Source organism: Kitasatospora sp. NPDC088351 (genome assembly GCF_040685575.1).
Classification (GTDB): domain Bacteria; phylum Actinomycetota; class Actinomycetes; order Streptomycetales; family Streptomycetaceae; genus Kitasatospora.
This window is the reverse complement of sequence record NZ_JBFBIL010000028.1, coordinates 1-55932: the sequence shown is the minus strand read 5'-3', so window position 1 is coordinate 55932 and position 55932 is coordinate 1. Positions and strand designations below refer to the sequence as shown.

Here is a 55932-nt window from a genome sequence, read left to right as displayed (position 1 = left end):
GGACTCCCGCAGGGTGGCCTTGGTGCTCCGGCGGGTCTGCCGCAGGTCCTCGTGCTGGGGTGCGCCCGCCGGGACCTCCAGCGGGACGACGACGAGGGCGTTGGCGCGGGCGTCGCCGTCCGGCCGACGCAGGTTCATCGGGATGCCGACCCTGACCGACGCGCGGTCGGCCAGCGGCACCCTGGCGCGGACCAGGTTGGCGGCGATCTCCACGAACAGGCTGTTCGCGGTGCCGCCGTACGCCGTCGCCCGTTCCTCCCACGACGCGGCGTCGAGGGTGAAGAGCGCGGTGGTGAAGAACCTGGGCTCCGAAGTCGCCTCGCTCCGGGGGGACTTCGCCGGGCCGGCCAGTGCCGACCTGATCCGGTCGAACTCCTGACGATTCGTCAGGACGCGTTCCGCCAGGGCGACCGAACCGGCGACGGCGAGTGCGCCCTGCTCCAGCAGCTCGCCGAGGTCCTCGCCGATCGGGCCGCCCGCCGGGGTGCCCCGGCGGGCGGCCGGGGAATCCCGCCGGTCGAGCGCGGTGAACACCCCGAGCCCGTCGGAGCGGAAGTGCGGCACGGTCAGTGACAGCAGCGTGCCGTTCCCGTACCGGGCGGCCGCGAGGCGCCACAGCGCGGTCGAGTCGGCCGGGAGCGGGGCGCGGACCTGCTCGTCGAGCCAGTCCGTCACCGTGTCGTCGGTCAGCCGCCCCGGGTACTCCCGCAGGGGTTCCCCGTTGTGCGCGCCGACCCACTTCCGCCGGGCCCCGGGCACCAGGGCCGGTACCGGCCGGCGGCTGAGCCTGCCGCGGTCCAGCCGCTCCCACTCCTCGCGCAGCGCGGCCGGGGACAGCTCGACCGGGAACCGCCAGAGGACCTGGACGATCCGGGAGGACCCGAGCTCCCGTTCGGCGCTGTAGAGCATCTCGTCGGTGGAGTTGAGGCGTGCGGTGGCCTCCCGGTGCGTCATGCGATCACCTCGCGGATCCGGGCCGCCGTGTGCCGTCCGACGGCCGGGGCCAGTTTGAAGCCGCCGCCGTTCCACCCGGTGGCGGTGACCAGCCCGTACGGCTCCGGCCAGACGGTCACGGCGCCCTTCCCGCCGGGCCCGAGGACGTCGTAGGCGGTGACCCCGCCGGTGGCGTCCGCGTCGGCCAGCGGCGGCCGGCGGTGCCGGACGACCTCGCGGATGCGCCGCTGTTCGGCGATCGGCACCCCCGCGGTCACGGTCGGCGGGACGTCGCACGCCGACGACGACACACCGGCCAGCACGCCGGTGCCGGAGTTCCAGCGGCGCAGCCAGGCACCCGTCGTCGAGTCGACGACGGTCGGCAGCCCGTACGGCCCGCCGGGGCCTGCGCCGTGGACTGCGCTGTGGCCTGTGCCCGGACCCGCGCCGGGGCGGCCGCGCGGGGTGAAGACGCAGTAGCTCACCGCCCGTGTGCGCAAAGGCAGTTCCACGCCCGCCGTCCGTGCGAGCCCGGTGCTGTGGACCCCGGCGGCGAGCAGGACCGCGCGCGCCCGCACGAGCCCGGCCGTGGTGCGGACGCCGGTCACCCGCCCGCGCGAGGTCACCACCTCGGTGGCCCGTGCCGAGCCGAGGAAGGTGACGCCGTCGGCGTCCCCGAGCATCGCCTCGGCGACCTCCCGCGCCGGCAGCCAGCCGGCGCGCGGCTCGTACACCCCGACGAAGTCCTCGGGCACGGTCAGACCGGGGAACGCGGCGGTGATCTCCGGTGCGGAGAGGACCAGCGCGGTGTGCCCGGCGGCCAGGACCTGGTCCGCGCCCGCCAGCGCGCGTTCGGTGCCGTCGGCGTCGAACAGCACCAGGCTGCCGTCCTCGCGCACCGCGGGCCAGCGGCCGCTCGGGCCCCGCCGCAGGTAGCAGGAGAGTCCCTCGGCGGCCCAGGGGTGGCCGTCGGTGCCGGCGGCGGGGTCGAACGCGCGGATCAGCCCGCCGGAGGCGCCGGTCGCCCCGCCCGCGACCCCGTGTTCGTCGATCACGACCACGGACAGCCGGTGCGCGGCGAGGCGTTCGGCGGTTGCCAGGCCGATGATGCCGCCGCCGACGATGACGACGTCGGCGGCGGCATCAACGGTGGTACGGGTGCCCGTGGTCACCGAACGGCCTCGACGGGGAGGCGTTCCGGGCCGGTGGGCTCACCCGGCTTGCCCAGGATGGACTCGGCGATGTCGGTCGACCGGGCGGACAGCACCGCCAGGGCTCCCGCGTCGCCCATGCCGTGGCTCGCCTCGCACAGGCCGTTGAGGTACAGCCGGAGCGGACGCGGCTGGTACGTCTGCCCGGTGACGGGCACCGAGTAGTCGCGTGCCACGTCCAGCAGCCCGTGCTCGTTGACGGCGAGCCGGTCGGCCACCTCTTCCAGCAGGGGGTGGCGCCGTTCGTCGTCCGGGCCCTCGCCGAAGTCGCGGAAGCCCGTCGCCAGGACGACGAGGTCGGCGTCGTAGGCGCTCTCCGTCCCGTAGTTGACGTCCCGCACCGTGAGCCGGTTCGCCGTGCCCTGGGCGTGCGGGGTGACCTGGACCACCTCGGAGTACGGCATGAGCCGGAACCGGTCCGAGCCGGTGATCTCGTACTCGTGCTGCACGCCCGCGAGCCGGTCGATCACGTCCTGGTCGCAGGCCGCGTAGTTGATCGACCTGAGCTCCCGCCGGATGCGGTTCTTGGCCTCGTTCGGAAGCGGGTAGAAGTAGTCGATGAAGTCGGGCAGGAAGACCCGCCGGCTGTACGGGCTGGTGTCCTTCAGCCGGAACCCGATGCCCCGCTGGAGCGACACCACCTGGTGGACCTCGGGCCGGTCGAGGAGGTCGAGCACGATCTCGATCGCGCTCTGGCTCGCACCGACCACCACCACCCGCAGCCCCTTGCCGGTCTGGCGCCGCAGGGAGCTGAGGTACCTGGTGGAGTGGAACACGGTGGGCCCCAGGCTCCGTTGGAACGGGGCCGGGATCCGGGGCGAGCGGCCCGTACCCACGGCGACGGTCTCGCCGAAGTACTGCCGTCCGCCGGCCGTCTCCACCCGGAACACCTCCCGGCCGCCGAGGTCCACCAGGGAGAGCCGGGTCGCCGACTGCCCGTAGTCGACCGACCCGCGGAACGAGTCGGCGACCCACCGGAGGTAGCCGGCGTACTCCCGCCGCAGCGGGAACTTGCTGTTGAGATGCAGGTAGTCGGTCAGCCGGCCCTGGCCGGCGAGGTAGTTGACGAAGGTGTACGGACTGCCCGTGTTGCGCGGCATCACCAGGTCACGGAAGGGGTTGTTCTGGATGTCGGCCCCGGGCAGCAGTTGCTCGCTCTGCCACTGGAAGCCGTCGGCCCGCTCGATGAACCGGGTCGTGCCGCTGTAACCGAACTCCTCCAGGGTCACCGCCAGCGCGAGGTTGGCGGGCCCGAAGCCGATCCCGAGGACTGAGTGGATCTGCTGGTCTGCCATGGGTCACGCGCCGGCCGGGGCCGTTTCGAGCACCCGGTTCTGGTCGTCCACGTGGACGACGCGGGGCTCGTGCTTCTCCACCTCGTCATCGCTGAGCTGCCCGTACGCGATGATGATGACCTTGTCGCCGGTCGCCACGAGCCGCGCGGCGGCGCCGTTCACGATCACCTCGTTGGCGCCGGGGGCGCCGAGGATGGTGTAGGTCTCGAACCGCGCGCCGTTGTTGATGTTGACGACGTGCACCAGCTCGTGGATGCCGATGTCGGCGGTGTCCAGCAGCTCCGGCGAGATCGTGATCGACCCGATGTAGTTCAGGTTGCTGTCGGTGACGGTGGCACGGTGGATCTTCGAACGCATGAAGGTACGCAGCATGTCGGTATCCCTGTCTGGATTCATTCGGTGGACGGTTCTCACCGGCTCCGGCGGGTGGCTCTCACCGGGCCGGGTGGATCAGCCCGAGAGGCCCCGGAAGTGCCCGGCGGGCGGGGTGCGGACGTCCCGCAGCAGCGGGACGTCGCCGGGGGCGGCCTCGGCGCCGAACGCCAGGGCCACCTGCCGTGCGAGGTCCGGGGTGACGGGCCACGCGAGCGTGCGCAGGGTCCACAGGAAGAGCAGCGCGCCGGACACGTCGCCCGCGTCGTCGGTCCGGAGGTGCCCGCCGCGCAGGGCCAGCACCTCCAGGTGCAGCGCGAGCGCCTCGGCCGCCTTGCGGATGGAGAACGTCTCCAGGGCGTAGGCGGCCTCGAAGCGCCGCACGGACGCCTCGATGGCGGTCGTCCACCACAGGGAGGGCGGGGCGTCGACGGACCGGCCGGCCAGCTGCTCGCCGAACCTCGCCGTGATCGTGGCGAGCGGTGCGTCGAAGCGGGACTCCAGGGTGGCGGCGGCCACCTGCTCGGTGAACTCGGACTGCTGGAGCTCCGGGCTGGTGAGCGCGAGGACGAACCGCGCCCGGTCCCGGCCGGCCTTCTCCAGGAAGTCCCGCGCCCAGACCACGTCCCCCTTGCTGGTGGAGAACTTCCGGCCCTCCAGGAGGAAGTACTGGTTGGTGAGCGTGCGGGTCACCGGCAGTTCGACCGGCAGCCCGTGCCTGACCGCGAGGAGCTTGAGGGCCGGATAGACGAACGCGTTGTAGAACCCGTTGTCGATCCCGATGAACTGCACGAACTCGTCGCAGCCGGCCTGCCGTCCGGCCCGGACCCGCTGCGGCCAGTACAGGTGGCCGACGTAGATCTCCGGCCAGGCGTTGATGGCCTGCGGCTGCGCGCCGGGGCCGTCCCAGTCCACCGGGATGCCCCAGGTGCTCGGGTAGGTGACCGGGATGTAGGGCAGCCGGCCGGCGAGCGTCCGGGTGACGACGTTCTGCAGATCGGGCCTCAGCGGCACGTCGGAGGTCCGGTACCAGTTGCTGATCAGCGACCGGTAGCGCTCCAGGTCGAGGACCCAGATGGAGACCGGCTTCCTCGGCAGCGCCGTGGCCGTGTCGCCCGGCAGCAGCGAGCCGGGCAGGTTGTACAGGCCGCACGCCTCGCAGACGCCCGCCCTGGCGTGCGCCAGGCAGACCGGGCAGCGGCCCGTCACGAACGCCTCGGCCAGGTACTGCCCGGTTTCGGCGTCGTACGGCAGCTCGACCTCGCGCCGGTCGAACGCGCCGTGCCGCCACAGGTGGGTGAAGAAGTCCCGGACGAAGCGGTTGTAGTCCTCGTCGGGCCGTTCGAAGAGGTCGACGTCGACCCCGGCGAGGTCCAGCGACACCCGGACGCTGTCGAGCGCCTCCTGGATCAGCGCCTCGGGGGTCACTCCGAGCCGCTGCGCGGTCGTGACCACGTAGGTCTGGTTGTCGTCGGTGCTGCACGCGTACACCACGTCGTTGCCCAGGATCTTCTGCGACCGCGCGCACACGTCGCTGCCCAGCACGGGGCCCGCCAGGTGGCCCAGGTGCAGGTCGCCGTTGGGGGTCGGCGGCGAGAACGAGACGTTGACCTGGCGCGGGGCGCGTACGGCCGCGCTGTCCGGCTCAGGCATGCGCCGACTCCTCGGCCGGGGCCGGCTGGAGCCAGTAGATGCTGACGAAGGTCAGCGGGTCGCGGTCGCTGGTGTTGGTGACGATGTGCTGGTTGTCGTGCGGGATGTAGATGACATCGCCCTCGGCGACCACCCGCTCCTCGTCACCGACCCGCACGACACCCTCGCCGCCGGTGAAGATGAACGTCTCGTCGGTGGCGTGGGCGTGCTGCTGGCTCGATTCCTGCGGCCGGATGGACACCAGGGAGCTGTTCCACGGCGGAACGACGACACCCTGCCAGGGGTAGATGCGCCGCAGGTCGCAGTTGTTCTCCCGGGTCTGGCCGTCCTTGACCGCACTGCGTACGTACATTCTGATTCCTTTCATGGTGGGACCGGCGGGGCGGGCTCCGCCGACGACAGGCCTCTGCTGCGTCGGCGGGCAGGCCGCAGGAAATCGCCGCAGGGTGCCAGGAATGGCGCCCGGGTGAATGCCGCCAAAATTCCAGGGAATTGCCTGGGTGGTGGCTGGATCGACCGCGCCGGATTGTTCGGCGGGATCGAGGAGAAGCTGGACATGGCTGTCACCCGTGTCCGGAGTATGGTCCTCCGGCCCGGGTGGGCTGCCGATCGGTGCGCTTGGCGGCTGGTCAGCCAGCGTCAACGGGCCTGACAGTTGGCCAATTTATATACCCCCTGGTGTCACAGCTCGGGAGCTGGTAAATGACATCTGGTGGCGCCGGATCGCTGTTGCCGTACCGGATGCACCGGTCCGCCGATGTTCTGCCCCGGGAGTGCCCGGGGACATAGACGATCCTCCATGAAAGATTGGTATGGGTCAACCCTGGATTTGCGCGGGCGGGCATTACGGGGTCTACCAGCGAAGATATCGGTGATCTTCCAAAATGTGTTTCGGAGGGGGGCATTCCGAATTCTGTGTACGCTCGAAAAGCGGCGACCGCGCCGGCTCCGGCCCTTGGCGGGCCGGAGCCGGCGCGGTCGGTCCGCGCGCGGCGGGGCGTGCCGCTACGCCTGGCCGACCGGCGGCATGTCGTACGTCACCCACATGGTGCGCTTCGCCACCCGGTCGTACTTGGAGCGCGCCCGGTGGTTGTCGTCGGCCGTGATCCAGCGGACCACGCTCCAGCCGCGCTCGGCCGCGATCCGGCCCAGCCGGTCGAACAGCGCGTCCGCGGCGCCGCCGCCCCGGGCCGCGGGCGCGACGAACAGGTCGTCCAGGTAGCCGCCCACCGTCCCGGAGAGCGGCCGGGCGAAGGGCCGGTAGTGGGCCAGGCCGACCGGCGTGCCGTCCGCGTCGCGGGCCAGCAGGCCGTTCAGCTCGTGCGCCGGGTCGTGGAGCCACGACCAGACCGTCTTGAGCCGCTCCTCGGGCATGTCGACCCGGTAGAACTCGGCGTAGCCCAGGTAGAGCTCGCGCCAGGAGGCGAAGTCGGCCTCGGCGGGCGGGGTGACGGTCCAGGAGGCGGGGGTGGTCATCGGGTGGCTCCTTCGGTGGTCGGTGCGCGTCGGGGCGTGCTCTCGGACGCTACGGGGCGTCAGGCCGGGCGCGCGCTCACCGTCCCGTAGCCCGAGGCGAATTGACTGCTCCACCGTGTCCGGTTGACAGCGCTGACGGGTCATCAGGAGGGAGTCGTGCGGTCGACGCGCGGTCGCGGGCCGGCCATCGTGCGGTCACGGGGCGGTCGGGGCGCCGGAGTCGGCCCGGCGGCCGCGCGTGGCCCCGGCCGCCGTCCACGCCAGCGTCAGGACGGCGAGCGCGGCCACGGCGAGCAGCAGCACGCTCGGCGACACCGAGTGCTGGAGCGCGGACAGCACGAACGGGACGGCGAAGCCCAGGTAGGAGAGCGCCTGGTAGACGGCGGTGAGCCGGGCCAGGTCCTCGGTACGGGCCAGGCGCTGCACCTCCAGCAGCCCGCACACCTGGCAGCAGCCGTAGCCCGCGCCGAGCACCAGGGTCGCCACGACGACGAGCGCCGGCTGCGTCGTCTGCGCGGCCGCCGAGGAGATCAGCAGACCGGCCACGACGATCGCCATCGCCATGACGAGCAGGCGGGGCCTGCGGGCGTCGTCCATCCTGCGGGCCAGCGGCTGGACCAGGATACCGGCCAGCCCGGTCAGCATGGTGACCACGGCGCCGAACACCAGCGCGTTGCCGCCCATGCGCTCCCTGACCAGCGCGGGCAGATAGGCCAGCGCGATCGAGGCGGAGCCGAACACCCAGGGCGCCAGGGGCGCCACCACGGTACGGAACCGGCGTTCGCGCACCGCCGGCACCCGCAGCCGGCGCAACAGGCTGCCCCCCTGCTGCCCGGTCACCGTCTCCGGGGCGCCCAGGACCAGCGGGACGGCGACGGCCGTCAGGACGAGGTGCGGCAGATACGCCACCACGGTGGGGGACGGCGCCCACTGGGCCAGCAGCCCGGCGACCAGGGGGCCCGCGGCGAAGCCCGTGGTCATCGCCACGGTCGCCCGCCGGGGGCCGGGGTTGGCCTCGCGGGGGGAGCCGCCCAGCGAGAGTTCCTTGATCCAGGCGGTACCGGAACTGAAGGCCGCGCCGCTGGCGATGCCGGAGATCACCCGCCCGGCGAACAGCCAGCCGAGCCCCGTTCCGCCGGCGATCAGTGCCACGGTGGCGAGCAGGGAGGTGATCAGCGCCGGAAGCATCAGCCTGCGGCGGCCGTACCGGTCCGAGACCGGGCCGCCGAGCAGCAGGCCGGGGATCAGCCCGATGGCGTACATGCCGAAGGTGGCCTGGACCGTGGCGGCCGAGAGGCCCAGTTTGGCCTGATAGAGCAGGAGTAACGGCGCGAACTGATTGGCCCCCCAGCCCACCGCCGCCACGGCCACCCCGGCCCGCAGCCACGCCCGGTCGTCGCCGACGGCCGGGCGGTCGAGCGGACGCGCCGAGGTGTCGGCGGACGTCATCACGTGCTTGGTCATGTCCTCCATGCTGGCGACCGGTTCCGCCGAGCACGAGCGTCCGGAACGCCATCATGCGTACAGTTAAGGACATGGCTTCTGTTGCGCTGGCCGTCATCGACGGAATGCCGCTGTTCGAGCTCGCGGCTCCCTGCACGATCTTCGGCATCGACCGCCCCGACCTCGTCGACCCCTGGTACGAGTTCACCGTCTGTGCCCCGCCCGGCGTGCGGGTCGGGGGCTGGCTCCAGGCCGTCACGCCGCACGGGCTCGACGAGCTCGTCGCGGCGGACACGGTCATCGTCCCGGCCTGCTCCGACGTCACCGAGCCGCCGCCCGCCGACCTGGTCGAGGCCGTGCGCGCCGCGCACGAGGCCGGGGCCAGGGTCGCCTCCATCTGCACCGGGGCGTTCGTCCTGGCCGCCGCCGGCCTGCTCGACGGCCGCCGGGCCACCACCCACTGGATGCACACCGGGCTGCTGGCCGAGCGCTACCCCCGCGTCCAGGTCGACCCCGGGGTCCTCTACGTCGACGAGGGGAGCGTCCTGACCTCGGCCGGGAAGGCCGCCGGGATAGACCTGTGCCTGCACCTGGTCCGCACCGACCACGGCAGCGCCGTCGCCAACGCGCTGGCCCGCCGGCTCGTCGTGCCGCCGCACCGGTCGGGCGGCCAGGCCCAGTTCATCGCCGCGCCGGTGCCGGCCGACGACGGCCCCGCCCTCGCGGACCTGCTGGCCTGGGCGCTGGAGCATCTGGACCAGCCGCTGACCGTCACCGACCTCGCCCGCCGCGTCCACATGAGCACGCGCAACCTCGGCCGGCACTTCACCGCCGCCACCGGGACGACGCCGCTGCAGTGGCTGCTGACCCAGCGGATGCACCGCGCCCAGGAGCTGCTGGAGAGCACCGACGAGAGCGTCGACCAGGTGGCCGCCCGGGTCGGGATGGGCAGCGCGGCCACCCTGCGCCGCCACTTCAACCGCGTGGTCGGTGTCCCGCCGGACACCTACCGCCGCACCTTCCGCCCGGCCTCGGCTCCGGCTCCGGTCAGGCCGGCCGGACGGCGGTGATCGGGGGGCGGTGATCGCACGGCGGTGATCGCACGGCGGTGATCGGGGGGCGGTGATCGGGGGGCGTTTCGCCCGATTCCGCCCGGTTCCGGACGTGGCGGCCGCTGACGGGGTCGCAGGACGAGTGCCGGTGCGGAGCCGGTACGGCCGCCGTTTTTGCGGCGGTGTGCCGGGCGGACGGGAACAAATCGTTCCGTTTGGGTACGAAGTGCCGCCTGGGCGACCATGGCACCTGCTCCACAGAGCGCGAGCAGGACCACGAAAGGCGCACCACCCTGATGCAAGCCAGCCCGGCCGCCCTCCGGCGGACACCCGATTCGAGTGCGCCGGTCACGACCGGGGCGGGCGGGGGCGCGGTGCCCACCCCGTCCCCGCGCCGGGGCGGGCGCTTCGGCCTGGTGGCCGCCACCGCGCTGGTCATGGGGAACATCATCGGGGGCGGCATCTTCATGCTCCCCGCCGCCGTCGCGCCCTACGGGACGGTCAGCCTGGTCGCCCTGGGGGTGGTGACGGCGGGGGCCGTCGCGCTGGCGCTGGTCTTCGGGCGGCTCGCCCGGCGCGATCCGCGGACCGGTGGCCCGTACGTCTACGCCCGCGCCGCCTTCGGGGACTTCGCCGGGTTCCTCGCGGCGTGGTCGTACTGGATCACCACCGTGGTCAGCAACGCGGCGCTCGCCGTGGCCGCCGTCGGCTACCTCGACGTGCTGCTGCCCATCCAGCACTCCACCGGGCTGACGCTCGCCGCCGCGCTGGCCGTCCAGTGGCTGCCCGCGCTCGCCAACCTGGCGGGCACCCGCTACGTGGGTGTCGTCCAGGTGGTCTCCACCGTGCTGAAGCTCGTCCCGCTGGCGCTGGTCGCGATCGGTGGACTGGGCTTCTTCGAGCCGGCCAACCTCGGCCCCTTCGACGCCTCCGGCAAGGGCGTGGTCGGCGGGGTGACGGCCGCTGCGGCGATCCTGCTCTTCAGCTACCTGGGCGTGGAGTCCGCCGCGATGAGCGCCGGCGAGGTCCGCGACCCGGAGCGCAACGTCGGCCGGGCCAGCGTGCTCGGGACACTGGGCGCGGCGGTGGTCTACCTGCTCGGGACGCTCGCGGTCTTCGGCACGGTCGCGCACGACCGGCTCGTCCACTCCACCGCGCCCTTCTCCGACGCCGTCGACGTCATGTTCGGCGGCTCGTGGGGCGGCACGGTCATCGCGGTCGCCGCGCTGGTGTCGATGGTCGGCGCGCTCAACGGCTGGACCCTGCTGTCGGCCCAGGCACCGTACGCGGCCGCGCGGGACGGGCTCTTCCCGGCCGCCTTCGCCACGAAGCGCCGCGGCGTCCCGGTCTTCGGCGTCCTGATCAGCGTCACCCTGGCCTCGCTGCTGACCGTCCTCAACTTCACCGCCGGATCCCGGGGTGCGTTCAACACCCTGGTGCTGATCACCACCTTCACCGCCGCCGTGCCGTACCTGCTGTCCGCCGCCGCGCAGTTGTACTGGCTGGTGGCCGGCGAGCGGGACCGGGTGGCCCCCGGCCGGCTGGCCAGGGACGCGGCCCTCGGTCTCGGCGCCTTCGCCTTCTCCCTGTGGCTGGTCGCCGGCGCCGGCTACACGGCGGTCTACCAGGGCGTGCTCTTCCTCTTCGCCGGGATCCTGGTCTACGCCTGGATGGCGGCCCGCAAGGCCTGACGACGGCGCGGCCCGTGGGGGCCTCCGCGGGGGTGGGGGCTCAGGGCGCGTCCGGGGCGCCGCAGGAGTGGGCCTCGGCGGGGGCGGGTTCGGGGCCGGTGTCCGGGTCGCGGGTGAGGAGGTAGCGGGCGCCGGGGCCGGTGGCGGCGGCGCGGTCGGCGGCGTTGTAGAGGGTGCAGCGGGAGAGCGAGAGGCAGCCGCAGCCGATGCAGCCGGTGAGCTTGGCCTTGAGGCGCTGGAGTTCGGCGATCTGGTCGTCGATGCGGCTCTGCCAGGACCGGGCGACGCCGTCCCACTCGGCGGGGGTGGGCGCGCGGAGTTCGGGGAGCCGGTCGAGGGCGACCTTGGCCTCGTCGAGGGAGAGGCCGACGCGCTGGGCGGCCCGGACGAAGGCGACCCGGCGCAGCGTGGCGCGGGTGTAGCGGCGCTGGCCGCCGGTGGTGCGGGTGGCGTGGATCAGGCCGAGCTTCTCGTAGTAGCGCAGGGCGGAGGCGGCGAGGCCGCTGCGCTCGGCGAGCCGGCCGATGGTGAGCAGGTCGTGCCGGCTCGGTCCGGTGGCGGTCATGGCGCCCACTGTAACCGCTTGACTTCAAGCTGGCTTTAAGTTGCAGCATCGTGCGCATGAGCGCTGAAACGGCTGAAGCCGCCTTCGAAGACCTCCCGGGCCTGATGGCCCTGATGACCGGCGACGAGAAGCACGGCCCCGCCGCCACCTCCACCCTGGACGCCCTCTGGGTGCTCTACGACCGCGTGCTGCGGGTCACCCCCGCCACCGCCGAGGTGCAGGACCGTGACCGCTTCCTGCTCTCCAAGGGTCATGGCCCGATGGCCTACTACGCCGTGCTGGCCGCCAAGGGCTTCATCGAGCCGCGTCTGCTGTCCGGCTTCGGCGCCTACGACTCGCCGCTCGGCCACCACCCGGACCGCACGCTGATCCCGGGCGTCGAGATCGGCTCCGGCTCGCTCGGGCACGGGCTGCCGCTGGCCGTCGGCACCGCCCTCGGTCTGCGTGCCCAGGGGCTCACCGACCCGGCCGTCTGGGTGCTGGTCGGGGACGCCGAGTTCGACGAGGGCTCCAACCACGAGGCGGTGGCCTTCGCCGGCGCGTACGGGCTGGACCGGCTGCACACCGTGGTGATCGACAACTCCTCGGCCACGCACGGCTGGCAGGGCGGCATCGCGGCCCGGTTCGCCGCCGAGGGCTGGTCGGCCGAGACCGTGAACGGCCGCGACCACGAGGCGCTGTACGCGGCGTTCACCGCCGGGCACCCGGGACGGCCGCGGGTCGTGGTGGCCCGCGTCGAGCCCAAGGAGGACGGCTCCACGCGGGGGTAGCGGCCCCGCCCACCCCTGAACGCCCAGCCCGGCCCGACCCGCCCAGTGAGAGGGAACCTCCCGTGGACACCATGCGCGAACGCTTCTTCGACGTCACCACCCGCCTGCTCGACGACGACCCCCGGCTGGCCGTCGTGCTCGCCGACATCAGCGCCGCCGGCTTCGCCACGGCCGCCGGGCGCCACCCCGACCGGGTGATCAACGTGGGCATCCGCGAGCAGCTGCTGATCGGCGCCGCCGGCGGCCTGGCGCTCGCCGGGATGCGGCCGATCGCCCACACCTTCGCCGGCTTCCTGGTCGAACGCCCCTTTGAGCAGGTCAAGTTGGACCTCGTGCACCAGGGCGTCGGCGCGGTGCTGGTGAGCGCCGCCGGCTCGTACGACTGGCCGGCCGGTGGCCGCACCCACATGTCGCCCGGCGACGTCGCCCTGCTGGACACCCTGCCGGACTGGACCGTCCATGTGCCCGGACACCCCGACGAGGCCGAGCGGTTGCTGCGCCACGCCGTCGCCGACGGCGACCGCAATGTGTACGTCCGGCTCTCCGCGCACCAGAACGCGGCGGCGGTCCCGGTCGAGGCGGGCCGCTTCAGCACCGTCCGCCGGGGCTCGGCGGGCGTGGTGGTCGCGGTCGGGCCGATGCTGGACGCCGCGCTGGCGGCCACCGAGGGCCTGGACGTCACGGTGCTGTACGCGGCGACGGTGCGGCCGTTCGACGCGGCCGGGCTGCGCGCGGCCGCCGCCGGGCGGGCGGACGTGGTGCTGGTCGAGCCCTACCTGGCCGGGACCTCCGCCAACGAGGCGCACGCCGCGCTGAACGACCGGCCGCACCGGGTGCTGGGCCTCGGGGTGCCGCGCGAGGAGCACCGGCACTACGGCTCGATCCCCGAGCACCTGGCCGCCTACGGCCTGGACGCCGCCTCCCTGCGGGAGCGGATCGGCACCTTCCTCTGGTGAGCCGGTTTCCCCGGTGAGCCGGTTCCTTCGGTCGGCCGGACGGCTCAGGTCCGGACGACCGCGACCGACCCGGCGGCCAGCCGTGCCACCGTGCCGTCGAGCCCGCACCCGCCGAACGACGCCACCGTCTCCCGCCCGGCGGCGCCCAGCGGCACCTCGGCGGCCCCGGGGCCCAGGTTGACCGCCACCCGGTACGGCCCCCGGTGCACCACCAGCCAGCGGGCGGCCTCGTCGTACTCCACCCGGACGGCGGCGAGGTCCGGGTCGGACAGCTCCGGCCGGGCGCGCCGCAGCCGGATCAGCGTGCGGTACCAGGCGAGCAGCCCGGCGTGCGGGGCGCGCCGGGGTTCGGTCCAGTCGAGGACGGAGCGCAGTACGGTGGCCGGCTCCTGCGGGTCCGGCACCTCCCCGGCCTGCCAGCCGTGCTCGGTGAACTCCCGCCGCCGGCCCTGCCGGACGGCCTCCGCGAGGTCCGGGTCGGTGTGGTCGGTGAAGTACTGCCAGGGGGTGGTCGCGCCCCACTCCTCGCCCATGAACAGCATCGGGGTGAACGGCGAGGTGAGCACCAGCGCGGCCCCGGCGGCGAGCGGTCCGGGGCCGAGGCCGGCCGAGATCCGGTCGCCGAGCGCCCGGTTGCCGACCTGGTCGTGGGTCTGCAGGTAGCCGAGCAGCCGGTGTCCGCCGGCCGGCGGGAACGGGCGGCCGTGGCCGCGGCCGCGGAACGAGGACCGGCCGCCGTCGTGGAAGAAGCCGCGGCTGAGCGTTTTGGCGACGGCGGCCAGCGGCGCGCGCGCGAAGTCGCCGTAGTAGCCCTGGGATTCACCGGTGAGCGCGGTGTGCAGGGCGTGGTGGAAGTCGTCGCTCCACTGGGCGGTGAGGCCCTGGCCGCCGGCCTCGCGCGGGGCCGTGGTGCGGGGGGAGTTGAGGTCGGACTCGGCGACGAGGAACAGCGGGCGGTTGGTGGCGACGGCCAACCGGTCGACCGCGCCGGAGAGTTGTTCCAGGAAGTGGACGGCGCGGTCGTCGGCGAGGGCGTGCACCGCGTCCAGCCGCAGGCCGTCGATCCGGTAGTCGCGCAGCCAGGCCAGCGCGCTGCCGATCAGATAGTCGCGCACCTCGTCCGAGCCGGGGGCGTCCAGGTTGACCGCCGAGCCCCACGGGGTGTGGTGCCGGTCGGTGAAGTACGGGCCGAAGCGGGGAAGGTGGTTGCCGGACGGGCCGAGGTGGTTGTGCACCACGTCCAGGACGACGCCGAGGCCCTTGCGGTGGGCGGCGTCCACGAAGCGCTTCAGCCCCTCCGGGCCGCCGTAGGGCTCGTGCACGGCCCAGAGCGAGACCCCGTCGTAGCCCCAGCCGTGCCGGCCGGGGAACGGGCAGACCGGCATCAGTTCGACGAAGTCGACGCCCAACTCGACCAGGTGGTCCAGGCGTTCGGTGGCGGCCTGGAAGGTGCCGGCGGCGGTGAAGGTACCGATGTGCAGCTCGTACAGGACGGCGCCGGGCAGCGGACGGCCGCGCCAGCCGGTCCGCGACCAGCTGAACGCGGCGTGGTCCACCGGGCGGCTGGGCCCGTCCGGCCCGTACGGCTGCCGGGGCGAGCGCGGGTCGGGCAGCGGCGGGCCGCCGTCCAGGCGGAACGCGTAGTCCCCGGTGGGTGCCCCGCCGTGCCACCAGCCGGGCCGGGCGCCGTCCCGGGCCAGCGCGTGCCGCTCGCCGCCGACCTCCACCTCGACCCGTTCGGCGGCCGCCGGGGCCCACACCTCGTACGTCCTCACCCGCGGCCCCTCCGGGTCAGCAGCGACACCGGGCAGGCGGCCAGCAGCTCGGCCACCGGCACCGCGCCCCCTGGGTAAGCCCGCCCGGTCAGCTCGTCCGTCCACACCGCGTCCGCCCCCGGTCCGCCGCTCCCGGTCCGGCCCGGCGGCAGCTCCAGCACCGTGTCCCGCCAGCCGCCCGCCCGTTCGAGGCCGTACGGCAGCCGGGTGGCCGCCGTGACCACGTCGTCCCCGCGCGCGAAGGCGAGCAGATGGCCGGCGGCGCGGCCGGTGGCGGTCAGCGGCCGGTAGGCGCCGAGCGGCCGCTCGCGCCGCAGGTGGAGCGCGGCCGCGGTGAGGTGCAGTTTCTCCCGCGCGAGGTCCCCGGTCCTGGCCGTGGCGGAGTCGGTGAGCCGGACGGCGAGCGCGCCGAGGTCCACCACGCCCCGGTTGTCCGGGTCCACCAGCGTGTACAGCGGCTCCTCGCCGCCCTGGTAGAGGTCCGGCACCCCGGGCACGGTCAGGTGCAGCAGCGCGGCGGAGAGGGTGTTGGCCCGGGCGTACGGCGCGAGCGTGTGCCCGTACCCCTCGATCCGGGGGAGCAGCCCGGGGTTGCCGTAGACGGCGCGGGCGCGGTCGGCGAGGGCCCGCTCGAAGCGGGCGTCGGGGGCCGTCCAGGAGGTGCGCAGCTTGGCCTCGCGGGCGGCCTTGAGCAGGGCGGTGACCAGCCGGTCCGGGTCGATCGGCCAGGCGGCGACCAGGGTCTGCCAGAGCGTCCAGTCGCTGTCCGGGTCACCGCCGGGGCCCGCGGCCGCGGACCAGGCGGCGGCCTCGGCGGCCCAGCGGTCCGGCTGCTCGGCGAGGACGGCGAGCCGGGCCCGGGCGTCGGCGCTGCGTTTGGTGTCGTGGGTGGAGAGCGCCGTCATGGTGTGCGGCCAGTGCGCCTCGATGTACCGGCACCAGTCGTGGAAGGCGCCGGGCGGGAGCCCGGGCCTGGCCGGTTCGCCGCCGACCTCGTTGAGGCTCAGCAGGGCGTTCCACCGGTAGAAGGCGGTGTCCTCGACGCCCTTGGCGGCGACGGCGGCGGCGGTCTGCCCGAAGCGGGCGCAGAACTCCTCCTTGGCCGGCCCGCCGCCGAGCCGCCCCAGCGCCAGGTCCGCGACCAGGGCGTCCGTGGCGTCCCCGTCCGCCGCCCCGGCCCCGTCCAGCGCGGCCCGCAGCTGCCTGGCGGAGGCCTCCGGCACCGGCTCGCCGGGCCGCGCGTACGGGCGGTACGCGGGGTAGCCGGTGAGCACCCGCCGGAGCGCGGCCCGCAGCCGCCAGGGCGCGTGGTCGGCGTACGCGGGCTCGTCGGCGCCGATCCGGAGGGCGATCCGGACCAGCCGCTCGACCTCGGCCGCCAGCTCGCCGTTCGGGCCGGTCATGTCGGACCGGCCGCGCCGGGCGGCGGCGACGGCCGGGTGCGGGTCGGCGCACGGCTCGCCGCCGCCGGGCACACCGCTGACGAAGGCCTCGTACGCCCCCGCCAGCCGGCAGGCGCCCGCGTGGTCGGTGAGCACGCCGTCGATCCGGCGCAGCGCGTCGTACCCGGTGGTGCCGGCGCACGACCAGTCCGCGGGGAGCCGTTCGTCGCCGGTGAGGATCTTCTCGACCACGGTGTACGCCCCGCCGGTGGCCTCGGCGAAGCGGTTCAGATAGCCGCGCGGGTCGGCGAGGCCGTCCGGGTGGTCGATCCGGAAGCCGTCCAGGACGCCGTCGGCGTGCAGCCGCAGCAGCAGGCCGTGCGTCGCCTCGAACACCTCGGGCACCTCGACCCGGACGGCGATCAGCTCGTTGACGGTGAAGAACCGCCGGTAGTTCAGCTCGGTGCGGGCGAGGCGCCACCAGGCGAGCCGGTACCACTGCCGGGCGAGCAGCTGGTCGAGCGGGAGGCCGGCGGTGCCGGGCCGGAGCGGGAAGGCGTGGTCGTGGTAGCGCAGCACCTCGCCGTCGACGGTGAACTCGTCGAGGACGGTGCCGAGCCGGCCGCCGAGCAGCGGCAGCAGGACCCGGCCGCGGCCGGGGTCGTCGGCCGGCCCCGGCTGGGCCGCCCAGTCGATGTCGAACCAGCGGGCGTACGGCGAGTCGGGGCCGTCCCGCAGGACGTGCCAGAGCGGCTGGTTGAGCCGTTCGGGGACGGGGACGGCCATGTGGTTGGGCACCACGTCGGCGATCAGCCGCAGGCCGTGCCGGTGGGCCTCGGCGGCCAGCGCGCGCAGGGCGGCCTCGCCGCCGAGCTGCTCGCTGATCCGGCCGTGGTCGACGGTGTCGTAGCCGTGGGTGGAGCCGGGGGCGGCCGTCAGCAGGGGGGAGAGGTGCAGGTGCGAGACGCCGAGGGCGGCGAGGTAGGGGACGGCGGCGGTGGCGTCCCGGAGGGTGAAGCCGGGCTGGAGCTGGAGCCGGTAGCTGGCGGTGGGGGCGGCGGGCCCCGGGGCGGCCGCGGTGGACGGTACGGCGGCCGGGCGTGGCTGCGCGGGCTCGGCGGCGTAGGTCATGTGTCCATGACTACCCGGGCGAGCCCGCCGTCAAGACCCGTTGCTGATCCGAACAGGTGAACCACCTGCTCAGGCGGGCCGTTGCAGCACCATCAGCGAGCGGTCGGTGAGCCAGAGCACGTCCCCGGCCTTGACCCGGGCACCGGCGCCGGGGGCGGGCAGCCGGGGCTGGGCGGTGTCGACCACGACCTGCCACTCCTGCCCGTGGTCGGCCGGGACGGTGAACTCCAGCGGCTCGAAATGGGCGTTGAACATCAGCAGGAAGGAGTCGTCCACGATCCGCCCGCCGCGCCGGTCCGGCTCGGAGATGGCGTAGCCGTTGAGGAAGACGGTGAGCGACTTGGCGTAGTTGGCGCCCCAGTTGCGCTTGGTCATCTCCTCCCCGCTGGGGGTGAACCAGGCGATGTCGGTGAGGTCGTCGTGCGTTCCGGAGACCGGGCGGCCGTGGAAGAAACGGCGGCGGCGGAAGACGGGGTGGTCGCGGCGGAGCCAGATCATGCCCTGGGTGAACTCCAGCAGCCGGGCCTCCGGGCCGTCGCCCTGCGGCCAGTGCATCCAGGACAGCTCGTTGTCCTGGCAGTAGGCGTTGTTGTTGCCCTGCTGGGTGCGGCCGAGTTCGTCGCCGTGCGAGAGCATCGGCACGCCCTGGGAGAGCATCAGGGTGGCGATCAGGTTCCGCTGCTGGCGGGCGCGCAGCTCCTCGACGGCGGGGTCGGTGCAGGGGCCCTCGGCGCCGCAGTTCCAGGAGCGGTTGAAGGATTCGCCGTCCCGGTTGTCCTCGCCGTTGGCCTCGTTGTGCTTCTCGTTGTAGGAGACCAGGTCGCGCAGGGTGAAGCCGTCGTGGCAGGTGACGAAGTTGATGGAGGCGATCGGGCGGCGGCCGTCGTCCTGGTAGAGGTCGGAGGAGCCGGTGAGCCGGGAGCCGAACTCGGCGAGCGTGGCGTTCTCGCCGCGCCACAGGTCGCGGACGGTGTCCCGGTACATGCCGTTCCACTCCGTCCACAGCGGGGGGAAGTTGCCGACCTGGTAGCCGCCCTCGCCGAGGTCCCAGGGCTCGGCGATCAGCTTGGCCTGGGAGACCACCGGGTCCTGCTGGACCAGGTCGAAGAAGGAGGAGAGCCGGTCCACCTCGTGGAACTGCCGGGCCAGGGTGGCGGCGAGGTCGAAGCGGAAGCCGTCCACGTGCATCTCGGTGACCCAGTAGCGCAGCGAGTCCATGATCAGCTGGAGCACGTGCGGGCTGCGCATCAGCAGGCTGTTGCCGGTGCCGGTGGTGTCCTCGTAGAACCGCTGGTCCCGGGCGAGCCGGTAGTAGGAGACGTTGTCCAGGCCGCGCAGCGAGAGGGTGGGGCCGAGGTGGTTGCCCTCGGCGGTGTGGTTGTAGACGACGTCCAGGATCACCTCGATGCCGGCCGCGTGCAGGGCCTTCACCATCGACTTGAACTCCTGCACCTGCTGGCCGCGGTCCCCGGTGGAGGAGTAGGAGGAGTGCGGGGCGAAGAAGCCGATGGTGTTGTACCCCCAGTAGTTGGCCAGGCCCAGGTCGCGCAGCCGGTGGTCGCGGACGAACTGGTGCACCGGCATCAGCTCGATCGCGGTGACGCCGAGCTTGGCCAGGTGCTCGATCACGGCCGGGTGGGCCAGGCCCGCGTACGTCCCCCGGATCTCCTCGGGGATGCCCGGGTGGAGCTTGGTCAGCCCCTTCACATGGGCCTCGTAGACCACCGTGCGGTGGTAGTCGGTGCGCGGCGGGCGGTCGGTGCCCCAGTCGAAGTACGGGTTGATCACCACGGAGTGCATGGTGTGCGGGGCGGAGTCCAGGTCGTTGCGGCGCTCCGGCGCGCCGAAGTGGTAGCCGTAGACGGCCTCGTCCCAGCCGATGTGCCCGCTCATGGCCTTGGCGTACGGGTCCAGCAGTAGCTTGGCGCTGTTGTGCCGCTGGCCGAGGCCCGGGTTGTGCGGGCCGTGGACGCGGAATCCGTAGCGCTGGCCGGGCTGGACGCCCGGGAGGTAGGCGTGCCGGACGAAGGCGTCGGTCTCCCGCAGCTCCACGGCCGTCTCCGAGCCGTTCGCGTCGAGCAGGCAGAGCTCGATCCGGTCGGCGCTCTCCGAGAACACCGCGAAGTTGGTGCCGGCCCCGTCGAAGGTGGCACCGAGGGGGTAGGGCGCCCCTGGCCAGACCTGCATGAGTCCTCAACTCCCCTGTAGTCAACGGAAACTGACGTGCAGTCCGATTGTGCTCCGGGCTCGGTTGCTCTCTTCCCGGCCGGGCGGCCGGGCATGTGCGGCGGTCGCGTGCCGCGCTGGACGGCACAGTCCGCATACTCCCCGACGCTTCGCCCGGCGGCGGGACCATTTGCCCTGTGTTCGCCCGAACGGGTGTCCGGCGGGTGATCGGCGGGTGCCCCCGGGGCCGCCGGGGCGCGGCCGGGCGCGGCTGGGCGTGGCGGGGCGGGCCCGTCGGTCAACCGGCTGCGGGCCGCTCGCGGCGGGCAGTACTCTTGATCGTCCGGCCGCTTCGTGTCCGTGGCGATCCATCAGAAGAAACGATCAGCAGAGCCTTCCGGCAGAACCGGCGGAAGCGGGGCTCCAGCAGGAACCAGGTGAGGTGGCGCATGGTGTTCCCCGCCGGCGGCCGTGGCGGTGGGCCCGGTGGCCCCGACCGCGGCAGCACCCGCAGCGAGGCGCCGACCGTCGTCATGCGCCCCACCCTGACCGGCCGCGCCGTCGTCCCGGCCCAGGGCGGCCCGGTCGAGATCCCCGCCCTGGCCTGGTCCGGCGCCGAGTGGGAGGACGCCTACCAGCGGGTCCGGCTCGCCGGGCGCGCGTACGTCTGGCTCAACCTGGTCGAACAGCGGCTGCGCTCGCTCGTCGACGAGGTGCTCCACCCCATCTACGCCCCCGCCCACGGCGAGGACTGGGTGACGGCCGCGGCCGGACCGGCCGGCGAGGAGTGGGCCCACCGGGCCGGCGCGGTCCGCGAGGTCAGCCGCCGCAAGGGCTATCTGCTCGACCCGGCCGACGACGACCCGCTGGTCTTCCTCACCCTGCCCCAGCTGCGCGAACTGATGGTCCAGCACTGGCCCTGCTTCGAGCCGTACCTCGCCGACCGGCGGGAGATCGAGCTGGCCCTGGACGAACTGGAGGTCGCCCGGCACGTGGTCTCGCGCAACCGCGTCCTCACCCAGACCGTCCTCGCCCAGACCGAACGCGCCGCCGCCCGGCTGCTCGCGGTGCTCGACGGCGGCGCCGGCGGCGTCCCGGCCGACGTGGTCGAGTCCCTGGTGGCCGGCCGCTACGCGGACGTGGTCGCGGTGCACGCCGACCGGGTCCGGCTCCAGCGCGACCTGCCGGTGGAGGACCTGCTGGACGGCGCCCGGCGGCTGGACGCGCTCGGCATCGGCCTCGGCATGCTCTGCCAGAACTACACCGGCAAGCGGCTGGTGCGCCTGGCCACCGACGGCTGCCGGGTCCGGCTGCTCTTCCTCAACCCGGCCAGCAGCGCGGTCCGCCGCCGCGAGCGCGAGCTGGGCCTCGGCCGCGGCGAGCTGGCCCGCTCGATCGAGATGAACATCATGCACGTCCGCCGGGTCCGGGCCCGGCTGCGCGACCAGGGCGGCTTCGAGATCCGGGTCTTCGACGAGACCCCGCGGTTCACCGCCTACCTGGTCGAGGGTCCGCGCCCGGCCGGCCAGAGCGGCGGCGGCCGCCGCCAGACCCGCGACCTCGGCGTCGTCCAGCCCTACCTGCGGCGGGCCCGGGGCATGGAGTCGCCCGCCCTGGTGCTGCGCGGCGGCGCCGGCCAGCAGCCGGGCGGCACCGAGGCCGGGCTGCTGGAGGTCTACCGCGAGGAGTTCGAGGGCGTCTGGGCGGACTCCAGGCCGGTGTCCTGACAGCCGTTCGCCGGGGTGGCCGGACGGCTGGGGTGCTACGGCCATGAGGCGGCTGGGAGACTACGGCCATGAACAGCCCCGCCGACGCCCCCGCCTGGACCCTGCGCACCGCCGAGGCCGCCGACGTCGAACCCGTCGCCGAACTCCGCGCCGTGGTGATGCGCCCCGACCTCGAACGGCTCGGCCGCTACGACGAGGACCGGGTCCGCCGGCGCCTGCGGGACTCCTTCTCCACCCGCTACACCTCGATCGTCCTGGTGGACGGCGAGTTCGCGGGCTGCGTCACCGTCCGCCCCGCCGAGCAGGGCGGCCGGCTGCTGGAGCACTTCTACCTCGCCCCGCACCACCAGGGCCGCGGCCTCGGCTCCGCCGTCCTGCGCACCGTCCTGGCCGCCGCCGACGCCGCGGGCGAGCCCGTCCGGCTCGACGTGCTCCGGGGCAGCGCCGCCCGCCGCCTCTACGAACGCCACGGCTTCGCCCTGGAGTCCGAGGACCCGGTCGACGTCCGCCTGGTCCGCCCGGCCGGGTCGCGCGAGGCGACCGCCGCGTAGCAGGGGGCCGCTGGGCCGGGCCCGCCCGCCCCAGCGGCGGCATTGTCGGTGGGGCGGGCGATGATAGGGGCTGCTTCGACCAACCGGACGGAAGGACACACCCCTATGAGCTGGTGGCAGCAGCCACTGGTCGGCTTCGACCTGGAGACCACGGGTACGGACCCGGCCGCGTCCCGCATCGTCACGGCCGCCCTCGTGGACACCGTCGGAGCCCGCCGGCTGAGCGCCACCGGCTGGCTGCTCGACCCCGGTGTCCCGATCCCCGCCGAGGCCGAGGCGATCCACGGCATCGGCGACGACCTGGCCCGGAGCAAGGGCCGCCCGGCCAAGGAGGCGGTGGACGAGATAGCCGCGGCGCTGTGCGAACGGCTCGCCGCCGGCCGCCCGGTGGTCGCCTTCAACGCGCCCTTCGACCTCTCGCTGCTCGACGCCGAACTGCGCCGCCACGGCCTGGCGCCGCTCGCCGAGCGGCTCGGCGGCCCGGTCGCGCCGGTGCTGGACGCGCTGGTCATCGACCGGGCCGTGGACAAGTACCGCAAGGGCTCCCGCACCCTCCAGCGGGTCTGCGAGGTGTACGGCGTGGAGCTGACCGACGCGCACGAGGCCGGCAGCGACGCGCTGGCCGCCGTCCGGGTCGCCGTCGCCCTCGCCGAGCGCTACCCCGGCCAGGTCGGCGACGTCCCGCTGGCCGAGCTGCACGACCTCCAGATCGGCTGGCACCACGACTGGGCGGAGGGCCTCCAGGCCTGGCTGCGCCGCGCCAAGGACCCGCAGGCCGTCATCGACCCCCGCTGGCCGCTGCGCTGAGCCCATCGGCTCAGCTGTACGCGATCTTCTCCACCTCGTACAGCTGGGCGGCGCCGATCCGGTCCTCGCCCAGGGAGAGCAGCCAGGGCAGCAACTCGGCCGTGGCGTCCAGCTCGTCGTAGAAGCCGAGCCGGAGCCCGGAGAGCTGCCCGTAGGACAGCCAGCCGGCCATGGCGTCGGAGAGGTGGCGCTCCGCCGCCTCGGTGCGGGTCGCGGCCCAGATGCCGAGCCACGGTGCCAGGGAGCCGGTACTGACGGCGATCGTCTCCAGCACGCCGGTGACGGGGGCGACGCCGGGGTGCCGGTGCAGGGTCGCCCGCCACCAGGCCGACCAGACCGCGTCCAGCGCCTCCCGCTCGGGGCCCGGCCAGTCGCGCCAGCCGGCTTCGAGCAGCCGGGAGGCGATCAGGCCGTGGTCGACGTGCAGCCGGCCGGTGGCCAGCGCCCGGACGATTCGGGGCGTCATTTTTCGGTACAGGCCCGGACCGTCGTCCCAGTGGCCGATCGATTTGGCGGAGACGGACGGGATCAGCTCCTCGGGCACCAGCCGGGCGGGCCCGGCGAGCGCCGCGAGCCCGGCGTCGGGGTAGCAGTAGGCGCAGCCGCCCACGTCGAACGGCTGGTCGGAGAACGGTGCGAAGGCGGCGTCCAGCGCGTCGAGCGCGGTGCGGAGCCGCTGGTCGGGGTCGGTCACGATCACCTGCGGGGGGACCTCGTCCGGCGTGCCGGAGAAGAGATCGACGCTATCACGCACGCTCAGCCGGGTCGCGCCCGAGGGCCCGGGTCTTGGCGAGGGCGAACTCGGCGGCGTCCAGGGCGCCTTCGCGGTGCAGGGCGGACAGCCGCTCCAGCTCGTCGACCAGCCGCGGGTCGCCATCGCGGTCGGGGGCGGCGTCGGCGGGGCCGGGCGTGGGGAAGGTGACCCGGGCGGTGCCCGGGTGCAGCGGGTCCAGGTGTCGGAGATAGGGGAGTTCAGCTCGCCGGGAAGTCGAAGCGGTAGCCCTGGGCGATCAGCCAGGGGATCAACTGCCGCAGCGCGGCCACGGTTTGGCTGCGGTCGCCGCCGCCGTCGTGCAGCAGGATCACGCCGCCGGGCTTCAGCTGGCTCCGCACGGTGGAGACGATCGAGGCGACGCCAGGGCGGGACCAGTCGCGCGGGTCCACGGACCAGCCGAGCGGCCGCATGCCCAGGTCGGCGGAGATGCGCTCGTTGTCGGCGTTGAACCCGCCGCCGGGGGCGCGGAACCAGCCGACCCCGGTGCCCGGCCCGCCGGCCCGGACGATCATGTCCTTGGCGGCGGAGATCTCGTACACGGCCTTGTCGTGCGGGAGCGCGGCGAACGGCTGCGGGTGGTGCACGGTGTGGTCGCAGAGCCGGTGGCCGGCCGCCAGGACACGCCTGACCATCGCGGGGTCGGCCGCGGCCTGCCGGCCGATCTGGCAGAACGTCGCCTTGACGCCGTACTGCGCGAGCAGGTCCAGGATCTGGCCGGTGGCGGGGCCCGGGCCGTCGTCGAAGGTGAGCGCCACGGTCCGTCCGCCGGAGGCGGTGGAGCGGACGACCGCGGCGGATCCACCGCTCGCGGGCGGAGCGGGCTGCGCGGGCGGGGTCTGGGCCCCGGTGGCCGGCGGGGCGGCCGGCGTCGTCGGGGGCTGCGGGGGCTGCGAGGGCGTCCGGACCGGCGGCTTCGACGCGGTCGGCGGTGTGGCGGCGCCCGTCGCGGGCCTGGGCGCGGACGGCTTCGGGGTGCCGGTCGGCCGGCCGGGCGGGGTGGGGGCGGAGACCGGCACGCCGTCCGAGCCCGGCGCCGGGACGACGGACGGACCGCCGGGCGGCCCACCGGACGGTGCGCCGGGCACCGACGGCGCGCCGGTGCCCGGCTGCGGCTGGAGCGCCCCGTTGGCCGTGCCGCAGGCCGCCAGGGCCAGCGAGGCGGCCACCGCGAGGCAGCCCGTGATCAGCGGGCGAAGGCGCCGGACCGACGGACACGACGGACGCGGCGGCCTCGGCGGGACGGAGGGGCTCGACGACGGTCGTGGCGGGGTGGCGTGCTCAGGCATGGCGGCGGCTCCTGAGATGGTGAGGCGGCGCGATCCCTCGGTCAGGGCAGGGCGACTCTCCGGTGGGACGCCGGTGCCAGGCCTCCCGGTTGCGTCCCCGTCCGGTCAGAACGGGTACCAGTGCACGTCCGTCGCCCCCTCGCGCAGCGAGTCCACCCGGCGGCGGAACTCGGCGAGCGCGGCCGGATTGCCCGGCGCCTGCTGCGCCACCCAGGAGGCGCTGGCCGTCTCGCGGGCCCCGCGCAGCACCGCGAAGCCGGGCCACTCGCGGACGTCCCAGCCGTACCCCTCGGTGAACGCCCGGTAGTCCTCACCCGGTACGCCGTACCGGTCGTGGCTGAGCGCGAGCACCACCAGGTCGTGCTCGCGCAGGTCGTGCGAGACGTTCTCCAGGTCGAGCAGGACCGGGCCGTCCGGGCCGACGTGGACGTTGCGTGGCAGTGCGTCGCCGTGGATCAGCCCCGGCGTCAGATGCGGGGTCAGGTCCGGCAGGGCGGCGGTGAAGGCGTCCCGGCGGTGGCGCAGGAAGGCGACGTCGACGGGGTCGACGTGTCCCTCGGCCGAGGCCAGCCAGCGTTCGACCGGGGCCAGCAGGTCGCGCCGGGCCAGCGGGAAGGGCGGCAGCGGCAGCCGGTGCAGGGCGCGCAGCAGCGGGGCGAGGTCGGCGGGGCGGGCGGGCCGCTCGGGGGGCGCGAGCCGGTGCCAGAAGGTGACGGGGTGCCCGTGGGCGAGCTGCGGCTCGGGCTCGACGGCGTCGTACGGGCGGACCACCGGGATGCCCTGCCCGGCCAGCCAGTCGGCGACGGCCAGCTCGTGGTGGGCCCGGTCGTAGAGCTCGGGGCCGCGGCCGACCTTGGCGACCACGGCCGGGTCGCCGAGGTCGAAGACGGCGTTCTCGCCGAGCGCCAGCAGCCGGGCGTTGCCCGGGCCGGGCAGGCCGGCGGACTCGCAGGCGTGGGCGAGCAGCAGCCGGGCGCGGCCCTCGTCGAAGGGGATCATGGACGCGGCTCCGTTCCTCGGGGTGGCCGAGCGGCTCGGCCGGGGGTGGGGGACGGTGATCATCATGACGCACGAGGGCCGGGCCCCGCGTGACGCGGGGCCCGGCCGTGGAGCGGAGGAGCCGGTGGTTCCGGTGGTGGTGTGGTGCCGGTGGTGGTGTCAGACCTCGATCCGGCGGTGCCGCGCCCCCTCCGCCGGGGCGCCGGCGGGGGCGGGGACGGTGCCCTGCGAAACCTGGCCGGCATCGACCGGCGGGAAGCTCTCGCCGTGCGAGAGCTCGGGCAGCCAGCGCAGCCAGGACGGCAGGTACCAGTTGCGCTCGCCGAGCAGGGTCATCACCGAGGGCAGCAGCACCGCGCGGATCACGGTCGCGTCGATCAGCACCGCGACCGCCAGGCCGACGCCCATCTGCTTCATCGCCTGCATGGAGAGGGTGCCGAAGACCCCGAACACCGCCACCATGATCACCGCGGCGCTGGTGACCACCCCGGCCGTGGAACGGATGCCGTGCGCGATGGCCGTCCGGGTCGGCAGGCCGCGGTCGCGGCCCTCCTTGATCCGGGAGACCACGAAGACGTGGTAGTCCATCGAGAGGCCGAAGAGGATCACGAAGAGGAAGAGCGGCACCCAGGACTCGACCGCGCCGACCCCGGCGGTGCCCAGCAGCGAGGCGCCCACCCCGTGCTGGAAGACCAGCGTCAGCACCCCGTACGCGGCGCCGACCGAGAGCAGGTTGAGCACCACGGCGGTGGCGGCGACGGCCAGCGAGCGGAACGAGGTCAGCATCAGCAGGAAGGCGAAGAGCACCACGAAGCCGAAGACCAGCGGCATCGAGCCGGTCATCTTCGCGTTGAAGTCGTAGGAGCCGGCGGTGCGGCCGGTGACCGGGGCCTCGGTGCCGGGCACCTTGAGCACGGTGGCGGGCACGATCTCGCCGCGCAACGTCTTCAGCGCGTCGTTGCTGGCGGTGTCGTTGCCGCTGCCCTGCAGCGGGATGTCGACGGTGGCGATGTTCTTCTCGGGGTGCACGGCGACCTCGATCGGGCCGTGCATCCGGCCGCTGGCCAGGGCCCTGGTCCTGAGGTCGGCGATCGCGGCGGTCATCGCCGGGGAGGTGATGTCGGTGGCCTTGATCACCACGGTGGCGGGGGCGGGGCTGCCGGGGAAGGCGGCCTCGATCTTCTCCGAGGTGGTGACCAGTTCGTTGCCCTTGGGCAGCTGCTGCTGGAAGGTGAGGTTGGCGGTGTGCATGGTCAGCATCGGCGCGGCGAGGCCGACCAGGAGCGCCCCGGCGAGCACGGTGGCGGCCAGCGGGTGGCGCAGCACGGGGGTGAGGACGGCGTTCCAGACCCGGCCGCCGGTCGCGGCGGCGTCCGGGCGGCGCAGCCGGGCCAGCAGCGGGACGCGGCCCTTCTCGACCTTGTCGCCGAGCATCGACAGCAGCGCGGGCAGGACGGTCAGCGAGCCCAGCACGGCGGTGATCACGACCACGATGGTGGCGTAGGACATGGCCTGGAACTCGGCGATGCCGGTGAGGAACATGCCGGCCATGGCGACCACGACGGTGACACCGGAGACCAGGACGGCCCGGCCGCTGGTGGCGGCGGCGATCTTCAGCGCGGTCTCCAGGTCGCGCCCGGCGGCCCGCTCCTCGCGCTCGCGGCGCAGGTAGAAGAGGCAGTAGTCGACGCCGACCGCGAGGCCGACCAGCAGCATCACCGAGCTGGCGTTGTCGCTGGTGTGCAGGAAGCCGCTGCTCAGCGCGACCAGCCCGCCGGCCGCGACGAAGGCGGTGATGGCCAGCACCACCGGCAGCACGGCGGCGACCAGCGCGCCGAAGGCGATCAGCAGGATGCCGAGCGCGAGCGGCACGGCGGTCCACTCGGCGCGGGCGAAGTCGTCGGAGAACTGGTCCTGGATCCACTTGTTGGAGCTGGCGTCGCCCAGCTCGACCACGGTCAGGTCCGGGTGCTGCTTCTGCACCTGGGCGACGGCGTCCATGATGGCCGGGACGTTCTCGACGGCCTCCTTGCGCTCGCCCTTGACGGTGAACTGGACGAGCGCCGAGTGCCCGTCCGCGGAGACCGCCTTGGTGTCGTACGGGGATTGGACACCTTCGGCCTTGCCGGTGCCGTTGACGGCGCTCACCACCTGGTCGACGGCGGTTCGGAAGGTCGGGGCGTCGGCGGTCAGCGCGGTGCTCTGGACGAGGACGGTCTCACTGGCGGGGGGCTTGAGGCCTGCCTCGTCGAGGATCTTGGCGGCGCGGGCGACCTGGCCCGGCATCGACTCGGAGTCGGCGACCTTCTCGCTGCCGTGCAGGCCGCCGAGGAAGGTGGCGAGGACGACGAAGAGCAGCCAGCCGAAGACGGCTGTCTTTCTGTTCCGGGCGCTCCAGGCGCCCATCGAGGCAGCCATGCCGAGCTTGGTCTTCACGGGATTTCCCCCAGGGAGAGCGGCGGTCATCGCCGGGTGAGCGGCGGTGGCCACCCCGGCGGGATCAGGTCGCGGGCGGTGCGCCCGGCGTCGCAATCGACAGTAGGGAAAAGGCCGTTGACCAGGTATCCGGCTGGCGGGGGAGTTCTTCCTGGGGGTTTCCTCGGGGGAGGGGTGGGGTTATCCCTACCCCCCTACCCTGATGTCTCCTCCCTCGGGGTGGGGGAGGGAAGTCCACCCTGAGGGGGAGCGGTCTCCACCCCGAGTACGAGGTACGGGGGTCGTCCGGCGGGTGAAGATGGTCGGGGCTCACCGTTCGGCGACCCTGAGGGGGTCGGCCACGGGGGCTGCTTGCCGGGCGGCAAGCAAGTTCTCGTAGGATGATGTCCTCTGAACACTTACCTGCCGACCGGCAAGGGGGCTCCGCGTTCCCCGCCGGTCCTGCCGTCGCCCGACGTCCCGTCCCTCAGGGCTGCGGTGAGTCATGCCCAGGAGGCATCACGAGCATGTTCCACCGAATAGGACAATTCGTCGTCCGCTACGCCTGGTGGGTGATCGCGGCGTGGATGGTCGCGGCCATCGCGATCATCGGGACGGCGCCCAAGCTGACCGCCAACACGGACGAGTCGGCGTTCCTGCCCAAGCACTACGAGTCCATCCAGGCCATGCAGGTCCAGGAGAAGGCCTTCCCGTCCGCCGTCTCGCCGTCGGCGCTGCTGCTCTTCGAGCGTACCGACGGCGGCAAGCTGGACGAAGCGGACAAGGCCGCCATGGCCAAGGTCGTGCAGGGCCTGACCGACAAGAACATCCCGCTGGTCCAGAAGGTCCTCCCGGTCAGTGACGAGTCCGTCTCCAAGGACGGCAAGTACGCCATGTCGATGGTCGCCATCGACAAGTCGAAGATGCAGACCGACGAGTACAGCGACGCCGCCAAGAAGCTGCGCGAGGAGGGGACTTCGCTCGCTTCCGGCAGCGCCCTGAAGTTCCAGGTCGGCGGCCCGGCCGCGAGCGCCCTGGACCAGAAGGACTCCGGCAAGACGGCGGAGATGCTGATCGGCGTCGGCACCATCGTGATCATCCTGCTCACGCTGGGGATCATCTTCCGCAGCCCGATCATCGCGCTGCTGCCGGTCATCTCGGTGGCCATCTACTCGATGGTCGCCAACGGGCTGATCGCCGACGCCAGCAAGCTGTTCGGCCTCAAGGCCGACAACTCGATGTCCGCGATCCTGATCGTGGTGCTGTACGGCGTCGGTACCGACTACTTCCTGTTCCTGATGTTCCGCTACCGCGAACGGCTGCGGGCCGGGGACACCCGCAAGGAGGCCGTGGCCAACGCCGTCGGCCGGGTCGGCGAGGCGATCGCCTCCGCGGCCGGCGCCGTCGTGGTCGCCTTCGCGGTGCTCGTCCTCTCCAGCCTCGGCATGTTCAAGGCGCTCGGCCCCTCGCTGGCCATCGCCGTGGCGGTCACCGCGGTCGCCTCGGTCACCCTGGTGCCGGCGATCCTCTGCCTGATCCCGGAGCGGGTGCTGTTCTGGCCGTCCAAGGCCTGGCAGCGCGAGCCCTCCAGCGCCCGCTTCGCCGCGATCGGCCGCGGCGTCAGCCGCCGCCCGGCCATGGCCGCCCTGGTCTCCGGTCTGGTGATGGTCGGCCTGGCGCTCGCCGCCCTCGGCTACAAGGGCACCTTCGACCTGGCCGGCAGCTCCATGCCGAAGACCAAGGAGTCGATGGTCGTCCAGGACACGATGATCAAGGCGTACTCGGCCGGCGCCGCCGACCCCGCCCACGTCTACGTCTCCAGCCAGAACGGCACCAAGCTCGACGCCGCCGGCCTCCAGGGCTACGTGGCGGAGCTCGGCAAGGTCGACGGCGTCAGCGGCGCTGTCCTGGCCGACCCGGCGCGCAACATCAGCGCGGACGGCCTCACCGCCGACATCACCGTGGTGCTGAAGGACGAGTCGGCCAGCAACGCGGCCATCGACACCATCGGCGCGGTCCGTGATGTCGCTCACGACAAGGCCCCGGCCGGCACCAAGGCGTACGTCGCCGGCACCAGCTCCGTGTACAAGGACATCAACACGGCGATGGTGCACGACTACACGCTGGTCTTCCCGGTCGCCGCCCTGCTGATCATGATCATCCTCGGCCTGCTGCTGCGCAGCGTGGTCGCCCCCTGGTACCTGATGGCCTCGGTCGGCCTCGGCTTCGGCGCCACCCTCGGCGCCACCAAGCTGGTCTTCCAGGACATGAAGGGCGAGGCGGGACTGATGTTCATGCTGCCGATCTTCATCTACCTGTTCGTGGTGGCGATCGGCACCGACTACAACATCCTGATGATCGCCCGCCTGCGGGAGGAGGCCCGGGAGGGCCGCAGCCCGCGCGAGGCGGCCGGTCAGGCGATCCGCCACGGTGGTCCGACGGTGGCCGCGGCCGGGTTCATCCTGGCGGCGACCTTCGCCACCATGCTGCTCGCGGGCAACACCATGCTCAGCGAGATGGGCTTCTCGATCGCCATCGGCATCATCGTCTCGGCCTTCGTGATGTCGATGTTCTTCACCCCGGCGCTCACCGCGCTGCTCGGCCACCGCGCCTGGTGGCCCGGCCACGGCGACACCGTCGGCCACGGTTCCGGCCCGGCGCCGCTCGCCGGCGCGCACGACGTACCGGAACCGGCCGGACGGCACTGACCGTTCGTAGTCGGCCAGGGGCGGGCGGTACTCTCTTCGGGGGGTGCCGCCTGCCCCCTTTCCCCGGCCGGCAAACGTGACGTGCTGGGCAAAAAAGCCCCGGTCACTCGGGGTGTCGTCGTGCTACAGTCGAACCAGTTGCAGTTTTGGTTCCCATGAACGTGTGTGTGCGCCTGCTGGTTCCAACCAACAGGCGCATTTGTTTTGTCCGGTGTTTCAGTCTCCGGATGGGGATCGCGGCTACTTTGGGGCCCGCGAGGTGCGGGTTCCGATGCCCCAGTTTTTAGAGGAGACGGTTATGGCTACCGGCACCGTGAAGTGGTTCAACAGCGAAAAGGGCTTCGGCTTCATCGAGCAGGACGGTGGCGGCGCCGACGTGTTCGCCCACTACTCGAACATCGAGGCGCAGGGCTTCCGTGAGCTCGTCGAGGGCCAGAAGGTCGAGTTCGACGTCACGCAGGGCCAGAAGGGCCCGCAGGCCGAGCACATCCGCGTCATCTGAGTCCAGCCACAGAGCTGACTCGCGATCTCGCGCAGCGAGGGCCCGTACCGCACGGTGCGGGCCCTCGCCCATGCCGCCGAACGGCCGGGGCGGCACCTGACTCCCGACGGCCGAACCGCCCCGATCCCGGGGTGCCAGACGACCGGACGGAGACTCCGTGACCACCCCTGCCCGCTCGCCCCGCGAGGGCGACCGCAACCGTAAGCCCCGCAGCCGCAACACCGGCGCGGGTGCACCGCGCAGCGCCGGCACCCGTGGTGGCGCCCCCCGCAACGGCGCACCCCGCAAGAGCGCCCCGCGCGCCGCCGAGCCCGCCGACTTCACCGTGGTCGAGGGCACCCCGCCCCGCCCGCCGGTGGCGAGCTTCGCCGAGCTGGAGCTGCCCAAGGGCATCCTGAGCGCGCTCACCCGTGAGGGTGTCATCGAGCCGTTCCCGATCCAGGCCGCCACCCTGCCGGACTCCATGGCCGGCCGCGACGTGCTCGGCCGCGGCCGCACCGGCTCCGGCAAGACCCTCGCCTTCGGCCTGCCGCTGCTCGCCCGCACGGCCGGCCGTCGCGCCGACGCCCGGTACCCGCTGGCGCTCGTCCTGGTACCCACCCGCGAGCTGGCCCAGCAGGTGACCGACGCGCTCACCCCCTACGCCACCGCGGTCAACCTGCGGATCGCCACCGTCGTCGGCGGCATGTCGATCACCCGGCAGGCCAACGCCGTGCGCCGCGGCGCCGAGGTCCTGGTCGCCACCCCGGGCCGGCTGGACGACCTGATCAACCGCGGCGACGTCCGGCTGGACCACGTCGCCATCACGGTCCTCGACGAGGCCGACCAGATGGCCGACATGGGCTTCCTGCCGCAGGTCACCAAGCTGCTGGAGCAGGTCGCCGAGGGCGGGCAGCGGATGCTGTTCTCCGCCACCCTGGACCGCAACGTGGACCGCCTGGTGCGGCGCTTCCTGACCGACCCGGTGACCCACTCGGTCGACCCGTCGGCCGGCGCGGTGACCACCATGGACCACCACGTGCTCCAGCTGGACGCGTCCGACAAGGCGTCCGCCACCGCGCACATCGCCTCCCGCGAGGGGCGCCTGATCATGTTCGTGCACACCAAGCACGGCGCCGACCGCCTCGCCAAGCAGCTGCTGGCCAACGGCGTGAAGGCGGCCGCCCTGCACGGCGGCAAGTCCCAGCCGCAGCGCAACCGGGTGCTCGACCAGTTCCGCGACGGCCACGTCACCGCGCTGATCGCCACCAACGTCGCCGCCCGCGGCATCCACATCGACGGCCTCGACCTGGTCGTCAACGTCGATCCGCCGATCGACCACAAGGACTACCTGCACCGCGGCGGCCGCACCGCCCGGGCCGGCGAGTCCGGCACGGTCGTCACCCTGGTCCTGCCCGAGCAGCGCCGCGAGGTCAGCCGGCTGATGACGGTGGCCGGCATCCGCCCGACCACCACCAAGATCCGCCCCGGCGACGCCGAGCTCAGCCGCATCACCGGCGCCCGCACCCCCAGCGGCGTGCCGGTCACGGTGGCCGTCCCGGTCGTCACCCAGCCGGCCGCCGCCGCGGACGGGAAGGCCGGCGCCCCGCGCCGCCGCCCCGCCAAGCGCTCCGGCCTGCCGACCGACGTCGACATGAACGGCAACCCCCGCCGCCCCCGCCCCAAGCAGCGCATGGGCGCGGCCGGCGGCGGCCAGGGCGGCGGCGGCTCCCGCCAGGCGGCCGGCTTCATCGGCCGCTCCTCCGGTCGCGCCAAGCCCGGCTCCGGCACCAAGTCCGGCTCCAACTACGGCACCGGCCGCCAGCGCCGCAAGTCGGACTGACGCCACCTGACCAACGGCCCGGCACCCCTGACGAGGGGTGCCGGGCCGTTCTGCACTCCTGTGGGCAACGGTCAGACCGTGCCGAACTCGCCATCCTGGACGGCCGCCACGAAGGACTGCCAGGCGTCGGCCGGGAAGATCAGAGCGGGGCCGGCCGGGTCCTTGGAGTCGCGGACGGGCATGAGGCCGGCGAACCCCGGCGCGACCTCGACGCATGCGCCGCCGTTGCTGCTGTAGCTGGACTTGATCCAGTGTGCGCGGGTCAGGTCAGTGCTGGACATGGGGATGGTTCCTCCCGGACGGCGCGGATCATGGCAAGGGAATCGGCCCTCGACAGTGCTAGCAGGGCCGTGTGCTTGTGCTGGAACCACATCAGCACCAGCGTGCCGCCTGTGTTCAGTACTTCGTCGACCTTGCGCGCGAACTGCTCGCTGGGCGCCTCGCGGGATGCAAGTTCGGTGTAGGAGACGTACGAGGGGTCGTAACCGACCTTCCTGGCCAACTCTGCCTGCGTCAGCCCCGCAGCCTCGCGTGACCTGCGAAGTTGCACGCCGAAAGGCGCCCAGTGGCTTGATGACGGATCAAGTTGCTTTCGATTCACCATGGTTCACCAACCTGGGAAGGCGTCAGTCTCCTGTCAGGAGATGAGGCCGATCGTACGCCAGCAAGGTCCGTCGTGGGTACGGATTGTGAGAGTTCATGAGCACAGAGCTACCTGTGGCGGTTGGAACATGGTGATGGATCGCAGGATTCCCAAGATGGGGTCGTTGTCTCCAGCCGGAAGATCAGCCTCCGGGGCCTCGGGTCTCGGCCGGTTCGGCCGTTCGCGCGAGGGTGTCGCTCGTGGTCTAGGCCTCGGCGGCGAGGTTGGGGTTGGCGCTGACGCCTGTCCCGGTGAAGCTCAGCCGGGGGCGTGGCGGGGTCTCGCCCTCACCCGTCGGGCGGAGTGTGTGACGGCGGATCTCCTCGGCCTGCCCGGCACTCAGTCGCCCGATGAGGTCGGGGAGTTCGGGTTGGCGGTCGTGGGCGACACTCATGTCACGAGGCTACCGACCCCGTACCCGTCGCTGCGGGTGGCTCAGGCGGTGCGGGCCGGGGCGGCGAGGGTGGCCGAGCGGGCGGCGTCGTAGCGGGTCAGGAGGAGGCGGGCGACCTCGGGGGCGGGGCCCAGGACGCCGGCCAGGAGGTCGGCGCCGGCGTCCTCGGCGGCGGTCGCGATGCGGTCCGGGAGGAGGCCGGGGGCGAGCAGGTACGGCGCGACGGCGACCTGCCGGGCGCCCGCGGCGCGCAGGGCGGCGACGGCGTCGGGGACGCGGGGCCCGGCGGCGGAGGCGTAGGCGACCTCGGCGGCGGCCCAGCCGCGGGTGCGGCGCCACTCGGCGGCCACCGCCCGGGTGGCGGCGTCGGCGGCCGGGTCGGAGGAGCCCGCGGCGGCGAGGACGACACCGGTGCGGGCCCGGACGGCGGCGGAGGAGACGTCCAGCCCGGCCTCGGCGAGGCGGCGGTCCAGGGCGGCGAGCAGCAGCGGCGAGGGGCCGAGCACGTCCGCCACGGGCAGGGCGGCGCCGGCCGCGCGCAGGGCGGCGGGGATGTCGTGCTTGGCGTGGAAGGCGCGGTTGAGCAGCAGCGGCACGGCCACGGCGGCGGTGAGGCGGGCGACCACCTGCGGGATGCGCGGCGCGCAGTGGTCCAGGTAGGCGGTGGCCACCTCCAGGCCGGGCCGCAGGGCGCGGACCTGCCCGACCAGCGCGGCCACCGTCGCGGCGTGCCGGGGGTCGCGGCTGCCGTGGGCGATCAGCAGCAGGGCGGGGCCGCCCGCCGCCACCGGGGTGGTGGCGGCGGACAGCCGGCCTTCGTTCCTGCGGAGCATGCGGAGCGGCCTTACTTGACGGCGGCCAGCAGGCCGCGGTTGCGCAGCACCCGGCGCTCGATCGGGGTGAACACCAGGAGCTCGATGGCGATCCCGACGAACAGGATGAGGATGATACCGAGCAGCACCCCGGCCATGTCGGAGAACTCCCGCTGGTTCTCCAGGTACCGGCCCAGGCCCAGGCCCAGGTCGGGGGAGGAGGCGACGAGTTCGGCCGCCATCAGGGAGCGCCAGGAGAACGCCCAGCCCTGCTTGAGGCCGGCCAGGTAGCCGGGCAGCGCGGCCGGCAGCAGGATGTGCCTGGCCCCGGCCAGGCCGGTGGCGCCGATGGTCCGTCCGGCCCGCAGGAACAGCGGCGGCACCTGGTCGATGCCGGACACCAGCCCGTTGGCGATGGACGGGACGGCGCCGAGCAGGATCACCGCGTACATCATCGAGTCGTTGATGCCGAGCCAGATGACGGCGGCCGGCACCCAGGCGACCGACGGCAGCGACTGCAGACCGGAGAGCACCGGCCCGAGGGCGGCCCGCACCGGCTTGACCCGGGCGACCACCAGGCCGATCGGGGTGCCGATGACGACGGCGACCACGAAGCCGGACAGGCCGCGCCAGACGCTGGTCCAGATGATCGAGAACAGCGTGCCTTCCGTCCAGAGGTCCCCTGCGGCCCCCAGGACGTCGGCCGGGCTGGGCAGCTTGTACGAGGGGGTGAGGTGCAGGCTGTAGGCGCCCTGCCAGAGGGCGAGCACCAGCACCACGCCGAGCAGCGGCGGCAGCGCCTTCTGCCGGAGCACCTCGCCGAGCGAACTGCGCTGCGCGGTGACGGAGTCCAGCGCGTCCAGGCCGGCCCCGACGTCGGCCGAGTCGGTGGGCGCGGCCTTGTCCAGGACCGGGGTGGTGTCAGTGCTGGCCATGGCGACGGATCTCCCCACGCAGTTCTTCGGTGATCTCGATGGACAGGTCGGCGACACCGGCGGACTCGATCCGGCGCGGCTGTGGCAGGTCGATCCGCCACTCACGGGCGACCCGGCCGGGACGGGAGGAGAGCAGCACCACGCGCTGGGCGAGCCGGACGGCCTCCCGCACGTTGTGGGTGACGAACAGGACGGAGAGCTGCCGCTCGGCCCAGATCCGGGTGATCTCGTCGTGCAGGACGTCCCGGGTGATGGCGTCGAGCGCGGCGAACGGTTCGTCCATCAGCAGCACCGAGCCGCCCTGGGCGAGCGCGCGGGCCATCGCCACGCGCTGGCGCATGCCGCCGGAGAGCTCGTGCACGCGCTTGCCGTACGAGCCGCCGAGGCGGACGAGTTCGAGCAGCCGCTCGGCCTCGGCCTTGCGTTCGGGGCGGGCCACGCCGTTGAGCCGCAGGGCCAGTTCGATGTTCTTGCCGGCCGTGAGCCAGGGGAACAGCGCGTGCTCCTGGAACATCAGCGCGGGGCGACCCCCGGCCACCTCGATCGAGCCCGCGGTGGGCTTGTCGAGTCCGGCGACCAGGTTGAGCAGGGTGGACTTGCCGCAGCCCGAGGCTCCGAGCAGCGTGACGAACTCTCCCGGCGCGACATCGAGCGTGATGTCGTCCAGGACGGGGGTCTCCGAGCCTGCGCGGCCGAAGGACTTGTGCACGTGCGAGATCCGGACGGCGGGCGAGCCGCCGCGGGCGTCGACGCCGGTGGCGTCTTCCGAGGTGGTCAGTGCCGGGGACATCCGGGCACCTCCTGCATGAGTGGTCATGGGCCCCTCCTGCCGTTGGCGGGCAGGGAGGGAGAGGCTGGCGACGCGGGGCCGGGGTCCGGCCCCGCCCGTCCCGTGCTTGCGGGCATCGATTGGGCATCGACCGGGCGGGCGGGGTCCGGACCGCGGAGCTTGGAGCGCGGCGGCGCGCCACGGGTGTGACGCGGCCGGCCGCGGGTGGGGCGGGCCGCGCTACTTGGTGCCGAGCCCGGCGTCCGCCACGGCGCTCTGGCCCTGGGCCGCGAGCACCTTGTTGAGCAGGGTGAGGTCGTAGATGCCGTTCAGGTTCGGCTTCTTGAGCAGGCCCGCGGTGACGGCGTGGTCGGCCTCGGCCTGGAGGGTGTTGGCCAGCGGGTCGTCCAGGAAGTCGATGTCCTGCCAGGCCGGGTCGAGGATGGCCGCGTCCAGCGCGCTGCCGGCCTCCTTCTTGATGGCCTCGTTGGCGTCGGCCTTGGCCTTGTCCGGGTTGGCCTTGATGAAGGCGTTGGTGTTCACCGAGCCGCGCAGCACGGCCTCGACCACGTCCGGGTGCTCCTTGAGGAACTTCTGCGAGACGATGATGTTGGTGATCACGAACTTCTTGTCCGGCCAGATGTCCTTCTCGTTGAGCAGGACCTTCGCGCCGAGGGTGACCAGCTTGGACGCGGTGGGCTCGGGCGCCCAGGCGCCGTCGATCGAGCCCTGCTTGTAGGCGTCCGGGGTGACCTTGTTGTCCGAGCGGACCACCGAGACGTCACCGGCGCCGGTCTTGGCGTCCACCTTGTAGCCCTTGCCGGCCAGGTAGTTGAGCAGCGCCACGTCCTGGGTGTTGCCCGCCTGCGGGGTGGCGATCTTCTTGCCCTTGAGGTCGTCCAGGGAGGAGATCTTGTCGGGGTTGACCACCAGCTTGACGCCGCCGGAGGCCGAACCGCCGATGATCTTCAGCGACTCGCCGTTGGACTGGGTGTAGCCGTTGATCGCGGGGGAGGGGCCGATCCAGCCGATGTCGATGGAGCCGGCGTTGAGCGCCTCGATCTCGGACGGGCCGGCGTTGAAGACCTGGGTCTTGATCTGGGTGGCGCCCAGCTCCTTCTGGAAGATGCCCTCCTGGAGCCCGACCAGCGGGGTGCCGTGGGTCAGGTTGGCGAAGTAGCCGATCTTGACCGTGTCGGCGGAGAGCTTCGCACCGGAGGCGGAACCGGCGGCGGGGGCCGCGGAGCCGGACTTCTTGTCCTCGCTCTTCGAACCGTAGCCGCAGGCCGAGAGCAGGGCCACGGCGGTGAGGCCGGCTATGGCGGCCGCGGCGGAGCGTCTGATCCGACCGGCGGCCGGGCGTGCGGGCCTATGGGGAAGCGGGCTGTGCGGGAGTGCCTGGTTCGGTGCCATGGGCGGAGTCCTGTTCACGGACGGACCGTCAGGAGGCGGTCTCGGGGCGGAAGTCGGGCGGTGGTGCTTGCGGCATCGGGATGCCGGGCAAGCCGGGCCCTCGCCGCTGTACCGGCTGTGGGGCGGGACAGCGGCGGCGGGGCCCGGTGACAGGGCTGCCAGTCAGCCCTGTCGGCCCGCACATCGGGTCAGGCCGCCCTGGCCACTGCCGAGGACGCCGCTGCCGATGCGGCCGCCTTCCTTGTCCATGCCCGAGAACGCCTCGCTGGGCATCAGACCCAGTCCTCCTCGTTGGATGCGTCGGGTGCGTCGGTGCGTACGGTGTCGAACGCCTCGCCCGCCATGCCGGCGGTGAGGGTGGTGCCGTCGGCCGGGTCGATCAGCAGGAACGAGCCGGTCCGGCGGTTGTCGGAGTAGGCGTCGAGGGCCAGCGGCTCGGCGGTGCGGAGCACCACGTGGCCGAGGTCGTTGACGTTCAGCCCCTCGGCGCCGGAGCGCCGTTCGAGCGTGTCGATGTCGATGCGGTAGGTGATGTCCTTGACCAGCGCCCGGACGGTGCGGGTGGTGTGCTTGAGCAGCACCTTGTCACCGGCGCGCAGCGGGCGCTCGCTGAGGTGGCTGACGGTGGCCTCGATGTCCTTGGTGGGCACCGGGGCCGGGCCGGCCGCGATCAGGTCGCCGCGCGAGATGTCGATGTCGTCGGCGAGCCGGACGGTGACCGACTGGGGGGCCCAGGCGACGTCGGTCTCGGTGCCGAGCGCGTCGATGCCCGCGACGGTGGTGGTGTGGCCCGAGGGCAGCACCGTCACCGCGTCGCCGACCCGCAGCACACCGGAGGCCAACTGCCCGGCGTAGCCGCGGTAGTCGGGGTGCTCCTCGGTCTGCGGGCGGATCACGTACTGGACCGGGAAGCGGACCGGTTCGGCGCTCGGGTCGCTGCCGACGGGCACCGTCTCCAGGTGCTCCAGCAGGGTCGGGCCGCCGTACCAGTCCATGTGGGCGGACGGCTCGACCACGTTGTCCCCGGCGAGCGCGGAGATCGGGACGGCGACCACGTCCTTGACGCCCAGCGAGGCGGCGTAGACGGTGAACTCCTCGGCGATGCGGGCGAAGACGGGCTCCGCGTAGTCGACGAGGTCCATCTTGTTGACGGCCAGCACGACGTGCGGCACCCGCAGCAGCGCCGCGACGGCGGCGTGCCGGCGGGTCTGCTCGACCACGCCGTTGCGGGCGTCGACCAGCACGACCGCGAGTTCGGCGGTGGAGGCTCCGGTCACCATGTTCCGGGTGTACTGCACGTGCCCGGGGGTGTCGGCGAGGATGAACCGCCGCCGGGGGGTGGCGAAGTAGCGGTAGGCGACGTCGATGGTGATGCCCTGCTCGCGCTCGGCGCGCAGGCCGTCGGTGAGCAGCGCGAGGTCGGGCGCGTCCTGGCCGCGGCTCAGGGAGGCGCGCTCGACGGCCTCCAGCTGGTCGGCCAGCACGGACTTGGAGTCGTGCAGCAGTCGGCCGACCAGGGTGGACTTGCCGTCGTCGACCGATCCCGCGGTGGCGAAGCGCAGCAGGGCGGTGGCGGTTGCGGTGGTCATGGTTAGAAGTACCCCTCGCGCTTGCGGTCTTCCATCGCTGCCTCGGAGAGCTTGTCGTCGGCGCGGGTGGCGCCGCGTTCGGTGAGGCGGCTGGCGGCGATCTCGGCGATGACGTCGGCGATGGTGACGGCGTCGGAGTCGACGGCTCCGGTGCAGGACATGTCGCCGACGGTGCGGTAGCGGATCAGGCGCCGCTCGACGGGTTCGTGGTCCTTGGGGCCGCCCCAGTCGCCGGCGGTGAGCCACATGCCGGAACGGGAGAAGACGTCGCGCTCGTGGGCGTAGTAGATCTCGGGGAGTTCGATGTTCTCGCGCTCGATGTACTGCCAGACGTCCAGCTCGGTCCAGTTGGAGAGCGGGAAGACGCGGACGTGCTCGCCGGGCGCGTGGCGGCCGTTGTAGAGCGACCAGAGCTCGGGGCGCTGGCGGCGCGGGTCCCAGGCGCCGAACTCGTCGCGCAGGGAGAAGACGCGCTCCTTGGCGCGGGCCTTCTCCTCGTCGCGGCGGCCGCCGCCGAAGACGGCGTCGAACTTGTGGGACTCGATGGCGTCGAGCAGCGGGACGGTCTGGAGCGGGTTGCGGGTGCCGTCGGGGCGCTCGCGCAGGCGGCCGTCGTCGATGAAGTCCTGGACGTGGGCGACGTGCAGGCGCAGGGAGTGCCGGGCCGCGACGCGGTCGCGGTAGGCGATCACCTCGGGGAAGTTGTGGCCGGTGTCGACGTGCAGCAGCGAGAACGGGATCGCGGCCGGCCGGAACGCCTTCAGCGCCAGGTGCAGCATGACGATGGAGTCCTTGCCGCCCGAGAAGAGGATCACCGGGCGCTCGAACTCCCCCGCGACCTCGCGGAAGATGTGCACCGACTCCGCTTCCAGCGCGTCCAGGTGGGACAGCGCGAAGGGGTTCTTCGAACCGTCGTCGGTGTGGACCGGGCTGTCGGTCGCGGTGGTCATGCGAGGCCCCTCTCGGTCAGGAAGGCGTGCAGCTCGGCGGCGGAGTCGGCCACCTCGCGGCCCTGGGTCTGGAGGCGCAACTCCGGGTTCTCCGGGGCCTCGTACGGGTCGTCGACACCGGTCAGGCCGGAGATCTCGCCGGCCGCCTGCTTCGCGTACAGCCCCTTGACGTCGCGCTCGGCGCAGAGTTCCACCGGGGTGGCGACGTGGATCTCCAGGAACTCGGTGCCGGCCGCGGCGTGCCGCTCGCGGACGGCGGTGCGGGAGTCCGCGTACGGGGCGATGACCGGGGCGAGCACCTTGACGCCGTGGGCGGCGAGCTTCTCGGCCACGAAGCCGATCCGGGTGACGTTGGTGTGGCGGTCCTCGCGGGTGAAACCGAGGCCCTTGGAGAGGAACTCGCGGATCTCGTCGCCGTCCAGGACCTCGACCCGGTGGCCCTCGGCGCGCAGCCGCTCGGCCAGGGCGAAGGCGAGCGTGGTCTTGCCGGCGCTCGGCAGCCCGGTCAGCCACACGGTGGCGCCGCGCTCGCGGGGGGCGGCCGCGCGGGCCGTCCCTGCGGCTCCGTCGGCGGCCGGGCCCGCGGCGGAGCCGCTGATGGACACAGGGGCTGTCGTCACGGTGAAGTCTCCATAGGGGTGTTGACGGTGGATCAGAGGTGGATGCCGCACTCGGTCTTGCCGGATCCCGACCAGCGGCCGGCCCGGGCGTCCTCGCCCTCGGCGGGCTTGCGGGTGCAGGACAGCGGCGCGCAGCCGACGGACGTGTAGCCCTCCCACAGCAGCGGGTTGAGCAGGACGCCGTTGGCGTTGACGTAGGCGTCCACGTCCTCCTGCGTCCAGCGGGCGATCGGGGCGAGCTTGACCTTGCGGCGCTTGGCGTCCCAGGCGACCACGGGGGTGTTCGCCCGGCTGGGCGACTCGTCGCGGCGCAGCCCGGTGGCCCAGGCGTCGTAGCCGCCGAGGCCGCGGTTGAGCGGCTCGACCTTCCGCAGCGCGCAGCACAGGTCGGGGTCGCGGTCGTGCAGGGCGGGCCCGTACCGGGCGTCCTGCTCGGCCACGGTCTGCAGCGGCTTGAGGGTGATGACGTTGACCGGCATCACCGCCGCCACCGCGTCCCGGGTGCCGATGGTCTCCGGGAAGTGGTAGCCGGTGTCGAGGAACACCACGTCCACGCCGGGGAGGACCGAGGAGGCGAGGTGGGCCACGACCGCGTCCTCCATGGAGGAGGTGACGCAGAACCGCTTGCCGAAGGTGTCGGCGGCCCAGGCCAGGATCTCCTGCGGGGTCGCCTCCTCCAGCTCGCGGGCGGCCCGGACGGCGAGCGCCTCGTGGTCAGGCGTCGTGCCGGTCATGCGGCCCACCCCCGTTGGTCGTCGACAGCAGGCCGAGGAACTTCAGCTGGAAGGCCCGGCGGCAGGCGTGGCACTCCCAGGCGCCGTGCCCGGCCTCGGAGGGCCGCAGGTCCTCGTCGCCGCAGTACGGGCAGAAGAACGGTGCCGCTCGCTCACTCATGCGCCCACCTCGCCGGCTCGTCCGCTTCGCTCGTTCACGAGAGCTGCTCCTCGCCGGCCCGGGCCGCCCACTGGGCGAAGCGCTCGCCCTCGGCGCGGTCGGCCTGGTAGCGGGTCAGAACGCGCTCGACGTAGTCGGGCAGGCCGTCCTTGGTGACCTTGAGCCCGCGGACCTTGCGGCCGAAGCCGGCCTCCAGGCCCAGCGCGCCGCCCAGGTGCACCTGGTAGCCCTCGACCTGCTCGCCGTTCTCGTCGGTGACCAGCTGGCCCTTGAGGCCGATGTCGGCGACCTGGATGCGGGCGCAGGCGTTGGGGCAGCCGTTGATGTTGATGGTCAGCGGCTCCTCGAAGTCCGGCAGGCGCTTCTCCAGCTCGTCGATGAGCGTGCGGCCGCGCTCCTTGGTCTCGACGATGGCGAGCTTGCAGTACTCGATGCCGGTGCAGGCCATGGTGCCGCGGCGGAACGGCGACGGGGTGACCCGCAGGTCCAGCGCCTCCAGACCGGCCACCAGCGACTCGACCCGGTCCTCGGCGATGTCGAGGACGATCATCTTCTGCTCGGCGGTGGTGCGCAGCCGGTCGCTGCCGTGCTCGGCGGCGAGGTCGGCGATCCGGCCGAGCAGTCGGCCGTCGACCCGGCCGACGCGCGGCGCGAAGCCGACGTAGTAGCGGCCGTCCTGCTGCCGGTGCACGCCGACGTGGTCGCGCCAGCGGCCGCTGGGCTCGCTCGGCGCCGGGCCGTCGACGAGCCGGTACTTGAGGTACTCGTCCTCCAGGACCTGGCGGAACTTCTCCACGCCCCAGTCGGCGACCAGGAACTTCAGCCGGGCGCGGTTGCGCAGCCGGCGGTAGCCGTAGTCGCGGAAGATGCCGATGACGCCGCCGTAGACGTCCGCGACCTCGTCCAGCGGGACCCAGGCGCCCAGGCGCACGCCGAGCTTGGGGTTGGTGGAGAGCCCGCCGCCGACCCAGAGGTCGAAGCCGGGGCCGTGCTCGGGGTGGACGACGCCGACGAAGGCGACGTCGTTGATCTCGTGCGCGACGTCCAGCAGCGGGGAGCCGGAGACGGCGGACTTGAACTTGCGCGGCAGGTTGGAGAAGTCCGGGTTGCCGATGAAACGGCGCTGGATCTCCTCGATGGCGGAGGTGCCGTCGATGATCTCGTTCTCGGCGATGCCGGCCACCGGGGAGCCGAGGATGACGCGCGGGGTGTCGCCGCAGGCCTCGGTGGTGGAGAGGCCGACGGCCTCCAGCTTCTGCCAGATCGCGGGGACGTCCTCGATCCTGATCCAGTGGTACTGGATGTTCTGCCGGTCGGTCAGGTCGGCGGTGTTGCGGCCGTACTGCTCGGAGACCTCGGCGATCGCCTTCAGCTGGGCGACGGTGAGCCGGCCGCCGTCGATGCGGACGCGGAGCATGAAGTACTCGGCGTCGAGCTCGTGCGGGTCCAGGATCGCGGTCTTGCCGCCGTCGATGCCCTCCTTGCGCTGGGTGTAGAGACCCCACCAGCGCATCCGGCCGCGCAGATCGGCGGGGTCGATCGAGTCGAAGCCGCGCTTCGCGTAGATCGTCTCAATACGTGTCCGTACGTTGAGACCGTCGTCGTCCTTTTTGAACTGTTCGTTGGCGTTCAGCGGCGTGAAGTGGCCCATGCCCCACTGGCCCTCGCCGCGGTGGCGGGTCACCTTGCGAGCCGCCGCGGGGCGGCGCGCGCCGGCGCTGTCGGCCGTGGGCTCGGCGGTCTCGGGAGTGGTGGCCATGGTGAAGTCCTTCGGAGGCAGGTGGCTCTGACGCCGGGTGGGTCGCTGGGCGTGCTCGGCCGTGCGCTGCTGCTGTGACCTGCGGGTTTCTCAGGACCGGGGGAGCAGTGGCCGTGGCCGGGCGGGCGCCTGCGCATCCGCTTCGGCGGGGATGGCGAGAGGTGGCGCCGGGGGCGGTGGGTGGCGGCGGGGTAAGGCTCAGGTCACCGGACAGATGGCGCTGGACACGCGAAGGAGATCGACGTGGAGTCGACCAACTAGGGTGGTTCCGGCGCTAGGCATGGACAAGAGATTCGCACGGAGCACGACTCGCGGTCCACTAACGTCCGTATAATGGACGTAAAGGTTTCGTATGCCGAGATGCCGGAGCGTTCCCGCCGCTCGTCGGATTCCGCCCCCGGCACGGGCCCTCGCGCCGGTACCGCGACACGGAGATCAACGGACCGGTTCCGGCCCGATACCGTTAGCCCTGTGCAACCAGCAGGCGAAACGACGAGACCGAACCCCGAGCGGCCCTCCCGTCGTCGGGGCAAGGGCTCCCGGCGGGGGGTCAGGAAGCAGGCCACCTGGCGCAGTACGGCCTGGGGGCTGGTCAAGGACACCACCAACACCTGTGTCGAGTACCGGGTCACCGGCCTGGCGGCCGAGGCGGCGTTCTTCACCCTGCTCTCGATCCCGCCCCTGCTGCTCTGCCTCGCCGGCACCCTCGGCTACCTGGACGAGTTCCTCGGCGCGGGCACCATCGACAGGCTGAAGCAGGACATCGTCAAGGCGGCCGGGACGGTCCTGTCGGACTCGTCGATCAAGCAGGTCGTGGTCCCCCTGCTGAACGACGTCTTCGACCACACCAGGCCAGACCTGATCTCGATCGGCTTCCTGCTCTCGCTCTGGTCCGGCTCCCGGGCGCTGTACATCTTCATCGACACCATCACCGTGATGTACGGGCTCGACGGCAAGCGCGGCATCGTCAAGACCCGGCTGATGTCGCTCGGCCTCTATCTCGGCGCCCTGGTCATAGGCTCCCTGGTGCTGCCGCTGCTGCTGGCCGGCCCGGGGCTGGTGCTGAACGCCGTCCCCGACATCGCGACACTGGTCAACGCCGCCTACTGGCCGTTCGCCATCCTGCTGCTGATCGTCTTCCTCACCACGCTCTACCACCTCGCCGTGCCGGTCTCCACGCCCTGGCGGGAGGACATCCCCGGTGCGCTGGTGGCCCTGGTCGTCCTGGTGTTCTGCAGCGTGGCCCTGCGCCTCTACCTGGTCAGCTCGGTCGAGGGCCCCTCGGTGTACGGCTCGCTGGCCGCGCCGGTGGCCGTGCTGCTGTGGATCTTCGTGGTCGCGCTCGCGGTGCTCATCGGCGCCGCCATGAACGCCGCCATAGACCGGCGCTGGCCCACCCTGGAGACCGCCGACGCCCGCGCCGAGAACGAGCGCGCCAACGAGGAGGCCGCCGCCGCGGTGGTCCGCGAGGTCGCCGCCCGCCGCGCCGTCGAGCGGGCCCGCCGGGCCCGTGAACTCGGCCTCGCCGAGGGCGCCGAGGAGGAGTACTACGAGGACGAGGGCGACGACGTCGACGTGCCCTCCGAGTACCCCGAGCGCTGGGCCGACGTGCTGGCCGCCGACAACGTCCGCGGCCGGATCACCGCGCGCGGCGGCCCGCACCACCGGCCCACCCCGCCCCCGCCGGACAGCGACCGGCCCACCGCGCCGCCGCCCGACCGCACCCTGCCCAGCTATCCGCCCCGGCCGCCGTGGGAGCAGCGGTAGCGCGGTAGGGCGTCTCCGCCGGGCCGTCGGGCCGTTAGACCGCCGGCACCGCCGCCGTCACCAGGTTCGACGCCGGTGGCGGCTCCAGGGCGGTCCGGCCGGCCGAGTCGCTCAGCTTGACCAGCAGGGCGATCATCAGCCAGTTCGCCACCATCGACGAGCCGCCGGCCGCCAGGAACGGCAGCGCCTTGCCGGTCAGCGGGATCAGCCCGCTGACCCCGCCCACCACCACGAACACCTGGAGCGCCAGCGCCGCGGACAGCCCGGTCGCCAGCAGCTTGCCGAACGGGTCGGAGAGCCCGACCGCCGTCCGCAGCCCGCGCTGCACCAGCAGCCCGTAGACCAGCAGCACCGCCGTCACCCCGGTCAGGCCCAGCTCCTCGCCGATGGTGGTGAAGATGAAGTCGCTGCGCCCGGCGAAGCCGATCAGCCAGGGCCGGCCCTCGCCGAGCCCCGTCCCGGTCAGATGTCCGGTGGCCAGGCTGAACAGCGCCTCGGCGGGCTGGTCGGAGACCAGCGCCTTGTCGTGGACCGGCAGGTAGATGTCCAGCGGGTGCAGCCAGGCCTCCACCCGGCCGTGCACATGCGGCTCCAGGGTGCCGACCACGGCCGCGCCCCCGACGGCCATCAGCAGGCCGAGCACCATCCAGCTGGTGCGCTCGGTCGCCACGTACAGCATCACCACGAAGACACCGAAGAAGATCAGCGAGGTGCCGAGGTCGCGCTCGAAGACCAGCACCAGCAGGCTGGCCACCCAGATCGCCAGCACCGGCCCGGCGTGCCGGCCGCGCGGCAGGGTCAGTCCCCAGACCTTGCGGCCGGCCAGCGCCAGCGCGTCCCGGGAGGCCATCAGATAGCCGGCGAAGAAGACGGTGATGGCGACCTTGACGAACTCGTCCGGCTCGAACGAGAGCCCGGCCACCCGGATCCAGCGCTTGGCCCCGAAGCTGTCGCCCGGGAAGAACGCGGGAGCGGCCAGCAGGACCAGCGCGCCCGCCATGATCAGGTAGACGTAGCGCTGGAAGAACCGGTGGTGCCGGATCGTCACGATCAGCGCGACGGCCGCCACCACCGCGATCACCACCCAGGTCAGCTGGGACGGCGCGGTCGGCAGCTTCTGGTAGTCGCCCTTGGCCGCGTGCACGGCCGCGTACGACTTGTCGAGCCGGTCGAGCAGCAGCAGCCCGAGCCCGTTCAGCAGCACCGCGAGCGGCAGGATCAGCGGGTCCGCGTACGGGGCGAACCGGCGGACCGCCAGATGGGCGGCCAGGACCAGCAGACCCAGGCCGCCGCCGTGCACCAGCAGGCCGGGCGGCAGCTTCCCGGTCATCGCCAGGTCGGCGTCGACGTGTCCGGCGAGACAGACCACCACCGCGAGGGCCAGCAGGCCGAGCTCGATGTTGCGGTGGCGCGCGGCCAGCCGGCGGCCCTCGCCGCGTGCACTGCTTCGCACCCTGTTGTCCCCTTGTCCATCCCCGTGGCCGGAATGCCGCGGTGCATCCTCCCAGACGAAGGCGGTGGCCGGGCGGTTGCGGTTTTCGGGGCCGGCCCCGGTGGGCCGGTCCTGCGGGCCCGGTTCCGGGCCGTAGCCCTGGGTCGTCGGTTGGGAGCCGGGTGGCCGTGGGTGGCCGTGGGCCTGCGCCGGGATTCGCCCGTCCGGGGGACCCTGGCGGTGGTGATCCACTCGGGATCGGCCATCATGGCCGGGCGCCGTCGCCCGCCCGGGTGACGGCCGCGGGTTGACGGCCGTGCGCTGACGGCGGGCGGTGACGGCGGCGCGGTCGCGGTGGAGCGAGGACGGGGTGAACGGACGGATGGACGGCTCGGTACAGGCGATCGGCTACCACGGACCGCCGCCCTGGCAGTGGGCCGACCTGGCGACCTCGTGGACGGCCGAGCCGCTGGTGCTCACCCTCGCGGTGCTGCTCGGCGGCTGGTACCTGTACGCGGTGCGGACCGTCACGCGTGCGGGTGCGGGTGCGGGTGCGGGTGCCGGTACGGGCGCGGTGTCGGGTGAGGGCTGGCAGCCGACCCGGACCGCGGCCTTCCTCGGCGGGCTGCTGCTCTGGGTCTGGGCCACCTGTTCCGGCCTCGGGGTGTACGAGCGGGTGCTGTTCACCGACCGGGCCGTGCAGGTGGTGCTGCTGCTGATGCTGGTCCCGCTGCTGCTGGCGCTGGGGGCACCGGTCTCGCTGCTGGTGCGCTCCTCGCCCCCGGCCCGCCGGGAGCGGATCCTGCGGGCGCTGCGCGGCCGCCCGTCCAAGGTGCTGATGTTCCCGGCCGTGTCGACCGCGCTGCTGATGGCCCCGCCGTGGCTGCTCTACTTCACCCCCTGGTACCAGGAGTCGCTGGCCAGCGGGCTGGGAAACGCCGCCCTGCACCTCGTGCTGGTCGCGCTCGGCCTGGCGTACTTCTGGCCGCGACTGCAGATCGACCCGGTCGGGCACGAGTACCCGCACCTGGTCGGGCTGTTCATCACCTTCGCCGAGGTGATCTTCGACGCGGCGCTCGGCCTGGTGCTGATCTACGGCGGCCATCTGGTCGCCGGGCACTACTACGAGGCGCTCGGCCGGCCGTGGGGGCCGAGCCCGGCACAGGACCAGACCTGGGGCGGCAACGTGCTCTGGGTGCTCGGGGACCTGGTCGGGCTGCCGTTCCTGGTCGCGCTGGTCCGCCGCATGATCGTGCAGGGGCGGGAGGAGAACGCCGCGGTGGACGCGGCGCTGGACGCCCGCTTCGAGGCGGCGGCCGCCGAGGCGAAGGCGGCGGGCGGGCCGGCCGAGGAGGAGCAGGGCATGCGGCCCTGGTGGCTGGACGACCCCGGCCTGCGGCACCGTTTCGGCGGTCCGTCGTAGGGCTTGTCCGGGCGGCCGCGCCGGTGCGGCCGCCGTCGAAAACCGCAGGTCAAAAATCGGTTGGCGGCCTCGGAGGCGTTGGCTACGGTGTGACCAGTCCGATTCGGGGCCGTTGTCGCGGCCCAAGGAGAGAAACAGGAGGTGAGCCTCGTGGCTGTCACTGCCGTCACGGCTGCCCTGGGCAGCGCTCGCATAGACCACCTCCCCCTCCCGGCCGCCGGCTGACGCACCCGAGACGCCCGACTCCTCGTCTCACGCAGCCGCAGCCCGCCGGGATCACGTTCCTCCCGAAGGGCCCACTGCGTTGTTCAACGCTGCCTCCGAATCCGTCACCTTCTCCGACTTCTCCGACTCCTCCGGCACCCCGCTGTCCGGCTACGGCTGGACGTCCGCGCTCGACGAGCTCTTCGCGCCGCTCGCCGAGGCCGGGCTGACCCCTGCCCGGATCGTCCGGGTCGACCGCGGCCAGTGCGACGCCGTGCTGACCGATCCCGGGACGGGTGAGCTGCGCACCGTCCGGGCCGACACCCGGCCGGTCGGCGACGCCGACATGATCAACTGCCCCTGCACCGGCGACTGGGCGGCGGTGGACCTGGCGGCCGCGCCGATGCCCACCGTCGCCGCGCTGCTGCCGCGCTCCACCGCGATCATCCGCAAGGTCGCCGGCAAGCGGTCCGACGGCCAGGTGCTGGCCGCCAACGTGGACACCGTCCTGATCGCCGCCTCGCTCGCCGCCGAACCGGACCTCGGCCGGATCGAGCGCTTCCTCGCCCTGGCCTGGGAGTCCGGCGCCGAGCCGCTGGTCGTGCTCACCAAGGCCGACCTGGTCGACGACGCCGATTTCATCCGCGCCGACGTCGAGGGCATCGCGCCCGGTGTGACGGTGCTGACCGTCAGCGCCGGGACGGGCGAGGGGGTGGACGTGCTGCGCGCCTGCACGCCCGGCACCACCGCGCTGATCGGCCAGTCCGGCGTGGGCAAGTCCACCTTGACCAATGTGCTGGCCGGCGCCGAGGTGATGGCCGTCCAGCAGGCCCGCGCGGCCGACCAGAAGGGCCGTCACACCACGACCACCCGCGAGCTGATCCCGCTGCCCGGCGGCGGGGTACTGATCGACACGCCCGGCCTGCGTGAGGTCGGCCTCTATGGTGGCGAGGGGGTGGCGATGGCCTTCGCCGACATCGCGGAGCTGGCCGAGGAGTGCCGCTTCCACGACTGCGGCCACCACACCGAGCCCGGCTGCGCGGTGCGGGCCGCGCTGGAGGACGGCACCCTGCCGCAGCGCCGGATGGACAGCTATCTCAAGCTCCAGCGCGAGAACGAGTGGATCGCCTCCCGCTCGGACGCCCGGCTGGCCTCCGCCCGGCTGAAGAAGTGGAAGGCCATCACCAAGTCGGTGCGGGCCGCGGGAGGTCCCGTGAAGAGGTGAGGCCGGCCGGGCAGCCGTTCGCGATCGCCCGGCCCCCTGCGGCGGGGTGCCGGGCGGCCAGGCGCCACCAGCAGGGGCGGGTCGGCCCGTCGGCGGCCTGCCCGGCCCCCTGCGGCGCAGGCCCGCCCGGGCCTGCGCCTGCGGCACGGGTCAGCGCAGGTCGGCCACCACGCGGAAGCGCTCCAGCACGACGGGCGTGGTGTCGTCCACGGTGAAGTCCGGGTCGTCCAGGGCGGCCCGCAGTTCGGGGCTGTGCCAGAAGCGCTCGTGGCCGGCCCGCCAGTCGGCGACCGTGGTGTAGCCCTCGCCCTCGTCCACGGCGTGCCGCAGACCGACCCCGGCCAGCGCGACGACCCGGACGTCGGTGAGCTCGATCACGGCCACCGGCCGCCCGTCCGAATCGATCACCGCCCCGTGCGCGCCCGCCTGCCGCAGCGGCTCGCCCTCGTGCTCGTACTCGGCGAGCAGCCCGGTGGTGCTGGTCTTGGCGCCGCTCAGGATCGCCGCGACCAACCGGTCGCGCAGCGGCCCGGGGAAGGCGAACTTCTCCACGTCCAGGGAGGCCACCCTGGGGTCGTCCGGACCGGTGTACGGCTGCGCGTTCATGGGGGCTCCTGTCGGGCGTCGGCCATCGGGCACTGGGCACTGGGGCCGGGCACCGTTCGGGCCGGGCGGGGCCTGGCCGGCCCGGGCCGGGGGTTGAAGGGCCCCGTCAGGGTAGTCGCGGGCCGGCCCGAACGGCTCGTGGTTTTCCGCCCCGCCCGTACCCTGCCCGCGGCCCGTCCGCGGCCCGTCCGCGGCCCGTCCGCAGCCGGTCCGCAGCCGGTCCGGGTCCGCGACGCCCATGTCCGATTCCCGCCAGTCGAGGGGCCTCCGGTGCCGCAGACTGGAGAGCGTGATCGACGACGACATCCGGTACCGAGCCGTGGACAGCCGGGACGCCCGCTTCGACGGCGTCTTCTTCACGGCCGTCACCTCGACCGGCATCTACTGCCGACCGAGCTGCCCCGCCGTGACCCCCAAACGCGCCAACTGCACCTTCTACCCCAGCGCCGCCGCCGCCCAGGGCGCCGGCTTCCGCGCCTGCCGCCGCTGCCGCCCCGACTCGGTGCCCGGCTCGCCGGAGTGGAACCACCGGGCCGACCTGGTCGGCCGCGCGATGCGGCTGATCGGCGACGGCATCGTGGACCGGGAAGGCGTCGCCGGCCTCGCCCAGCGCCTCGGCTACAGCTCCCGCCAGCTCCAGCGCCAGCTCAGCGCCGAACTCGGCGCCGGGCCGATCGCCCTGGCCCGCGCCCGCCGGGCCCAGACCGCCCGGCTGCTGCTCCAGACCACCGAGCTGCCCGTCACCGAGATCGCCTTCGCGGCCGGCTTCGCCTCGGTGCGGCAGTTCAACGACACCGTCCGCGAGGTCTACGACCGCACGCCCAGCGGGCTGCGCGCCGAGGTGACCGCCGGGCGGCGCACCGCGACCCCGGCCGGCGGCCTGACCCTGCGCCTCGCCTACCGCGGGGCGATCGACAGCGACCACCTGATCGACTTCCTCGCCCTGCGTGCCGTCCCCGGCGTGGAGGAGGTCGTCCCCGGCGCCCGGCCCGGCGTCCGCACCTATCGCCGCACTCTCGCGCTCCCGTACGGCCACGGCATCGCCGAGGTGGACGGCCTCGCGGCCGAGCACCCGCGCACCCGCGGCTGGCTGGACTGCCGGCTCTTCCTCGCCGACCTCCGTGACCTGCCGACCGCCGTGCAGCGCCTGCGGATCCTGTTCGACCTGGACGCCGACCCGGACGCGGTGGACGAGCAGCTTGGCACCGACCCGGTGCTCGGCGCGCTGGTCCGGGCCCGCCCCGGCCTGCGCTCGCCCGGCCATGTGGACCCGCACGAGCTGGCCGTCCGCGCCGTGCTCGGCCAGCAGATCACCGTCGGCGCGGCCCGCACCCTGGCCGGCCGGCTCGCCGGGAAGTACGGCACCGAGCTGCCCGAACCCGACGGCGGACTGCGGCTGCTCTTCCCGACCGCCGGCGCCCTGGCGGTGGCCGACCCCGAGGACTTCGCGATGCCCGCCGCCCGCCGCCGGGCGCTCACCGGCCTCTGCGCGGCCCTCGCCGAGGGCGCCGTCCGGCTCGACGGCGGCGTGGACCGCGCGGAGGCGGCGGCCCAGCTGCTCGCCCTGCCCGGCATCGGCCCGTGGACCGTCGGCTATCTGCGGATGCGGGCCCTCGCCGACCCCGACGTCTTCCTGCCGAGTGACGTCGGCATCCGCCACGGCCTCACCCGGCTCGGCGCCCCCGGCGACCCGAAGTCCGCCGCCCGCGCCGCCGAGGCCTGGGCACCCTGGCGCTCGTACGCCGTGCACCGGCTCTGGGCGGGCGCCGCGAGCGACATCAGCACTGGAACGGAGAACACCCGCGCATGAGCACCACCGTCTTCACCACCATGGACAGCCCGTTCGGGCCCCTGCTGCTGAGCGGGGTCCGGCCGGAGGACGGCGGACCGGCCGCGCTGGCCACCGTCACCGCCCCCGGGCAGAAGTACGCGCTCGCCGAACCCGCCGACGACTGGGTCCACGACCCGGACGCCCTCGCCCGGGCCGTCGAACAGCTCACCGCCTACTTCGCCGGCGAGCGCACCACCTTCGACCTGCCGCTCGCCCCCGTCGGCACCGAGTTCCGCCGCCGGATCTGGGACGCCCTCGACGACATCCCCTACGGCGAGACGGTCACCTACGGCCAGCTCGCCGAGGCGGCGGGCCTCTCACCCCGGGCCGTGCGCGCCGTCGGCGGCGCGGTCGGCGCCAACCCGCTGCTCGTCGTCCGCCCCTGCCACCGCGTCATCGGCGCCAACGGCACCCTCACCGGCTTCGCCGCCGGGGTGGAGAACAAGCGCTGGCTGCTCCAGCTGGAGAGCGGCGCGCCGGGCAACGGTCAGCCCGGCAACGGTGAGCCGGAGCACGGGGTGCTGTTCTGACGGTACGACCGGGCCGCCGACGTGCCGCCTCGTCTCCGGGGTGTTGACCCGGTGCGGCAGCCGCAGGATCGCCGTCCGTCCAGGGCTCGATCCGTAGCCGCGGTGCGGCGCCGGGCGACAGCGGATTATTCGGGCGGGGCGCCGGCGCCGGGCTCGGCGAGGGCGCGAGCGAGGTGTTCGAGCGCCGGGAGTGCCTGCATGACGGCCTCCCGGTCGGCGGGGGAGAGGGTGCCGAGGGCGGTGGCGATGCGGCGTTCGTGGGCGCGCTGCCAGTCGTCCAGCTGTCGCTGACCGGCCTCGGTGAGGGCGATCCGGGCGGTGCGGCGGTCGCCGGGATCGGCCTGGCGGTCCACGAACCCGGCCTCCAGCAGCTTGCCGACCAGGCCGCTGACGGTGTTCGGGGCGAGCCGCTGGCGGGCGGCCAGTTCGCCGACCCGCAGGGGTGCGGCGGCGAGCGTCTGGAGGAGTTCGACCTGCGCCATCGGCAGGGACTCCCACGGGTAGTCGGTCCGGATGCTGCTGCGCAGTGCGCGGCGCAGCCGGGTGACCACGTCGGTGAGCCGCCGGGCGCGCTCGTTCGCCGGGCCGCCGCCGGGGTCCGTGGGGTCTGCCGGGTCTGTGGGGCCGCCGGGGTCCGCCGGGTCCAGGACGTCCGGACAGGTCCCGCCCTCGGTCCGGGGTCCGGCGGCGGGATCGGGAACGGGCGGTGACGACGGCATGGCGGACAGCGTAGCGCCTGGTGGCGGCCTTCCCGGCGTTCTGATCGCATACCGAACAGCTCGTAGAAAGAACATATCTGTATCCGATATATTTCGCTGTATGAACGCCACCGCCCTTGCGAGCCGGCTGCTCACCGAGCGGCCCCGGCCGCGTGGTGTCGCCGGCTGGCGGCACGCCCACTGGCTGGCCGTCGCCACCGTCTGCCTGGGCGCGTTCCTGGGACAGCTGACCGCCAGCGTCACCGCGCTGGTCTTTCCGGAGCTCGGACGGCACTTCGGAGCCGGCTTCGCCGCCGTCGAGTGGGTCGCGCTGGCCTATCTGCTGGTGCTGGTGGCCCTGTTGGCGCCGATCGGCTGGCTCTCCGACCTGGTCGGCCGCAAGACCGTGTACCTCGGCGGCTTCGGTGTCTTCGCCCTGGCCTCGCTCGGTGCCGGGTTCGCCGGCGGTCTCTGGATCCTGGTGGCCTGCCGGGCCGTCCAGGCGGTCGGCGGCGCGATGATGCAGGCCAACAGCGTCGCCCTGGTGGCACGCGGTGTCCCCGAGCGGGCGATGCGGCGTGCGCTGGGCATCCAGGCCGCCGCCCAGGGGCTCGGCCTGGCGCTCGGCCCGAGCCTCGGCGGGCTGCTGGTGGAGCACGCCTCCTGGCGGTGGGTGTTCTGGATCAACGTGCCGATCGGCCTGCTCGGCATCCTGGCCGGCTGGTACCTGCTGCCGCGCACCCACCCCGACCGCGCCGCTCCGGTCGGTACCGCGCGGATCGGCACCGCTTGGCCCGGCGGCGCCGCGGGCGTGACCTCGGGCGTGACCTCGGGCGGCCCGTTCGACCTGCCCGGGCTGCTGCTGCTCACCGGCGCGTCCACCGCGCTGCTGCTCGCCCTCTCCGCCGCCTCCGGCCTGCCGCTGCCCGGCTGGGCGGTGGCCGTGCTGCTGCTCGCCGCCGTGCTGCTCGCCCTCGGGCTGGTCCGGCAGGAGCGGCGGGCCGCCCGGCCGATCCTCGCACCCGGGCTGGTCAACACCCCGGGTGTGCGGTCCGGCCTGCTGGTCGCGCTGATCGGGTACCTGCTGCTGTTCTGTCCGCTGGTGCTGGGCCCGGTACTGCTCACCGGGTCGGGTGTGCCGGTGGGCCGGGCGGGCCTGGTGATCACCCTGCTGCCGGCCGCGTTCGTGGTGGCCGCGACCGTCGGCGGCGGTCTGCTGCCCCGGGGCTGGTCGGACGTCACCCGCTGCCGCTTCGGCGCGTCCGCCGCGGGTGCCGGGCTGCTGCTGTTCGCGCTGGTTCCGGCCACCGGCACGGCGGCGGCCGCGCCGCTGCTGGTCACCGGGTACGGGCTGGGCCTGCTGCTGCCCGCCAACAACGCCCTGGTGATGCGGGCGATACCGGCGGGGTGCTCGGCGGTCGGCGGCGGCATGGTCAACATGGCGCGCAGCCTGGGTACGGCGCTCGGCACCGCCCTGCCCGTGCTCGGTGTCCACCTGGCGGGCACGGCGTCCGGCGGTCGGACGGTGCTGATCGGGCTCGCCGTCGTCGCGGCCCTCGCGGTCGCCCTGACCCGCCCGGCCCGGCGCCCCGCCCCGGCCGGTCGCCCGGTCGCCCGCTCCCGGTCGGACACCTTGTAGCCCTCCGCCCCATCGGCGCCACGCGCGGAACCGCAGGATCCACCGGCTGCCCGTTCCGCCGCCGCACGCTGCCCGGACGCACCTGGCCGTGGGGTTCAGGGGCCAACGCCGTCGTCCACCACAACGGGATGACGCGTTCCACCGATCTGGGCGGCCTGCCACTCGAACCGCGCCACCAGCCCCCGCACTGCCTGGTCACCGTCCGCCGGGCCTGACCCGCGCGCTGCGGCGAACGGCCGGGGTGCGGCGGACGGGGAGACAAGTTCAGAGAAGCCTGTGTCAGGTGCCCCATGCTCCGCCTGGACCCGGCCCAGGAACCGCGGCTGCTGGAGATCG

Annotated in this window: 49 protein-coding genes (1 of these 49 only partly in view); 16 read left to right on the top strand and 33 right to left on the bottom strand. The window is 73.5% G+C overall.

The window, feature by feature from the left end; translation table 11 throughout:
* The 8 genes from AB0P06_RS20620 to AB0P06_RS20585 form a co-directional block, all read right to left on the bottom strand.
* Window positions 1–954, bottom strand: partial view of a hypothetical protein gene (locus AB0P06_RS20620; protein ID WP_363609262.1) — the 5' portion only. Its footprint begins 369 nt before the window's first position; 954 of the gene's 1323 nt are visible here — the first part of the coding sequence; it begins with the start codon at window positions 952–954; its stop codon lies beyond the left edge, outside the window.
* Window positions 951–2105 (bottom strand): FAD-dependent oxidoreductase, encoded by a 1155-nt coding sequence (locus AB0P06_RS20615; RefSeq protein WP_363609260.1) that lies wholly within the window; start codon window positions 2103–2105, stop codon window positions 951–953. Before AB0P06_RS20615 ends, AB0P06_RS20620 begins: the two co-directional genes overlap by 4 nt.
* On the bottom strand, window positions 2102–3439 hold the full coding sequence (locus AB0P06_RS20610; protein ID WP_363609258.1) for a SidA/IucD/PvdA family monooxygenase: 1338 nt from the start codon (window positions 3437–3439) through the stop codon (window positions 2102–2104). The genes AB0P06_RS20615 and AB0P06_RS20610 overlap by 4 nt, the downstream gene beginning before the upstream one ends.
* A gap of 3 nt (window positions 3440–3442) precedes the next feature.
* A complete protein-coding gene (gene panD / locus AB0P06_RS20605) occupies window positions 3443–3811 on the bottom strand; it encodes an aspartate 1-decarboxylase (RefSeq protein WP_363609256.1) in 369 nt (122 codons plus the stop codon).
* Window positions 3812–3889: 78 nt separating this feature from the next.
* Complete coding sequence (locus AB0P06_RS20600; protein WP_363609254.1) at window positions 3890–5464, bottom strand: class I tRNA ligase family protein; 1575 nt, start codon at window positions 5462–5464, stop codon at window positions 3890–3892.
* Entirely contained in the window at window positions 5457–5816 is a 360-nt protein-coding gene (locus tag AB0P06_RS20595; protein ID WP_363609252.1) for a cupin domain-containing protein, read from the bottom strand. Before AB0P06_RS20595 ends, AB0P06_RS20600 begins: the two co-directional genes overlap by 8 nt.
* 653 nt (window positions 5817–6469) lie before the next feature.
* Window positions 6470–6940, bottom strand: a complete 471-nt coding sequence (locus AB0P06_RS20590) for a GNAT family N-acetyltransferase (protein ID WP_363609250.1) — start codon at window positions 6938–6940, stop codon at window positions 6470–6472.
* 195 nt (window positions 6941–7135) lie between these two features.
* Window positions 7136–8404 carry an MFS transporter gene (locus tag AB0P06_RS20585; protein WP_363609248.1) on the bottom strand — a complete coding sequence of 423 codons (1269 nt, stop codon included), beginning with the start codon at window positions 8402–8404 and terminating at the stop codon, window positions 7136–7138.
* 71 nt (window positions 8405–8475) lie between these two features.
* On the opposite strand from AB0P06_RS20585, the gene AB0P06_RS20580 reads away from it, so the two are divergent.
* Both AB0P06_RS20580 and AB0P06_RS20575 read left to right on the top strand, forming a co-directional pair.
* Complete coding sequence (locus tag AB0P06_RS20580; RefSeq protein ID WP_363609246.1) at window positions 8476–9453, top strand: helix-turn-helix domain-containing protein; 978 nt, start codon at window positions 8476–8478, stop codon at window positions 9451–9453.
* A 278-nt stretch (window positions 9454–9731) separates the two neighbouring features.
* Window positions 9732–11126 carry an amino acid permease gene (locus AB0P06_RS20575; protein ID WP_363609244.1) on the top strand — a complete coding sequence of 465 codons (1395 nt, stop codon included), beginning with the start codon at window positions 9732–9734 and terminating at the stop codon, window positions 11124–11126.
* Between the two features lie 40 nt (window positions 11127–11166).
* Here AB0P06_RS20575 and soxR read toward each other — a convergent pair whose 3' ends face one another.
* Complete coding sequence (gene soxR, locus AB0P06_RS20570) at window positions 11167–11691, bottom strand: redox-sensitive transcriptional activator SoxR (protein ID WP_363609243.1); 525 nt, start codon at window positions 11689–11691, stop codon at window positions 11167–11169.
* A 56-nt stretch (window positions 11692–11747) separates the two neighbouring features.
* On the opposite strand from soxR, the gene AB0P06_RS20565 reads away from it, so the two are divergent.
* Window positions 11748–12461 carry a thiamine pyrophosphate-dependent enzyme gene (locus tag AB0P06_RS20565; protein ID WP_363609241.1) on the top strand — a complete coding sequence of 238 codons (714 nt, stop codon included), beginning with the start codon at window positions 11748–11750 and terminating at the stop codon, window positions 12459–12461.
* Between the two features lie 62 nt (window positions 12462–12523).
* Window positions 12524–13417 carry a transketolase C-terminal domain-containing protein gene (locus tag AB0P06_RS20560; protein ID WP_363609239.1) on the top strand — a complete coding sequence of 298 codons (894 nt, stop codon included), beginning with the start codon at window positions 12524–12526 and terminating at the stop codon, window positions 13415–13417.
* Window positions 13418–13461: 44 nt separating this feature from the next.
* Here AB0P06_RS20560 and treZ read toward each other — a convergent pair whose 3' ends face one another.
* The 3 genes from treZ to glgX form a co-directional block, all read right to left on the bottom strand.
* The gene (treZ, locus tag AB0P06_RS20555) at window positions 13462–15192 is read right to left on the bottom strand and encodes a malto-oligosyltrehalose trehalohydrolase (RefSeq protein ID WP_363609237.1); all 1731 of its coding nucleotides are present in this window, start codon (window positions 15190–15192) and stop codon (window positions 13462–13464) included.
* Window positions 15189–17705, bottom strand: a complete 2517-nt coding sequence (treY, locus tag AB0P06_RS20550; RefSeq protein ID WP_363609235.1) for a malto-oligosyltrehalose synthase — start codon at window positions 17703–17705, stop codon at window positions 15189–15191. The genes treZ and treY overlap by 4 nt, the downstream gene beginning before the upstream one ends.
* A 69-nt stretch (window positions 17706–17774) precedes the next feature.
* Entirely contained in the window at window positions 17775–19892 is a 2118-nt protein-coding gene (glgX, locus tag AB0P06_RS20545; protein WP_363609233.1) for a glycogen debranching protein GlgX, read from the bottom strand.
* 428 nt (window positions 19893–20320) lie between these two features.
* On the opposite strand from glgX, the gene AB0P06_RS20540 reads away from it, so the two are divergent.
* The 3 genes from AB0P06_RS20540 (at window position 20321) to AB0P06_RS20530 (ending at window position 22956) form a co-directional block, all read left to right on the top strand.
* Window positions 20321–21598, top strand: coding sequence for an SAV2148 family HEPN domain-containing protein (locus AB0P06_RS20540; RefSeq protein WP_363609231.1), 1278 nt, complete (start codon window positions 20321–20323; stop codon window positions 21596–21598).
* A 68-nt stretch (window positions 21599–21666) separates the two neighbouring features.
* On the top strand, window positions 21667–22149 hold the full coding sequence (locus AB0P06_RS20535) for a GNAT family N-acetyltransferase (RefSeq protein ID WP_363609229.1): 483 nt from the start codon (window positions 21667–21669) through the stop codon (window positions 22147–22149).
* A 105-nt stretch (window positions 22150–22254) separates the two neighbouring features.
* The gene (locus AB0P06_RS20530; RefSeq protein ID WP_363609227.1) at window positions 22255–22956 is read left to right on the top strand and encodes an exonuclease domain-containing protein; all 702 of its coding nucleotides are present in this window, start codon (window positions 22255–22257) and stop codon (window positions 22954–22956) included.
* Window positions 22957–22966: 10 nt separating this feature from the next.
* Here the strand turns inward: AB0P06_RS20530 and AB0P06_RS20525 are convergent, their stop codons facing one another.
* The 4 genes from AB0P06_RS20525 to AB0P06_RS20510 all read right to left on the bottom strand — a co-directional run bounded on the left by AB0P06_RS20525 (window position 22967) and on the right by AB0P06_RS20510 (window position 28434).
* Window positions 22967–23710 carry a hypothetical protein gene (locus AB0P06_RS20525; RefSeq protein WP_363609225.1) on the bottom strand — a complete coding sequence of 248 codons (744 nt, stop codon included), beginning with the start codon at window positions 23708–23710 and terminating at the stop codon, window positions 22967–22969.
* Between the two features lie 218 nt (window positions 23711–23928).
* The gene (locus tag AB0P06_RS20520) at window positions 23929–25017 is read right to left on the bottom strand and encodes a polysaccharide deacetylase family protein (protein WP_363609223.1); all 1089 of its coding nucleotides are present in this window, start codon (window positions 25015–25017) and stop codon (window positions 23929–23931) included.
* Window positions 25018–25122: 105 nt separating this feature from the next.
* Complete coding sequence (locus AB0P06_RS20515; RefSeq protein WP_363609221.1) at window positions 25123–26016, bottom strand: aminoglycoside phosphotransferase family protein; 894 nt, start codon at window positions 26014–26016, stop codon at window positions 25123–25125.
* 159 nt (window positions 26017–26175) lie between these two features.
* Window positions 26176–28434: an MMPL family transporter gene (locus tag AB0P06_RS20510; RefSeq protein ID WP_363609349.1), complete on the bottom strand. Its 2259-nt coding sequence runs from the start codon at window positions 28432–28434 to the stop codon at window positions 26176–26178.
* Between the two features lie 524 nt (window positions 28435–28958).
* On the opposite strand from AB0P06_RS20510, the gene AB0P06_RS20505 reads away from it, so the two are divergent.
* The 3 genes from AB0P06_RS20505 (at window position 28959) to AB0P06_RS20495 (ending at window position 33463) form a co-directional block, all read left to right on the top strand.
* Window positions 28959–31139, top strand: coding sequence for an MMPL family transporter (locus AB0P06_RS20505; protein WP_363609219.1), 2181 nt, complete (start codon window positions 28959–28961; stop codon window positions 31137–31139).
* 298 nt (window positions 31140–31437) lie between these two features.
* The gene (locus tag AB0P06_RS20500; protein WP_363609217.1) at window positions 31438–31641 is read left to right on the top strand and encodes a cold-shock protein; all 204 of its coding nucleotides are present in this window, start codon (window positions 31438–31440) and stop codon (window positions 31639–31641) included.
* Between the two features lie 157 nt (window positions 31642–31798).
* Window positions 31799–33463 (top strand): DEAD/DEAH box helicase, encoded by a 1665-nt coding sequence (locus tag AB0P06_RS20495; protein ID WP_363609215.1) that lies wholly within the window; start codon window positions 31799–31801, stop codon window positions 33461–33463.
* Between the two features lie 71 nt (window positions 33464–33534).
* On the opposite strand, the gene AB0P06_RS20490 is transcribed toward AB0P06_RS20495, so the two are convergent.
* The 14 genes from AB0P06_RS20490 to AB0P06_RS20425 form a co-directional block, all read right to left on the bottom strand.
* Window positions 33535–33744, bottom strand: coding sequence for a DUF397 domain-containing protein (locus tag AB0P06_RS20490; RefSeq protein ID WP_363609213.1), 210 nt, complete (start codon window positions 33742–33744; stop codon window positions 33535–33537).
* A complete protein-coding gene (locus AB0P06_RS20485; protein ID WP_363609211.1) occupies window positions 33726–34067 on the bottom strand; it encodes a helix-turn-helix transcriptional regulator in 342 nt (113 codons plus the stop codon). The genes AB0P06_RS20490 and AB0P06_RS20485 overlap by 19 nt, the downstream gene beginning before the upstream one ends.
* Before the next feature lie 244 nt (window positions 34068–34311).
* Window positions 34312–34500 (bottom strand): hypothetical protein, encoded by a 189-nt coding sequence (locus AB0P06_RS20480; RefSeq protein WP_363609209.1) that lies wholly within the window; start codon window positions 34498–34500, stop codon window positions 34312–34314.
* A gap of 41 nt (window positions 34501–34541) precedes the next feature.
* Window positions 34542–35333, bottom strand: coding sequence for a sirohydrochlorin chelatase (locus tag AB0P06_RS20475; RefSeq protein ID WP_363609207.1), 792 nt, complete (start codon window positions 35331–35333; stop codon window positions 34542–34544).
* Between the two features lie 11 nt (window positions 35334–35344).
* Window positions 35345–36247 carry an ABC transporter permease gene (locus AB0P06_RS20470; protein WP_363609205.1) on the bottom strand — a complete coding sequence of 301 codons (903 nt, stop codon included), beginning with the start codon at window positions 36245–36247 and terminating at the stop codon, window positions 35345–35347.
* The gene (locus tag AB0P06_RS20465; RefSeq protein WP_363609348.1) at window positions 36234–37037 is read right to left on the bottom strand and encodes an ABC transporter ATP-binding protein; all 804 of its coding nucleotides are present in this window, start codon (window positions 37035–37037) and stop codon (window positions 36234–36236) included. Before AB0P06_RS20465 ends, AB0P06_RS20470 begins: the two co-directional genes overlap by 14 nt.
* A 219-nt stretch (window positions 37038–37256) precedes the next feature.
* Complete coding sequence (locus tag AB0P06_RS20460) at window positions 37257–38429, bottom strand: aliphatic sulfonate ABC transporter substrate-binding protein (protein WP_363609203.1); 1173 nt, start codon at window positions 38427–38429, stop codon at window positions 37257–37259.
* A 272-nt stretch (window positions 38430–38701) separates the two neighbouring features.
* A complete protein-coding gene (locus AB0P06_RS20455) occupies window positions 38702–40018 on the bottom strand; it encodes a GTP-binding protein (protein WP_363609201.1) in 1317 nt (438 codons plus the stop codon).
* A gap of 2 nt (window positions 40019–40020) precedes the next feature.
* On the bottom strand, window positions 40021–40968 hold the full coding sequence (cysD, locus tag AB0P06_RS20450) for a sulfate adenylyltransferase subunit CysD (RefSeq protein WP_363609199.1): 948 nt from the start codon (window positions 40966–40968) through the stop codon (window positions 40021–40023).
* On the bottom strand, window positions 40965–41567 hold the full coding sequence (gene cysC, locus AB0P06_RS20445) for an adenylyl-sulfate kinase (protein WP_363609347.1): 603 nt from the start codon (window positions 41565–41567) through the stop codon (window positions 40965–40967). The genes cysD and cysC overlap by 4 nt, the downstream gene beginning before the upstream one ends.
* 53 nt (window positions 41568–41620) lie before the next feature.
* Window positions 41621–42322 (bottom strand): phosphoadenylyl-sulfate reductase, encoded by a 702-nt coding sequence (locus AB0P06_RS20440; protein ID WP_363609197.1) that lies wholly within the window; start codon window positions 42320–42322, stop codon window positions 41621–41623.
* Window positions 42303–42482 carry a hypothetical protein gene (locus tag AB0P06_RS20435; protein ID WP_363609195.1) on the bottom strand — a complete coding sequence of 60 codons (180 nt, stop codon included), beginning with the start codon at window positions 42480–42482 and terminating at the stop codon, window positions 42303–42305. Before AB0P06_RS20435 ends, AB0P06_RS20440 begins: the two co-directional genes overlap by 20 nt.
* A gap of 34 nt (window positions 42483–42516) precedes the next feature.
* On the bottom strand, window positions 42517–44241 hold the full coding sequence (locus AB0P06_RS20430) for a nitrite/sulfite reductase (protein ID WP_363609193.1): 1725 nt from the start codon (window positions 44239–44241) through the stop codon (window positions 42517–42519).
* 198 nt (window positions 44242–44439) lie between these two features.
* Complete coding sequence (locus tag AB0P06_RS20425) at window positions 44440–44523, bottom strand: putative leader peptide (protein ID WP_310593185.1); 84 nt, start codon at window positions 44521–44523, stop codon at window positions 44440–44442.
* Between the two features lie 189 nt (window positions 44524–44712).
* Between AB0P06_RS20425 and AB0P06_RS20420 the strand changes: the two genes are divergently transcribed.
* A complete protein-coding gene (locus tag AB0P06_RS20420) occupies window positions 44713–46008 on the top strand; it encodes a YihY/virulence factor BrkB family protein (protein ID WP_363609191.1) in 1296 nt (431 codons plus the stop codon).
* Between the two features lie 34 nt (window positions 46009–46042).
* Here the strand turns inward: AB0P06_RS20420 and AB0P06_RS20415 are convergent, their stop codons facing one another.
* On the bottom strand, window positions 46043–47461 hold the full coding sequence (locus tag AB0P06_RS20415; RefSeq protein ID WP_363609189.1) for an FtsW/RodA/SpoVE family cell cycle protein: 1419 nt from the start codon (window positions 47459–47461) through the stop codon (window positions 46043–46045).
* Window positions 47462–47810: 349 nt separating this feature from the next.
* Between AB0P06_RS20415 and AB0P06_RS20410 the strand changes: the two genes are divergently transcribed.
* Window positions 47811–48863 carry a cytochrome c oxidase assembly protein gene (locus AB0P06_RS20410; RefSeq protein WP_363609187.1) on the top strand — a complete coding sequence of 351 codons (1053 nt, stop codon included), beginning with the start codon at window positions 47811–47813 and terminating at the stop codon, window positions 48861–48863.
* Between the two features lie 304 nt (window positions 48864–49167).
* Window positions 49168–50292, top strand: a complete 1125-nt coding sequence (rsgA, locus tag AB0P06_RS20405; RefSeq protein ID WP_363609185.1) for a ribosome small subunit-dependent GTPase A — start codon at window positions 49168–49170, stop codon at window positions 50290–50292.
* Window positions 50293–50442: 150 nt separating this feature from the next.
* On the opposite strand, the gene AB0P06_RS20400 is transcribed toward rsgA, so the two are convergent.
* Window positions 50443–50898: an ASCH domain-containing protein gene (locus AB0P06_RS20400; protein WP_363609183.1), complete on the bottom strand. Its 456-nt coding sequence runs from the start codon at window positions 50896–50898 to the stop codon at window positions 50443–50445.
* Between the two features lie 238 nt (window positions 50899–51136).
* Between AB0P06_RS20400 and AB0P06_RS20395 the strand changes: the two genes are divergently transcribed.
* Window positions 51137–52708, top strand: coding sequence for an AlkA N-terminal domain-containing protein (locus AB0P06_RS20395; RefSeq protein WP_363609181.1), 1572 nt, complete (start codon window positions 51137–51139; stop codon window positions 52706–52708).
* Window positions 52705–53259, top strand: a complete 555-nt coding sequence (locus AB0P06_RS20390) for a methylated-DNA--[protein]-cysteine S-methyltransferase (RefSeq protein ID WP_363609179.1) — start codon at window positions 52705–52707, stop codon at window positions 53257–53259. Before AB0P06_RS20395 ends, AB0P06_RS20390 begins: the two co-directional genes overlap by 4 nt.
* 125 nt (window positions 53260–53384) lie before the next feature.
* On the opposite strand, the gene AB0P06_RS20385 is transcribed toward AB0P06_RS20390, so the two are convergent.
* The gene (locus tag AB0P06_RS20385) at window positions 53385–53978 is read right to left on the bottom strand and encodes a MarR family winged helix-turn-helix transcriptional regulator (protein ID WP_363609177.1); all 594 of its coding nucleotides are present in this window, start codon (window positions 53976–53978) and stop codon (window positions 53385–53387) included.
* A gap of 100 nt (window positions 53979–54078) precedes the next feature.
* Between AB0P06_RS20385 and AB0P06_RS20380 the strand changes: the two genes are divergently transcribed.
* Complete coding sequence (locus AB0P06_RS20380) at window positions 54079–55596, top strand: MFS transporter (RefSeq protein ID WP_363609175.1); 1518 nt, start codon at window positions 54079–54081, stop codon at window positions 55594–55596.
* Window positions 55597–55932 lie beyond the last annotated feature (336 nt).

What these genes read in the sequence shown, in the direction of transcription:
- AB0P06_RS20400 (WP_363609183.1), bottom strand. Translation starts at nt 50,898, where the DNA reads ATGAACGCGCAGCCGTACACCGGTCCGGACGACCCCAGGGTGGCCTCC.
- AB0P06_RS20500 (WP_363609217.1), top strand. Translation starts at nt 31,438, where the DNA reads ATGGCTACCGGCACCGTGAAGTGGTTCAACAGCGAAAAGGGCTTCGGC.
- AB0P06_RS20440 (WP_363609197.1), bottom strand. Translation starts at nt 42,322, where the DNA reads ATGACCGGCACGACGCCTGACCACGAGGCGCTCGCCGTCCGGGCCGCC.
- treY (WP_363609235.1), bottom strand. Translation starts at nt 17,705, where the DNA reads ATGACCTACGCCGCCGAGCCCGCGCAGCCACGCCCGGCCGCCGTACCG.
- AB0P06_RS20395 (WP_363609181.1), top strand. Translation starts at nt 51,137, where the DNA reads ATGTCCGATTCCCGCCAGTCGAGGGGCCTCCGGTGCCGCAGACTGGAG.
- AB0P06_RS20580 (WP_363609246.1), top strand. Translation starts at nt 8,476, where the DNA reads ATGGCTTCTGTTGCGCTGGCCGTCATCGACGGAATGCCGCTGTTCGAG.
- AB0P06_RS20455 (WP_363609201.1), bottom strand. Translation starts at nt 40,018, where the DNA reads ATGACCACCGCAACCGCCACCGCCCTGCTGCGCTTCGCCACCGCGGGA.
- cysD (WP_363609199.1), bottom strand. Translation starts at nt 40,968, where the DNA reads ATGACCACCGCGACCGACAGCCCGGTCCACACCGACGACGGTTCGAAG.
- AB0P06_RS20505 (WP_363609219.1), top strand. Translation starts at nt 28,959, where the DNA reads ATGTTCCACCGAATAGGACAATTCGTCGTCCGCTACGCCTGGTGGGTG.
- AB0P06_RS20430 (WP_363609193.1), bottom strand. Translation starts at nt 44,241, where the DNA reads ATGGCCACCACTCCCGAGACCGCCGAGCCCACGGCCGACAGCGCCGGC.
- AB0P06_RS20610 (WP_363609258.1), bottom strand. Translation starts at nt 3,439, where the DNA reads ATGGCAGACCAGCAGATCCACTCAGTCCTCGGGATCGGCTTCGGGCCC.
- AB0P06_RS20565 (WP_363609241.1), top strand. Translation starts at nt 11,748, where the DNA reads ATGAGCGCTGAAACGGCTGAAGCCGCCTTCGAAGACCTCCCGGGCCTG.
- AB0P06_RS20475 (WP_363609207.1), bottom strand. Translation starts at nt 35,333, where the DNA reads ATGCTCCGCAGGAACGAAGGCCGGCTGTCCGCCGCCACCACCCCGGTG.
- AB0P06_RS20390 (WP_363609179.1), top strand. Translation starts at nt 52,705, where the DNA reads ATGAGCACCACCGTCTTCACCACCATGGACAGCCCGTTCGGGCCCCTG.
- AB0P06_RS20510 (WP_363609349.1), bottom strand. Translation starts at nt 28,434, where the DNA reads ATGGCTGCCTCGATGGGCGCCTGGAGCGCCCGGAACAGAAAGACAGCC.
- panD (WP_363609256.1), bottom strand. Translation starts at nt 3,811, where the DNA reads ATGCTGCGTACCTTCATGCGTTCGAAGATCCACCGTGCCACCGTCACC.
- AB0P06_RS20575 (WP_363609244.1), top strand. Translation starts at nt 9,732, where the DNA reads ATGCAAGCCAGCCCGGCCGCCCTCCGGCGGACACCCGATTCGAGTGCG.
- AB0P06_RS20485 (WP_363609211.1), bottom strand. Translation starts at nt 34,067, where the DNA reads ATGGTGAATCGAAAGCAACTTGATCCGTCATCAAGCCACTGGGCGCCT.
- AB0P06_RS20460 (WP_363609203.1), bottom strand. Translation starts at nt 38,429, where the DNA reads ATGGCACCGAACCAGGCACTCCCGCACAGCCCGCTTCCCCATAGGCCC.
- AB0P06_RS20600 (WP_363609254.1), bottom strand. Translation starts at nt 5,464, where the DNA reads ATGCCTGAGCCGGACAGCGCGGCCGTACGCGCCCCGCGCCAGGTCAAC.
- AB0P06_RS20530 (WP_363609227.1), top strand. Translation starts at nt 22,255, where the DNA reads ATGAGCTGGTGGCAGCAGCCACTGGTCGGCTTCGACCTGGAGACCACG.
- AB0P06_RS20590 (WP_363609250.1), bottom strand. Translation starts at nt 6,940, where the DNA reads ATGACCACCCCCGCCTCCTGGACCGTCACCCCGCCCGCCGAGGCCGAC.
- AB0P06_RS20540 (WP_363609231.1), top strand. Translation starts at nt 20,321, where the DNA reads ATGGTGTTCCCCGCCGGCGGCCGTGGCGGTGGGCCCGGTGGCCCCGAC.
- AB0P06_RS20595 (WP_363609252.1), bottom strand. Translation starts at nt 5,816, where the DNA reads ATGTACGTACGCAGTGCGGTCAAGGACGGCCAGACCCGGGAGAACAAC.
- AB0P06_RS20425 (WP_310593185.1), bottom strand. Translation starts at nt 44,523, where the DNA reads ATGCCTAGCGCCGGAACCACCCTAGTTGGTCGACTCCACGTCGATCTC.
- AB0P06_RS20380 (WP_363609175.1), top strand. Translation starts at nt 54,079, where the DNA reads ATGAACGCCACCGCCCTTGCGAGCCGGCTGCTCACCGAGCGGCCCCGG.
- AB0P06_RS20385 (WP_363609177.1), bottom strand. Translation starts at nt 53,978, where the DNA reads ATGCCGTCGTCACCGCCCGTTCCCGATCCCGCCGCCGGACCCCGGACC.
- AB0P06_RS20535 (WP_363609229.1), top strand. Translation starts at nt 21,667, where the DNA reads ATGAACAGCCCCGCCGACGCCCCCGCCTGGACCCTGCGCACCGCCGAG.
- AB0P06_RS20465 (WP_363609348.1), bottom strand. Translation starts at nt 37,037, where the DNA reads ATGTCCCCGGCACTGACCACCTCGGAAGACGCCACCGGCGTCGACGCC.
- AB0P06_RS20515 (WP_363609221.1), bottom strand. Translation starts at nt 26,016, where the DNA reads ATGATCCCCTTCGACGAGGGCCGCGCCCGGCTGCTGCTCGCCCACGCC.
- AB0P06_RS20480 (WP_363609209.1), bottom strand. Translation starts at nt 34,500, where the DNA reads ATGAGTGTCGCCCACGACCGCCAACCCGAACTCCCCGACCTCATCGGG.
- AB0P06_RS20470 (WP_363609205.1), bottom strand. Translation starts at nt 36,247, where the DNA reads ATGGCCAGCACTGACACCACCCCGGTCCTGGACAAGGCCGCGCCCACC.
- soxR (WP_363609243.1), bottom strand. Translation starts at nt 11,691, where the DNA reads ATGACCGCCACCGGACCGAGCCGGCACGACCTGCTCACCATCGGCCGG.
- AB0P06_RS20585 (WP_363609248.1), bottom strand. Translation starts at nt 8,404, where the DNA reads ATGACCAAGCACGTGATGACGTCCGCCGACACCTCGGCGCGTCCGCTC.
- AB0P06_RS20435 (WP_363609195.1), bottom strand. Translation starts at nt 42,482, where the DNA reads ATGAGTGAGCGAGCGGCACCGTTCTTCTGCCCGTACTGCGGCGACGAG.
- glgX (WP_363609233.1), bottom strand. Translation starts at nt 19,892, where the DNA reads ATGCAGGTCTGGCCAGGGGCGCCCTACCCCCTCGGTGCCACCTTCGAC.
- AB0P06_RS20520 (WP_363609223.1), bottom strand. Translation starts at nt 25,017, where the DNA reads ATGCCTGAGCACGCCACCCCGCCACGACCGTCGTCGAGCCCCTCCGTC.
- AB0P06_RS20490 (WP_363609213.1), bottom strand. Translation starts at nt 33,744, where the DNA reads ATGTCCAGCACTGACCTGACCCGCGCACACTGGATCAAGTCCAGCTAC.